This window comes from Bradyrhizobium sp. AUGA SZCCT0158, assembly GCF_018130065.1.
Lineage (GTDB): Bacteria > Pseudomonadota > Alphaproteobacteria > Rhizobiales > Xanthobacteraceae > Bradyrhizobium.
The window spans coordinates 1-49,958 of the sequence record NZ_JAFCME010000039.1; the positions used below are offsets into that span (position 1 = coordinate 1).

Sequence of the window (49,958 nt, forward strand, 5' to 3'; positions counted from 1 at the left end):
GTGTGCAGCCTACTTAGTGCAAACCGCACACGGGACCGCGGGTGCAGCGCGCACCCGGTCTTCCCTGCGCCCTCTCAATGAGAGGGCGGGAAGTTTTTGGCAAACCTCGGGCGCAATGCGTCGCGAGAACGCGGCCACACATTCAATTGTCGTCACCCGCGCATGCGGGTGACCCAGTATCCCAGAGACGCTGATGATAGAACCGAGAAGCCGCAGCGTACTGGATACCCCGCCTGCGCGGGGTATCACAGCGGTGTGGAGGCGCGCCGCCGCGGTGCAGAATCCGCCTGTCCCGCCGTAGCCCAACGGGCGAAGGCGGATTGTCTTACCCGCCCCTTTGCTTTAATCCCCCACCCCATTGATCGCCTCGAAACGGAGACCTCGTGTCAGACCACCCCCTACGCATCGGCACGCGCAAGAGCGTGATGGCGCTGGCGCAGACGGATGAGGTCGCGCGGCTGCTGCGCGCGGCCAATCCGGGGCTGAACGTCGAGATCATCAAATTCGAAACCCGCGGCGATCAGGACCAGACCAGCAAGCTGCTGCGCCACGGTGGCAAGGGCGGCGCGTTCGTCGCCGAAATCCGTCAGGCCATGCGCGCCGGCGAATTGCAGGCCGCGATGCATTCGCTCAAGGACGTTCCCGGCAACGAGGAGACGCCCGGCCTCGTCATCGCGGCGACGCTGCCGCGCGATGCCGCCAATGATTCGCTGGTGCTGCGTCCGGGCCTGTCGCTGGAAACTTTCAGGGCCTCGCGCGGCAAGGGCTTCAAGATCGGCACCAACGCGGTGCGCCGCGCCGCCTATCTGCGCCGGCTGTTTCCCGAAGTCACCGTGATCCATTACCGCGGTGCCGCCGACACAAGGATTGCAAAACTCGATCGCGGCGACATGCAGCGGCTTCCCGACGGCGGCGAGGTCGGGCCGGCGGATGCGCTCGTGATGGCGCGGTCAGGCCTCGAACGCATCGGCATGACGTCGCGCATTGCCCATGATTTTTCGGTTCACGAAATGCTGCCGTCGGTCGGCCAGGGCATCGTCGCCGTCGAATGCGTCGAGAAAGACTGGGTCACGCGCGGGTATCTGGCCGGCATCGAGGACCTGTCCTCGCGGCTTTGCGCCGAGGCCGAGCGCGAGGTGTTGTGGGTGCTGAACGGCCATTGCAACTCGCCGATCGCAGGTCACGCGACCATTTCAGGCAACGACATGACGCTCACGGCCGCGGTGCTGGACGAAACCGGTTCGCGCTTCATCGAGGCGTCGCGGACGGCGGCGGCGGACCGCCCCCGCGAACTCGGCCGCGCCGTTGGCCTGGAATTGCTCGACAAGGGTGCCGCCGAAATCATCGCGCGCAACCGGCCGGACGAGCATTAGAAACGACCGGCTATTGGCGCGCGACGTCGCTCCATTCCGGGCAGGTGCGCTGATCGACCGGCACCAGCCACGCCTTGTAGTTGGTCTTGTCGATCACTTCGGCCGGCAGCATCACCTTCTCCGGCAGCGGTTCGCGCTTGAGATGACGCACCGCCGCCCGCGTTGCGGTGCAGCCGATCTTGAACATGTTGAAGTCGACGCTTGCGAGCATCCCGCCGGATTCGATCTGCTTCACGGCCGGCAGAATGCCGTTGATGCCGATCACAACAGCGGTCCGGCTGGCGCTCTTGAGCGCATCGAGCACGCCGAGCGCCATGCTGTCATTGGCCGACAGCACCGCGTCGATCTGCTTGTGCTCGGCCAGCAGCTTCTCCATTCCGCGCCTGGCGTCGGGCGTCTGATAGTTGCCCACTGCCGAGCCCAGCACCTCGATGCCGGGGAATTCGCCGAAGGCGCGCTGATAACCGCGCAGCCGCTCGCGGTTGGTCGGGGCGGCCGGCGTGCCCTCGATGACGACGATCTTGCCCTTGCCGCCGAGATGCTCGAACAGATAGCGCGCCTCGCGATAGCCGATCTCGAAATCGTCGGCACCGACATAGGTCACAAAACTGCCCGGCAGCGGATTGGAGACCAGCACCACCGGAATCTTGGCCTCGTTGAGCTGCTTCACCGAAGGGACCATCGCGACGTCGTCGACCGGAATGAAGATGATCGCGTCCGGCTTGTCCTTGATGACCTGCTCCACCATCGCCTTCTGCTCGTCGACATTGTCAGGTTGCTTCGGCACGAAGTGCACGACCCTTGCGCCGGTGCTCCGCGCGATCTGGTCGGCGGCAATGCGGAAGGCCTCATAGGCCGGGTTGGTCGAATTCTTGGTGAACACGGCGATCGTCATCTGGTTGTCGGCCGCGCCTGCATGGTGCGCGAACAGGGCCGCTGCGCCGGCTATCGCCGTCGTCATCAAACGTCGCATCATTGCCTCCGTCGGTTACAGCCACAGAATCTTCTTCCGGTACTCAAGATCAGTCAGCAGCGGCGCGGCCGGTCCCTGATGGAACACCGCGCCGCGCTCCAGCGCGAAGACGCGGTCGGCCAGCGCCAGCACCAGATCGAGATTGTGCTCGACGATCACAATCGAGGTGTGGCGCCGCAACTGGTCGAACACCCTGAACAGTTCGAGGATCACGGTCGGCGCCAGCCCTTCGAAGGGCTCGTCGAGCAGCAGCAGCTTGACGTTGCCCGACATCGCGCGCGCCACCGCCACCATCTGCTGCTCGCCGCCGGAGAGATAGTCCGCCGCAACGTCCATGCGTTCGGCCAGCCGCGGGAAATACTGCAGGATCTGCGCTTCGTCCCACACCACGCCGTTGCTGCCGTCGGTCTTGCGTGCCAGGCGTCCGAGCGAGAGATTTTCGCGCACGGTCATGCCCGCGAACAGCCCGCGGCCCTGCGGCACATAACCGATGCCCATGCGGGCAATATCGGGAGCCGGCAAACGGGCGATATCGGTGCCGGCATATTCGATCGTGCCCGACGACAGCGGCACCAATCCGGCGAGCGTCTTGAGCAGCGTCGACTTGCCGGCGCCGTTGCGGCCGAGCAGGGCGACGATCTCGCCTTCGCGCACGTCGAGCGAGGCGTCGTGCAGGATGTGGCTCTTGCCGTAGAAGGTGTTGACGCCTTCGAAACGCAGAACCTGCGCCGCGCTCTCCCTGGCTTCGTCGGTGCGGCTGTGCTCCACTTCGGGAACGCCGGTGCCGGTATAGATTTCCTGCACCCGGCGGTCGGCACGCACCGCGCTGGGCGGACCGGTCATCAGCACTTCGCCCTGGTTCATCACGGTGACGGAGTGCGAGAAGCCGAGCACGCGGTCGATATCGTGCTCGACGATCAGCACGGGGATATTGGCGGCGACGTTCTTGACGAGATTCGAAATGCGTTCCCGCTCGGCGGCGGCAAGGCCGGCCAGCGGCTCGTCGAGCAGCAGCACCTGCGGCTTCGAGCCGAGCGCGATGCCGAGATCGACCAGCCGCTGCCCGCCATAGGACAGTTCGCCGCCTTCGATGGTCTCGATGCCCTCGAGGCCGAGGAACTTGATCAGCTCAGCGGTCTCGGCGTGGATGCTCTCATAGCTGTCGATGTCGCGCCAGAAATTGAAGCGCATGTCGCTTTGCGCCTGCAGCGACAGCCGCAGATTCTCGTAGATCGACAGGCCCTTGAACAGATTGGTGATCTGAAACGAGCGCGCCAGGCCCTGATGGCAGATCAGGTCGGACGGCACGCCCTGGATCTCGCGGCCATTGAGCTTGATGGTACCCTTGTCGGTCGGAAACAGCCCCGAGACCAGATTGAACAGCGTGGTCTTGCCGGCGCCGTTCGGGCCGATCAGCGCATGGATTTCACCGGCGCCGACCGTCAGACTCGCATTGTGGACGGCGCGGATGCCGCCGAAGCTCCTGGAAACGCCATTCACTTCCAGCACGGTGCCGGTGAGCCCCTTCGGCATCAGGAAGGCCGGCAGCGGCAGGCCGTCATAGATCTTGCGCCGGCTCATCGCGGCGGATTCCTCCGGCGCGGGCCACCAGCGTTTGCTGAGGCGCGCCCAGATGCCGACCAGCCCGTCCGGCGAGAACAGCACGAAGGCGACGAAGATCAGCCCGAACCACAGCAGCCAGTCGGATGTCCAGATCGAAAACAATTCGCGGAACAGAATAAAGAACAATGCGCCGAGCGCCGGTCCCAGCATGCTGCGCATGCCGCCGATCACGACGATCGCGAGCAGTTCGCCGGAGAACGGCACCGACACCGCCTCTGCCGAGACAAGGTAGTTCTGGAATCCGATCAGCCCGCCGGCAAAGCCTGTCACCACCGCGGAGATCACGAAGACGCCGAGCTTGTAGCGCTCGACCGGATAGCCCTGGAAGGTGGCGCGCAACTGGTTCTCGCGGATCGCCACCAGCACATGGCCGAACGGCGAGCGCGCCAGCCGCAGCAGCAGGTAGAGCACGCCGAGGCTGAGCACGGCGACCACGATGTAATAATTGAGCGCGTTGTCGAGATCGAAGGCGCCGATGCTGCCGCGCTTCAGGCCGCCGAGGCCATCTTCGCCGCCGGTGACCTTGGTCCAGCGGAAGGCGGTGGTGTAGGCGAGCGCCGCCAGCGCCAGCGTCAGCAGCGAGAAGTAGACGCCGCGCCGCCGCAGGATGACGATACCGACGGCCGCGGAGGCGACCGCCACCACGATCAGCGACAGCAGCAACGGCAGCCAGATCGAGCCGGGGAACCAGTTGAGCTGGATCAGCCCCGCCGCATAGGCGCCGATGCCGAACCAGGTGCCGTGGCCGAACGAGACCAGGCCGGTGTAGCCGACGCAGAGATTGAGCCCCATGGTCGCGATCGCCAGCGCCACCACCATGGTCCCGGTGTTGTGCGACAGGCCGAGCGCCTGCATGCCGAACGGCAGCGCGATCAGTGCAAGGCCCGCCAGCAGCAGCGGCCGGTATTTCGAGGCAGGCGACAGCTTCATTCGAATTTCTCGATACGCTCGCCCAACAGCCCGCGCGGCCGCACCAGCAGCACCACGAACATCAGGACATACATTGACGCCTCGCCGGCGGCGGGCTCGAAATGGATGGTGATGCCGCGCACCACGCCGACCAAAAGGGCCGCGATCACCACACCCCAGAAACTGCCGAGGCCGCCGATCACGACGACGACGAAGGCGACCGTGATGATGTCGGCGCCCATCGCCGGCTGCACGATCGTGATCGGCGCGAAGAACGCGCCGGCAAGCGCCGCCATGCCGACGCCGAGCATCACGATCGCGGTCATGTATGGCTGCAGCCGGATGCCGAGCGCGGCGACCATGTCCGGTCGCTGGATGCCGGCCCGCACCACGCGGCCAAAGGAAGTCTTGTGCAGCAGCAGCCATACGGCGACCAGCACCCCGATCACGACGGCGAGAATGAGGAGGCGGTATCGCGAAAACAGGAAGTCGCCGAGGAACACCGAGCCGCGCAGCGCGGGCGGGATCGCCGCCGAAATAGGCGGCGCCCCCCAGATGATGCGGATCGCCTGTTCGGCCACCATCGCAAGCCCGAACGTCACCAGCAGGCTCAGGATCGGATCAGCGGTGTAAAAACGGCGGAGGATGTAACGCTCGAACAGGATGCCCAGCATGGCCACCGCAATCGGCGACAGCACGACGGCGGAGCCGAAGCCGAGATATTTGGTGATCTCGACGGAGACGTAGGCGCCCAGCGCGAAGAACGCGCCATGCGCCAGATTGACGACGCCGCCGACGCTGAAGATCAGCGACAGCCCGAGCGCGATCAGGAGATAATAGCCCCCGAGCACGAGGCCATTCACCACCTGTTCCAGCAAGAACGCGAATTGCATGTGGTTGCCCTAGACAAAAACGGCGCCGGCTTTTCAGTGCCGGCGCCGCTGACGCCAACGAAGCTAACGCGTGAAGCGTCAGGCCTTCATCTCGCAGGGATTCTGCGTCTTGGTCGGATAGATCTTCTCCAGCGGCTCTGCCGCCACCGGCACGGCGTCACCCAGCGCGAGCATGTCCCACTTGTCCTTCATCTCGGCTTTCGGCTTGACGGTGAATGGATAGGCTTCCTGCACCAGCTGATGGTCCCAGGAGCGGAAATAGCCCTTGCGCGCCTTCATGATGTCGAACTCGGTCTGCTTTTCGAAATGCGCGATCAGCGCGTCGCTCTCGGTCGATTTGATCTCGTTGATCGCCTGCGCCAGCAGCTTGAGCGTGACGTATTCGATCCAGGCGTGGTTCTCCGGCGGCTTGCCGTATTTTTGGGTGAAGGCGGCGACAAAGGCCTTGGAGGCCGGGTTGTCGAGCGTGTGATACCAGACGGTCGGCCAGGTGCCGCTGAGATTGCCTTCGCCGGCGGCCCAGGCGTCGCCGGTGTTGAGGTTGAAGCCGACCAGCGGATAGGGGAAGCCGAACTCGGCATATTGCTTCACGAGGTTGGTAACCTGGTTGCCCGCGAGGTTGCAGCACACTACGTCCGGCTTGGCTTGCCGCACCTTCAGCAGATAGGGGCTGAAATCGGTGACGTCGGTCGCGATCAGTTCGTCGCCGGCCAGCGTGGCGCCGTTGGCGTCGAAGAAGGTTTTTGCGGCCTTCAGCAGATCGTGGCCGAAAATGTAGTCCGCGGTCAGCGTGAAGAATTTCTTGCCCTTCACCATGCCCTTTTGATTGAGCGCGGTGCCGACGGCATTGACCATCACGGTGTTCGGAATGTCGCAGTGGAACGAGTAGCGGTTGCAGTTCTTGCCGCGCAGCGCGTCGGAGCGCGCGCCGGTCGAGAAGAAAACCTTCTTGTTGCGCTCGGCGACCTGCATGATGGTCAGCGAGGAGGCCGAGGAGATTTCGCCGAGCAGCACCACGGCGCCATCCTGCTCGATCATGCGCTGGGCCTTGGTGGAAGCGGTCGCGGGATTGACCGAGTCTTCCGAAATCAGGTCGATCTGCTTGCCCAGGATGCCGCCGGATTGATTGATCTCTTCCGCGGCGAGCTTGACGCCGAGCTGGGCGTAGCTGCCGATCGCGCCGAGAAAACCGGTCAGCGGCACGAGATGCCCGATCTTGATCCGGGTTGCCTGGGCGCGAACGATTGCTGGAAATCCCAGAGCGGAAGCGCCGGCAAGCGCGGCGCCTGTCTTCAACAAAGTACGTCGGCTGTAGCTGGTCATGGCTGGTCTCCTCCCTGGGGGCGCGTCACGACGTCCTGCCTCCGATCCTCGCTATGCGAGGATGTGAGAGACGTTCTTTTATTATTGGATGATAATTCCGGACACAGCCGCGCCTGTCAACGCCAAATGCGTCGCAGATTCGCTTCAGGCGATTTTGGGAGAGGCGTTAGGAGGACTTCGCGGTGTCGCGGGCGCCGAACTCGGCGGACAACCGGGCGGCGGCGGTTTGCACCAGTTTGGCGCGGCTTTTCAGTACCTGGTCGGACATCCGCCAGATCGGGCCGGAAATGCCGAGCGCCCCGATCACGTCGCCGGTAAAATTGTAGACCGGCACCGCAATGCAGCGCACTTCCGCGTTGTACTCGCCGTCGTCGATCGCGATTGCGCTGCGCCGGATTTCCGCAATTTCGCGCAGCAGCACGGCAGGATCGGTGATCGACTTGCCGGTCGAAGGCTTCAATTCGACACGTTCGAGGAACCGCTTCAACTGGTCGGGGCGCAGCGAGGCCAGAATGATCTTGCCGAGCGCGGTGCAGTGCGCCGGCCGCACCACGCCGACCCGGTCGGTGAGCTGGAACGCGCCGGAGCCGCTGGTGCGGGCAATAACCACGACGGAATCGCCCATGCGGACCGCAAAATGCCCGCTCTCGCCGGTTTCCCGCGAGAGATCTTCCAGCACGGGTGTCGCGAGATTGACCATCTCGATTTCATCGAGCGCGCTGGCGGCGAGCGCGAACAACGGCCGGCCGACGCGATAGCGCTTGGAATCCCGCTCCTGCCGCATGTAGCCCAGCGTCACCAGGGTCTTGGCAAGATGGAACGTGGTGGAATTATGCAGGCCGACAAGCTTGCTCAGTTCAGCGAGGCTGATGCCCTCGCGGTGGCGCGCGACTTCCTCCAGGATCGAAAACGCACGCCCGAGCGATTGCACGCCGCCGCGCTGACGCTCCTCGGCGTCGTCGTCGATGTTGGGCGCGTTCGATTGCACCAGCCGGGCGACCGCCGTCTTGCGTGGCGTGGCGGGCTTCTCGCTCGTCTTCGGCTTGGTTCGCGATTTCACGGATGGGTCTCCAGGAGGGCATGGCCGAATTCTATCAGGCTGCCCTCGTCAATGAATAGCACGATGCTCCGCTGCGGGCCTCTCCATCTATATACCACAATAGCAATTGACGTACAGTATTATGAGAAATAGGGTCCGCCCCTGTCGGCCGCGCAGACTAAGACGCGGCGTCCAGGTTTGTTGAGCAGGGAGAGAGTGATCCGATGGCGCGCAATATGCTCAACGGGGCCCAGGTCATCGTCGACTATTTGATCCAGGAGAAGGTGCCGCAGGTGTTCGGCCTGTGCGGCCACGGAAATATCCAGTTCATCGATGCGTTGTATGAGCGTTCCGACGACATCAAGACCATCTCGGTCCACCATGAGAGCGTCGCCGGGTTCATGGCCGACGTTTATTACCGGGTGTCAGGACGGCCGACCGCGACCTTCACCTCCTGCGGGCCGGGCTCGGCCAATCTGCCGATCTCGCTCGGCAATGCGTTCCTGGATTCGGTGCCGTTCATGGCGGTGACCGGCAATGTGCCGACCAGCCAGTTCAACCGCGGCGCGTTTCAGGAATTGTATCGGCACTATCAGGCCGACTTTCCCTCCACGGTGCGCTCCTACTGCAAGAAGGTGTTCCAGCCGACGCGGGGTGAGATGGTGCCGCTCGCGGTTCGGCAAGCCTGGAAGACGATGATGTCGGGACGTCCGGGGCCTGTCGTGCTGGATGTTCCCTTCGACGTGTTCATGGAGTCGGCCGCCGAAGAGGCGCCGAACGCGCAGGCCTGGAACGCCAACATCTCCAGCCGCTGCGGCGCCGATCCCGAGGGCGTGGTGAAGGCGGTCGATATGCTGCTCGGTGCCGAGCGGCCGGTGATGATCGTCGGGCAGGGCGTCCGCTATGGCGGCGCGGCCGAGGAATTGCTCAAGCTCGCCGAGCGTCTTCAGATTCCGGTGGCGGCATCGGCCAGCGGCCTTGGCGCGATCGATTGCAACCATCCGCTGGCGCTGGGCCTCGTCGCACGTGCCGGTCATTACCAGGCCAACCACGCGACGCGCCAGGCCGACGTGCTGCTGGCGATGGGGATGCGGTTCGACGATCGCACCTCGAGTTCCTGGATTCCCGGTTACTCCTTCACCATTCCGCCGACGCGGCTGATCCATGTCGACATCGACCCCGAGGAGATCGGCCGCAACTATCCGGTCGCGCTCGGGCTGATGGCCGACGTGCGGACGTTCCTGCGGCAGGTTCATGCCGAACTCGACCGCCGCGCCGATCTGACCAGGAAGGCCGACAGCCGCAAAAAATGGCTGGCGCAGATCGATACCTATCGCCAGGAATGGGATAAGTTCGTCGCACCCGGATTTTCCGACGACACCATGCCGATCAACCCGCAGCGTGCGGCGCTCGAGATCGACAAGGCGCTGCCGGAGAATGCGATCCTGGTCAGCGACATCGGCGTGCACCACAACTGGCTGCTGAGTTTTTGCAAGCCGAAGCGGCCGGACTCGCTGATCGGCTCGATGGGTTTTGGCCCGATGGGCTTTGGTGTCGCCGGCGTGATGGGGGCGAAATTCGCAGCCCCCGACCGGCCCTGCGTATCCGTGTGCGGCGATGGCGCCTTCTTCATGCACGCCAACGTGCTGGGAACGGCGGTCGAATATAATCTGCCCGTGGTCTGGGTGGTCTGGAACAATTACGCCTATGCCTCGATCCGCGGGTTGCAGCGCGGTTATCTCGGTGGCCGCGAACTGGCGACCGACTTCCACGATCCCGTGACCGGCCAGCGCTATAATCCGGATTTTGCCGCGATGGCGCGCTCCTGCGGCGTCGAGGGCGTGCGGGTAGATCGCGCCGGCGATATCGGCGAGGCCATCCGCAAGGGCATCGCCGCCAACAAGCCCTATCTGATCGACGTCGATATCGCCGCCGATATCAATCCCACGGGCGCCGGCGTCTGGGAATTGCCCGGCCTTGGCCAAAGCAAGGCGGGTATCGGCACCCGCTATCAGCCCGTCTGATTTGAGCTGAGGAGAGCACATGTTGCTTGCAGGCAAGAAAGTCGTCGTCGTCGGTGGTTCCTCCGGCATCGGTCTTTCGACCGCGGAAATGGCCAAGCGCGAGGGCGCCGACGTGATTGTTTCGTCCCGGAATGTCGAGCGCCTCGACAAGGTGGCGGAAAAGCTGAACGCGATCGCGATCCCGGCCGACGTCACCAGCGACGAAAGCATCGCTAAGCTGTTTCGCGCCTGCGGTCCGGTCGATCATGTCGTGGTCACGGCAGCTCAGCTTCGCACCGGTCCGTTCAAAACGGTCGCGATGGACGACGTGCGGTCCACGATGGAAAGCAAGTTCTGGGGCGCATGGCGGGTGGCGCGATCGGCAGAGATTCGCCCCGGCGGATCACTGACATTGGTCTCAGGTTTCCTCAGCGTTCGCCCACGGCCGAATTCGGCCATCGTCAGTGCGGCCAATGGCGCGCTCGAATCGTTGGCAAAAGCGCTGGCGCTCGAACTGGCACCGGTGCGCGTCAACGCCGTCTCGCCCGGCGTGATCGATACACCGATCCGCGCCGCGATGCCGGAGGAGGCGCGCCGTGATATGCTCGCCAAGACCGCCGCGGCGTTGCCGGTCGGCCGGGTCGGGATCGGCGACGATATCGCGCGGCAAATCCTGTCGTTCATGGCGAACGGCTTTGCGACGGGATCGATCGTCTATATCGACGGCGGCGCGCTGGTGATCTGATCGTCGCGGTAACTGAGGAGCACCATATGGCTTCAGAGGATCACGGCGCTTTCATCCGCAATATCGCCGAAGTGCCCTGGCGCGAATTCCCCAATCATTTTGGCGGCGCACTGTCGAAACCGCTTGTCATGCCGGAGACGGCGGGCTCGCGTCATATCGACTACCGGATTTCGATGTATCAGCCGATGGCCCATGTCGCGCGGCACAAGCACAGGATTCAGGAACAGATCTATCACGTGCTCGAGGGCGAGGGGTTGATGGAAATTGCCGGCAAGAACCACATCGTGCGCAAGCACGATTTTATTTTCCTGCCGCCCGGAGTGGAACACGCCATCTCGAATTCCGGCCTGGTCGATCTGGTGTTCCTCGTCATCACATCACCGGTGACGGATGACGAGAAGCCGGTGTGACACGACGGCGACATTACGCCGCAAGATCGAGCAGCAGACACGATGAGCCTCTAATCAGCACCTTGCGTCCGTTTGACGTGAGGATCGGCGCATCGCCGTTGATCGTAACGAGTCCAAGCGCAATCAGGCCTTGAATTGTGAATCGATTCATCCGCTGTGGCCGGGATGTGGCGTTGCGCAAGTTCTTCAACACTTCCCACTGGTCGGGCGTCAGATCGTAGTCGACTTCGTCGTTCATGGCGTCCAAAGACTCCTCGCATTCTCAAGGCGCGTGATAGCCGCCGCTCATGAAATTCATGCGACCACAACGAGTCAGGATTTGGACGTGCAATGATGCGCCGTCACATCATCGTGTCATTGGAAACCTTCAACTGTTCCGAATCGTGACGTGCTGCACTGCGTCAATGCGCCATAATCCTTAACCGCGCCGCACGCTGGCGCCGCCGTCGACCGGTAACGTCACGCCGGTGATGAAACTTGCTTCGTCGGAGGCAAGGAACAGCGCGGCATTGGCGACGTCCCAGCCGGTGCCCATCTTCTGGCGCAGCGGAACCTTGCTGTCGCGCTCGGCTTCGACCTCGGCGCGGGTCTTCTTGAATTCGCGCGCGCGGGTATCCACCGCCATCGGCGTGTTCATCAGCCCGGGCAAGATCACGTTGGCGCGAATGCCGTATTGCGCGTTCTGGTAGGCGAGCTGTTCGGTAAAGGCGATCATCGCCGACTTGGTCGCCTTGTAGGCCACATACGGATAAGTGGTGATCGCGGCCATCGAGGAGATGTTGATGATGCTTCCGCTCTGTTGCTGGCGCATGATCGGGATCACATGCTTGGCGGCGAGAATGCAGCTCTTCAGATTGATCGCGACGCAACGGTCGAACGCCTCCTCGGTGATATCGAGCAGTTCGGCGTCGCCGCCGGACAGGCTGACGCCGACATTGTTGTGCAGGATATCGACACGTCCCCACCGTCCATGCGCATCCGCCACCATCGCCTTGATGTCTGCATTCCTGGTGACGTCGGCCTTGAAGGCGATCGCCGTGCCCTGTTTGGGCGCGATCAGGTCGACGGTCTCCTGCGCCGATTCGAGATGGTGATCGACGCACAGCACCCTGGCGCCCTCGCGTGCGAAGGTGAGCGCGGTGGCGCGGCCGTTGCCGATACCCTCGCCGGGGCTCTGGCCGGCGCCGACGACGATGGCGACACGATCTTTCAGGCGCATTTCATTCCACTCCCGGGATCGGGTACTGTTGCAGTACCTCTTTGTAATAGGGCTCGTTGTCCATCTTCATCGTGGCCAGCACGCGGACCACGGCGCAGTAGAACGCGATGGTGACCACGAGATCGGTCATGTGCTCGTCGGAGAGGTCTTGCTTGATCTCGGCGAAGGTCGCATCCGACATCGCAAGCTCGCGCACCATCTCGCGGGCGCCGCGCAGGATCGCTTTGGCTGATGGTTCGAGGTTCGAGGGTTTTCCGTCGGTCTCGGCCATCATCGCCTTGATGTCGTCATCGGTGACGCCGAACTCCTTGCCGATCTTGACGTGATGGGTGAATTCGTATTCCGACTTCTCCATCCAGCCGACCTGCAGGATCGCAAGTTCGCGCAAGCGCGGGTCGAGCTTGCTCTTGTGTCGGATGTAACCGCCGAGGCCGGAGAAGGCGCGCGCCATGTCAGGCGAGTTGACCAGCAGCTTGTGCAAATTGGTGTTGCGCTTGAGCATGTCGCGATATTCAGGGGCGACCTGGTCGGCCTCGAGATAGGGCAGGCGGGCCATTTTATTGTTTTCCTTATTGGCAAGTTCGTCCGGCCGCGTCGGACGCGGCCGCGTTAGGTCGGCTCAGCCGTAAAGAGCTTTATGCTCGCTCTCGTATTTGGCGTAGGAATCCTTGATGCTCGCGAGATTGAGCAGCATGGTGGCGACGGGCTTGTCGTCGGTGGCGAACACTGTGGTGCGCACCCACATGCTCTCGGTCCGGCGGCTGCCGCTCAGCGCCACGACCTCGCGTTCGGTGACGTAATTCTCGCCGGCGAATAACGGCCCGCGCAGCAACCGTATTTCCTGATCCGCGAACAGCCCGACCGCGGGGCCTCGCACCGGCAACCGATCCTCACGCGCGCGGTATTGAAACAACACGCTCAGCATCTCCATGGGGATAATGGCCCGGCCCCAGGGATTGAATTCCCGAGAATAATACGCCGAAGGTTCGGTGATGACCTTCAGCTTCTCGGCCAGCGAAAACGGATAGAGATCGCCCATGTTCTGGTCGAAATCCATTTTCACAGGTATCCGGCCGGTCTTCATGCCGACCTTGAGGTCGGCGAGAATCACGGGATCGGCGAGGGGCTTGAGTTCGCCGAGTCGCCGGTGAAGTGCGGTTTCCGTCCCATCGCCGCCGACCGAGGCGGTGCCGCGCAAAATCTCGGTGCCGTCGCGTTTGGTCATGCCGATGGCGCAAACGGTCTGGCCTGGCTTCGGCTTCTCGATATTGGCCTGGACTTCCTCGCCCTCGAAGGCTGGGTTGCGATAATGCGCCGAGAGACAGCCGGTCTCGAACCAGGCCTGGCCCCAGATCCGTTCGCACAACGGCGCGAACTGGCTGAAATGGGTCGGGCCTTCGATGGTGCCACCCTGAAAGCCAAGCTTTTGCGCTGTCGCATCGTCGTGGATCGAGGCGTGCGAATCGTAGACCTGCGCCTGCAGCATCTGCTTTGGGCTCCGCCACGGCCCGACCAGCACATCGCCGCTCTCCAGTACCTCGGTCGTGAATGCAGCTTCTGTCATCTCTTGAGCTTTCCTTGAAGTCTTCCTTGGGCTCTCCCGTTTGCCGCCAGCGTTTCAAAGAAGAGGGGGTTCGGCAAGGGTGAGGGCGAAATCCACATCGCAGCCGAGATATGTCCTGCCGCCATGCATTCAGGCTGGGCACGCATAGCAAAACCGGTGCATTCTGACCCCCAATTAGACCGGTTCAAAATAGCCGGCAGAGCGATAGACGCGATGGGGAGCGAAAAATGGCGTTGATGGACGTTGGGCTGGACGACAAGTACCGGCTGGATGCGAAGCGCATCTTTCTTTCCGGTACGCAGGCGCTGGTCCGGCTGCCGATGTTGCAGCGCGAACGCGACCGCGCGCAGGGGCTCAACACCGCGGGTTTCATCTCGGGTTATCGCGGTTCACCGCTCGGCATGTACGATCACGCGCTGTGGCGTGCGAAATCCTTCCTGAGCGAACACAACATCGAGTTCGCGCCCGGCCTCAACGAGGATCTGGCGGCAACGGCGGTGTGGGGCAGCCAGCAGGTCGGAATGTTCCCGGGCGCCAAGGTCGATGGCGTATTCGGCATCTGGTACGGCAAGGGTCCCGGCGTCGATCGCTCGATGGACGCGCTCAAGCATGCCAACTCGGCCGGCACTTCGCCCAATGGTGGCGTGATCGCGCTCGCCGGTGACGATCATGGTTGCCAATCCTCGACGCTGGCGCATCAGAGCGAACAGGTGTTCGCGGCGGCATTGATGCCGGTGGTCAACCCTGCGACGCTGCAGGACTATCTCGACCTCGGCATTTTGGGATTTGCGCTGTCGCGTTATTCCAGTTGCTGGGTTGGTTTCAAGGCAATCTCGGAAACGGTTGAGAGTTCGGCCTCGATCGTCAGCGATCCCGACCGCATCAAGATCATCACCCCCAGTGATTTCGAGATGCCTCCGGGTGGTTTGTCGATCCGCTGGCCGGATGCGCCGCTGGAGCAGGAGCGCAGGCTTCACGGCCCGAAGATGCAGGCGGTCGCCGCCTTCACGCGCGTCAATCGCTTCGACCGGATCGTGCTGGATTCGAAACCGGCGCGGCTTGGCATCATGGCGACCGGCAAGGCCTATCTCGACCTGCGCCAGGCGCTGGCCGATCTCGGTATCACCGACGCCGAAGCGCAGGCGCTGGGACTGCGCATCTACAAGGTCGCGCTGACCTGGCCGCTGGAGGAGCACGGCGCACGTGCGTTCGCCGAGGGCCTGCAGGACGTGCTTGTGGTCGAGGAGAAGCGCGGCTTCATCGAGGATCAACTGCTGCGCATCCTCTACAATGTCGATGCTATGAGGCGCCCCTCGGTGGTCGGCAAGCGCGACGAGACCGGCGCGATGCTGCTGCCAAGCGAAGGCGAACTCACGCCCACCATGGTCGCCGCCGCCGTCGTGGCGCGGCTCCGCCGGCTCGGCCATCGCAGCCCGGCGCTGGAACAGCGCCTGGCAAAACTCGAGGCGTTCGACCGGCCCGCGGAGGGCATTGGTGCTGCAAAGCTGCAGCGGACGCCGTATTTCTGCTCGGGCTGCCCGCACAACACCTCCACCAAAGTGCCTGAGGGCAGCCGCGCGATGGCCGGCATCGGCTGTCACGGCATGGCGCTATCGGTGCCGAACCGCCGGACAGCTACGATCTCGCATATGGGCGCGGAAGGCGTCACCTGGATCGGGCAGGCGCCGTTCACCAGCGAACAGCACGTGTTCCAGAATCTCGGCGACGGCACCTACACGCATTCGGGCTTGCTGGCGCTGCGCGCGGCTTCCGCCGCCGGCGTCAACATTACCTACAAGATCCTCTACAACGACGCTGTCGCGATGACCGGCGGCCAGCCGGCCGAGGGCGGCCTGACCGTGTCGCAGATCGCGCACCAGGTTTCCGCCGAAGGCGCCAAGCGGCTTGCGATCGTCTCCGATGATCCCGAGAAATACCCCAGCAATTATTTCCCCGCGGGCGCCACTGTTCATCACCGCCGCGAACTCGACGCCGTGCAGAAGGAACTGCGTGACGTCAAGGGCCTCTCGGTTCTGATCTACGACCAGACCTGCGCCGCCGAAAAGCGCCGCCGCCGCAAGCGCGGGCTCTATCCGGATCCGCCGAAGCGTGTCTTCATCAATGAGCGCGTCTGCGAAGGCTGCGGTGACTGCTCGGCGGCTTCCAACTGCGTCTCGGTGCAGCCGCTGGAAACGGAACTCGGCCGCAAGCGCCGGATCGACCAGTCGAACTGCAACAAGGATTTCTCCTGCATCGAGGGCTTTTGTCCGAGTTTTGTTACCGTGCATGGCGGCAAGTTGCGGAAGGCCGATCGTGCTGCGGCTGATCCGTCGGCGTTGTTCGCCGATCTGCCGCTGCCGACACTGTCTGCGCTGGACGGCGCGTTCAACATCCTCGTCACCGGCATCGGCGGCACCGGCGTCATCACCATCGGCGCGTTGCTCGGCATGGCCGCGCATGTCGACGGTCGGGCCTGCTCGACGCTCGATTTCACGGGATTGTCGCAGAAGAACGGCGCGGTCATGAGCCACGTCCGCATTGCGCCCTCGGCGGACGATCTCGCCAATGTCCGGATCGGACCCGGCAGCGCCAATCTCATTCTCGGCTGCGACATCGTCGTCGCCACCAGCATCCCGGCGCTGAGCCGCGCCGAGCGCGGCCTGACGCGCGCGATCGTCAACGCCGACCTGTTGCCGACCGCAAGTTTTGTCATTGGTCCCGATATCGATTTCCAGGCCGGTGCGATGCGGGACGCGCTCAACGAGGCCGTCAGCGCAACCAATCTCGATATCCTCGACGCGACCGGTCTTGCCTCATCCCTGATGGGCGACAGCATCGCGACCAATTCCTTCATGCTCGGCTTTGCATTTCAGCGCGGCGCGATTCCGCTGTCGCTGGAGGCGATCATGAAGGCGATCGACCTCAATGGCGCGGCGATCGAGATGAACAAGCTGGCGTTCTCCTGGGGCCGGCTGGCCGCGCACGACCTGCAACGCGTGGTCAGCGCCGCGCGCTTCAAGGCGCAGGGCGCCGCACCGGTCAAGCGGACGCTGGACGAGACCATCGCTCACCGTGCCGGCTTCCTGACCGATTACCAGAACGAGGCCTATGCGAAGCGCTACCTCGCCGAGGTCGCGCGCGTGCGTGCCGCCGAAGCCAAGGCGTCGCCCGCGGCGCAGGACCTCACCGAAGCCTTTGCAAAGGGCCTGTTCAAGCTGATGGCCTACAAGGATGAGTATGAGGTGGCTCGACTTTATTCCGACGGCGAGTTTGCAAAAGCGTTGAAGGAGCAGTTCGACGGCGATCCGGGCGTCAAGGTCAATCTCGCGCCGCCCCTGTTGGCGAGCCGCGACAAGGTGACCGGGCATTTGCGCAAGCGCGAATTCGGTGGCTGGATCCTCAAGGCGTTCGATGTCCTGACGCGCTTCAAATTCCTGCGCGGCACCGCGTTCGATCCGTTCGGCTATACCTCCGAGCGCCGGATGGAGCGGGCACTGCCGGGCGAATATTCCGACATGATCCTCCGCCACCTCGACACGGCCAAACCGCAGGATTGGCCGCGGCTGGTGGCGCTGGCGAAGACGGCTGACCTGGTGCGCGGCTACGGCCACATCAAGGAGGCCAATGTCGCGCGCTACCGCCAGGAATGCATGCGGCTGCAGGGCACGATCGGGCAGCCGGTTGCGCAAGCCGCGGAATAGGTTCCGGGGAACGGGCCGCGGATTTTTCGCGGCCGCCGTAGTTAGCAGGTAACCTTGCCGAAAATTTCGGCTGGAAAAGGCCTGCCGGCTTCCTACATGTTCCCGGTTATCGTTATTTTTAGTCATTTCAGGAGGCCCATAATGGTCCTGAAGAGCGCTTTAGCTGCAGCGGTTTGCACGGGGTTTTTGGCATCGGCCGGCTCCGCGACGGCGGCCGAGTATCGTCCGGGTGAGTTGCTTAGCCTTGATCTTCCGAGCGCCGTATTTTCGCCCAAGCGAATCGGACCGGAGGCGCGGTTCGGGCCGGTTCGGATCGAGGCAAGGTCGGAGGACACGGAGGCGGATCTGGATTCGACCATCTGGCCCAAGCTGCCGCCACGCAAGGCGCATGCCGCCAAATCTCAGGCCGAGAAGTCCGGCACTGAGGCGCCGCGCGCCGCAGCGCGTGCCAAGCTGGCGAAGCCGCGCCACAATCCGCTCGATGCGCAGGCGCGCGATACCCGGATTCAAACCTGGCCGTGCAGGTCCGGCGGCATCTGCAACTGGCAGCGATAGAAGCGGTCGATCAGGGCTTTCCGATCAGAAAGAAGACAGCCACGATCAGCACCGAGAGCGTCGTGATCACGCCGAGCACGGCGGCGGCGATCGCCGGCAATTGATGCGAATCCAGCCATCGTTGCAACGCGTTGCCCATCGCTCTTCCTGACCCGATCTTGATTTGCCCAGCGCCTTGCGGGCAGTCTATTTATAGCGGTCTATCCCACGCAATCCAATGCCGTCCATGCGGCTTTCGTCTTCCCCCGCGACACCTTACGCCTTTGGGAGCATTCAATGGAAAATCTGCAAACGCAGGGCATTGCCCTGCCGAGGCTTGGGCTTGGCACCTTTCGCCTGCAGGGCGATGCCTGCCGCGCTGCGGTTGAAAGCGCGATTGCGCAGGGTTACCGCCATATCGACACGGCTGAAATGTACGGCAATGAGGAGGCGATCGGTGCTGCAATCGCGGCTTCGCGCGTCGCGCGAACGGACCTGCATGTCACCACCAAGGTCTGGAACGAAAACCTGGCGCCGGACGCGATCCGCCGGGCGTTCGATGCTTCCCTGAAGAAACTGCGGCTCGATCAGGTCGATCTCTATCTGGTGCACTGGCCGTCGCGGAACATGAACCTGCCGGCGATGTTCGAGACCTTGATGAAGCTGAAGCAGGAGGGCCGCACCCGCGCCATTGGCGTGGCCAATTTCAACATCGCGCTCTTGAAAACCGTGGTCGAGGAGATCAAGGCTCCGATCGCCTGCAACCAGGTCGAATACCACGTGATGCTGGATCAGACAAAGCTGCGCAAATATCTCAGCGCCAAATCGATTCCGCTGGTTGCCTATTGCCCGCTGGCGCAGGGCCGCGTGGCGTCGGACGAGACGCTGACCGCGATCGGTCGCAAGCATAATGCCAGCGCCGCACAGGTGGCCCTGAAATGGTTGCTCGATCAGGACGGCGTCGCCGCGATCCCGAAGGCCTCGCGCGCCGAAAGCCAAAAGGCCAATCTTGACGCGCTGCAACTGCGGCTTGATGACGACGATCGAAAGGCAATCGCGGCCTTGCCGAAGGACAAACGTTGTGTAAATCCCGCCTTCGGGCCGGCGTGGGATTGAAGGCGATTCCTCCTTTTCCGTCCGCCGGAATTCAAGGTTTTTCGCTACACACGGGCTGAGGTCCAGTCCATACTGGGTGGCATCAAAGGGAGGTCTAGAAAATGCGTGAAGCTGTTATCGTTTCCTATGCACGTACGGGGCTGGCGAAGTCCGGCCGCGGCGGGTTCAATATCACCCCACCGATGTCCATGGCGGCCCACGCCATCAAGCACGCGGTCGAGCGCGCCGGCGTCGACAAGGATTACGTCGAGGACTGCTATCTCGGCAATTGCGCGCACGGCGCGCCCAATATCGGCCGCCAGGCGGCGCTGCTGGCTGGCATGCCAAAGTCGACGGCCGGCGTTTCGGTCAACCGCTTCTGCTCCTCGGGGCTGCAGACCATCGCGATGGCCGCCAACTCGATCCGTTCGGACGGCGCCGACTGCATCGTGGCCGGTGGCGTTGAAAGCATCTCGATTCCCGGCGGCGGCTCGCCCAAGGAATCGATCGATCCGGATCTGCTCAAGGCCGCGCCCGACATCTTCATGGCGATGATCGATACCGCCGACATCGTCGCCGAGCGCTACAAGCTCAGCCGCGAATACCAGGACGAGTACTCGCTGGAATCGCAGCGCCGCATGGCCGCGGCGCAGCAGGCCAACAAGTTCAAGGACGAAATCGTCCCGATGAAGACCAGGATGAAGGTGGTCGACAAGGCGACCAAGGCGGAAAGCATCGTCGACTACACGGTCGATCGCGACGAGTGCAACCGTCCCGAGACCACCATGGAAGGCCTCGCCAAGCTCGAGCCGGTCAAGGGCCCGGGCAAATACGTCACTGCCGGCAATGCCAGCCAGCTTTCGGACGGTGCGGCGGCTGTCGTGCTGATGGAAGCCAAGGATGCCGAAAAGCGCGGCCTGCAGCCGCTCGGCCGTTTCGTTGCCTGGGCGGCGGCGGGCTGCGAGCCGGATGAGATGGGCATCGGCCCGATCTTCGCCGTGCCGAAGCTGTTGAAGCGCCATGGCCTCAAGATCGACGACATCGACATCTGGGAATTGAACGAAGCCTTCGCCAGCCAGTGTCTGTATTCCCGCGACAAGCTCGGCATCGACCCCGAGAAGTACAATGTCAACGGCGGCTCGATCGCGATCGGCCATCCCTTCGGCATGACCGGCGCGCGGCTCACCGGCCACATATTGCAGGAGGGCCGTCGCCGCAAGGCGAAGTGGGGCGTCGTCACCATGTGCATCGGTGGCGGCCAGGGCGGCGCAGGCCTGTTCGAAATCTACAGCTGATCGGCCGTTACAAGCCGCTTCGCTGAACAAGCTTGACGATCATACGAACAAAAAAATGGCTCCGCGAGGAGCCATTTTCCGTTGAGGCGCAAGTTTCGTTGAGGCGCAAGCCTCAGTAACGATAACGCTTCTTGATCACGACCGTGTTGCGATGATGACGGTGTCCGCGATGGTAGCCGCGGTCGTGATGACGGCGGTATTCGGCCCGCGCACCATGACCATGGTGATGATGGCCGTGGTAACCGCTGCCTCGCTTGATCACAACAGTCTGAGCGCTTGCAATCGACGGCGCCGCAATGATGATCGCGGCAACGGCCGCAAGCACATATCCAAACTTCCTCATAGTTCTCATCCTCTTTCAATTGAGCGGAGATGTAACATTGCGGTGACACGAACGTTCCCGAGGGAACTCGAAGAGAATTCTGAATGTCTATTAAGAAAGGATCTGCGGATGCAATGCGTGCGTTGGTTCCAGGCACGAGAACGTTTCTTTAGTCCAATGAATCACGCTCGACACATTGCGTCTACACGTGGCCGTTCCGGACAATCGCGATCCCCACGGACCGTCCAGCCGCATGGTCATTGATACCCGTGTGGGTTGATCGCATGCGCCGGCTTGCGGAAAGCCCGGTCCCGGCGCATCATCGCGCCATAAAAATCATATGGGGGAGCGATGCCATGAGCGGGTTTTCACGCCGTGATTTTCTGAGCCTGACCGGGTCAGCCGCCGTTGCCGCGATGTCCGCACCGGCCAATGCCGCGATGGGACCGAACGACAAGTTCGACCTTGTGATCAAGGGTGGCGATGTGCTCGATCCCAGCCAGTCGCTGCGAGGAAAACGTGATATCGGCATTCGCTGGGGGATGATCGAGGCGGTTGAGGCCGATATTCCGGCGGCACGAGCCTCCAAGACCATCGACGCCACCGGCAAACTGGTGACGCCGGGATTGATCGACCTGCACTCCCACGTCTATCCCTATGGCTCGGGGATCGGCATTCCGGCCGACGAATTGGTGCAGGCCCAGGCAACGACGACAGTGGTGTCGGCAGGGGATGCCGGCGTCAACAATCTCGCCGCGCTCCGCCGTTACATCGTGGCGCAATCGCGCGCGCGGATTTACGCCTTCGTCCATATCGCCAATCACGGTCTGTCGGGCTTCCCGGTGGCCGAACTCTACAACATCGACCACGCGCAGCTCGACGCCTGCGCGATGGCGCTGGCCGAGAATCCGGACTTCCTGCTCGGCGTCAAAGTCCGGATGTCGGAGAATGTCATCGCCAGGCACGGTCTCGAACCACTGAAGCGAGCCATCAAGGCCTGCGAGATGTGCGGCTGGCCGGCCAAGATGATGGTGCATATCGGTGGCGTCGAGACCAGGGAGTTGATGTCGCAGATTCTCGATCTGCTGCGGCCGGGCGACGTGCTGACTCATGCCTATTCCGGCGCACCGAACATCGGCGGCGTCTTCACCAACATCGTGCAGGATGGCAAGCTGCTGCCGGCAGCGCTTGCCGCCAAGCAGCGCGGCGTGATGTTCGACGTCGGGCATGGCGGCGGCAGCTTCGATTTCACGGTGGCTGAGCCCGCGATCGCGGGCGGCTGCCCGCCCGACACGATCTCGTCCGATATCCACGTCTTCTCCGGCAACTCGCCCGGCATGCCGTATCTGCCGAACGTGATGAGCAAGTTCATCCCGCTCGGATTTACCGTGGAGCAGGTGGTGGCGATGGCAACCTCGGCGCCGGCCAAGATCATCAACCGCGCCCCGAAAATCGGCACGCTGCAGGTCGGCGCGCCCGGCGACGTCGCGATCATGGAGCTGGTGGAGGCGCAGGTCTCGTTCGTCGATACCCGCAACAACAAGCGCGAGGGCAAGCTGCTGCTGAAACCGGTGCAGACCGTGATCAACGGCGTGCCGTTCGGGAGGCCGTATCAGGCGCCGTTCGCGGTGCGGTGAGGGGCGCTGCCCGAAACCGGCAGAATGGATTGCTTCGTCGCCCACGCTCTCTTGCGCAAACGCTTTGCGTTTGTCGCAGGCAATGACGTGGAGAGATCGAACCCCGTCATTGCGAGTGAAGCGAAGCAATCTCCACGGGTTAAAGTCTCGGTGCTGACTTGATCCTTCGCCCACACGCTGCGCGCTTCAAGTCCGCGCCCGCTTCTCCACATTGGCGCTTCGCTCGGGCACGCCGAACTCCTTGCGGCAGACTTCCGCCAGCACGGCGACGCCTTGGCGGATCTGCTCATGGGAGGGGCTGGCAAAGCACAGCCGCAAGCGGCTGCCGGCATAGGACTTGTCGGTCGACCATTCCGGCCCCGGGTTAATGGCGACGCCGGCGGCCAATGCGGCCTGATACAGTTTCAGCGTATCGACATTGTCGGGGAGTTTGACCCACAGGAAGATGCCGCCCTTGGGATCCTCGAACTCGGCTGATGTGCCGAACTGCTCGTTGAGCGCCTCCATCAGCGTGTCGAGCTTGGTGCGCAGGCCGCGTGTCAGCTTCGGCACATGAGTTTGGAAATGCGGCGCGCAATATTCCGCCAGCACCATCTGCTCCAGCGCGCCACTTCCGGCGTCGGTTTTCAGCGCCAGCATCCGCGACATCAACTCCCAGGGCGCGACGATGAAGCCGACCCGCAGCGCCGGTGCGATCGATTTGGAAAACGAGCCGATATGGATGACGCCACCCTGCTTGCTCATCGCATAGATCGCGGGCGGGCGCTGGCCGTTCCAGATCAGGTCGGCATAGCAATCGTCCTCGAAGATCGGCACACCGTATTCCTGCGACAGTTTGATCATCTCGGCGCGCCGCGCCTCCGGCAGGATCGAGCCGGTCGGGTTCTGCACGGTCGGGATGGTGTAGATGTATTTCGGCAAGATGCCGCGGCGCTTGTGGTCGGCCAGAACAGCCGCCAGCGCATCCATCCGCATTCCCTCGTCGTCGAGGGGGATGCCGACCGCCTTGACGCCGAGCCGCGTCAGCCGGCTCAGCGAGCCCTGATAGGTCTCCTGTTCGATCAGCACGGTATCGCCGCGCGCCAGGAGCGTCGCGTTGACGAGGTCGAGCGCCTGCAGCGAACCGGAGACGATCATGACGTCGTCGGCGGTGCAGCCGATGCCGGCATCGCGCTTGAGTTTCCTGGTGAGGAATTCGCGCAGGGGGCGGTAGCCCTGCGGGCCGCTGGCGAGGCCGTAGGTCGCGAGCGTCTTACCCTCGCGCTGGAGCACGGCAGTCATCGCGTCGATCAGGCCATCGACCGGCACCTGGTCGGGATCATTGTTGCCGCCGACGAAACTGTATTTGGCCAGACCCGTCCACCGCGCCGCCGGCGCCGGCAATCCGGCCGGCAGCAATGGTGCGAAATCGAAAATTGATGCGGTAGACATTGGACATTCACTCCCGTTTTGTTTTTCGTTGAGACGGCCGCTGGCGCGGCCCTCCGGTATTTGGTTAGTTCTTGCCGGTGATCTTAGTCGGTCGCCGCCGGGGGATGAAAGCGGAATGTCTGCTATCGATGCTGCCCGATATGCGGGGGTGCGTGCGGGGTTCGCCGTCAGGAACCTTCTAAAATTGCCGGATGCTGCCGGCCGCCTGCGCCTGAGCGTCCGGTGCGGAAAGGATCGACAGGCAGGCAAGAATCGCTAGAAAGAGACCTGTCAGGCGGATATGACACATTGCTCGTTTGACCATTGCGCCCCGGCCTCTAGGTTGCAATGAGGAAAAGTCAGGAAATATGCACGAGCTTATCGGCGATATCACTTTATGCATCCTGTTTGCCTGGGTGCTTGGCTTGCTGGCCCATTTTACCCGGCAGCCGCTGATCCTCGCCTACCTTATCGCCGGGTTTGTCATCGGTCCATTCGGCATGAAATGGGTCCATTCCAAGGACTCGATTCACGTCATTTCCGAACTCGGCCTGATCTTCATGCTGTTCATGATCGGGCTGGAAATCGACCTGAAAAAGATCGTGCGCGCCGGCAAGGTCATCTTGTTTGCCGCGGGCGGGCAATTGGTCGGCGGCTGCCTGCTCGGGATCCTGTTCTTCTGGGGTATCGGGCTGTCGATGGGGGCGGGCCGTTTCGACGCGCTGTATCTCTGCGTCGCCTGTGCGCTCTCCTCGACCGTCATCATCGTCAAGGTGCTGTACGAGAAGCGTGAGCTCGATACGCTGCCCGGCCGCATCACGCTCGGCGTCCTGGTGCTGCAGGACATCTTCGCGATCCTGTTCCTGGCGGTGCAGCCGAGCCTCGACAATCTCCAGGTGAGCGTGATCCTGATCTCGATCGGCCGGGTCGGCGTGCTGGTCGCGACCGCGTTGGTGTTGAGCCGGTATTTGCTGCCAAGACTTTTTCACCAGATCGCGCGGCGGCCGGAGTTGATCCTGCTCGGCGCCCTGGCCTGGTGCTTCCTGATCGGCGAGATCGCCGAACGCTTGCATCTGTCACGCGAGATGGGCTCGCTGGTCGCCGGCGTCTCGCTCTCGACATTCCCCTATGCGCTGGACGTCACCGCCAAGGTGACGACGCTGCGGGACTTCTTCATCACGCTGTTCTTCGTCGCCTTGGGCATGACCATTCCCATTCCCGGCGCGTCGGTGATTTGGCTGGCGCTGCTGATTGCCGCCTTCACCGTCGTGAGCCGCATCGTGACGACGTTTGTGCCGCTCTACCTGATGAAACAGGGTCTGCGCGCCAGCCTGTTGCCGGCGATCAATCTGGCGCAGATCTCGGAGTTTTCGCTGGTCGTGATCCAGACCGGTGTGGTCGCGAACCATATCGGCACCGAAACTTCGAGTGCGGCGTCGTTCGCCTTCGTCATTTTGGCCGTGATCAGCACCTTCGTGATGGGCAAGAGCGATGAGATCACGCGAGCTCTGATCAATCCGATGAAGAAGATCGGCCTGCGCGATCTCGATCACGGCCAGGGCGAGGCCGTACATGAGGGCGGCCACGAAGCCCGCCGCATTGTCATTCTCGGCTTCTTCCGCGCGGCGAGCGCGCTGCTGGCCGAAATCGAGCGGCAGAATCCGCTCGTGCTCGAACAGATCACCGTGATCGATTTCAATCCCAACGTGTTCCGGACGCTGGCCGATCGCGGCCTGCACGTGATCTATGGCGATATCAGCAATGTCGATACGCTGCTGCATGCCGGTATCGGCAAGTCGGAGCTGATCATCCTGAGCGTGCCGGACTCGCTGCTGAAGGGCGCCAACAACGAAAAGCTGGTGCGGCACGTCCGCACTCTCAACCCATCAGCCAAAATCGTGGCGACCGCGGATATGCTTCGCGACGTCAATGATCTCTACGCAGCCGGCGCCGATTACGTGACCGTAACGAGGGTCAGCGACGCCCACGAACTCTATACCGTGATCGAGGCAGCGCAGGCGGGATTGCTGGGCGAGAAGCGCGCCGAAATGGACACGCTGCTCGCCGAGCGCAAGGAAGTGCTGCCGTAAGGCCTTCTGCTCGCAGATGGGAGCGGGATGTGGACGTGTGACGTCCCGCACGCATCCGCTTGAACCGGATTTAATGCAGCCGACACTGAGTACCGTATGGCGCGCCATTTCCTGGCGGCAAAGAAATTTCATTCGGTATGCGGTTATCATTATCGTCATCAAACAGCGCTCGTACATCGGGCCTGGCGTCCCCGTCGTCCACGCTGTTCGGGTGCCTGATGGCGGGAACGGCCGCGATCCTGTTCCAGCTGACGCTCGGCACGCTGGTCGTTGCGTACACGCCGGTCGTGCCGTGGATCATCGGCGTGTTCCTGCTCGGTCTGCCGCTGGCCATCGGCGTCACGCGATTTCGGCCCGGCCTGTTCATGCCTGCGGTCGCGATCATGACGTTGACGGGCGTGTCGCCGGTCTTTGTCGTGGATGCCCCCTTGTGGGGCCGCACCGTCAATCTGCGTCTGGTCGACGATATTCCTGAAGGTGTCGGCGTTGCCGGCTACACCGCGCCGCGCTGGCGCGTTGCAGGCGAGTTCGCAAGCGAGGCGCGCTTGAGCGGCGGTCGTGGCAGCAAGAGTTATGGCACCCGCCGTCTTGCGCCGCTGGTCGGCGAGGGCTGGAGACCGGAGCTTCCCGTCGAGGTCTGGGTCGCGGGCGAAATCAGGGATTCCGGACGCATTCTCGCCTCGCATCCGCAATTCTGGAACGAATCCGGCGGCGAATATGTCCGGTTCGTCGGCGTTGCCGTATCCGGCGCGCAGATCATCGCGCGCGATGCGGCCAAGAAATTCGGCCTCAAGACCCTGGATGAGCCGCTCATCGTGACCCGCGCCCCTTCGGTTGCGGGCGCCCTCGCAGAGCAATACCGGGCCATTGCGCGGATCGCCGCCGTGCCCTTGCTGGGGTGGGCCTTCTGCATCATCCTTGCTGCAGGCTTCTCCAAATGGCGCGAGCAGCGCGGGCGGTGAGTTCTCGCGCTACAGGCTGCTTTCCTGCGCTGGTGCGCCAGCGCTGAGGTCGTGCCGACCCGATCGTGTAGCCGTCCGGCTGGGCGTGGATGACGGCCCCCGTGCCGATGGTGGCGGAAGCGGTGGGACTGGCCTGCGGCCCCTGCCATCAGGGCGAACCCCGCCCATGCCGTCAGCTGGAAATTCAACCGAAAATGCATATGTCTCTTCCCCGAGTGCCTGCCGATTTCGTACAGCGAAACGCTTCGGCGACGTTCTGCCCCGCGTATTGATGCTGGCGCGGGCCCATGAGTCCGGCTAATGCACTCCCTGTCCAAAGCGAGAATTTGAGAAAATGGCCGATACGATCCAGGAAGTTCTGCAAGCCTTTGCCAAGGGCGAACTCGTCGTCGTCACCGATGATGACGACCGGGAGGGTGAGGGCGATCTGATCGTCGCCGCCTCGCTCTGCACCGCCGAGAAAATGGCGTTCATCATCCGCCATACCTCGGGCATCGTCTGCGCGCCGATCACGCAGGAAGACGCGCGCCGGTTCCGGCTCGATCCGATGGTCGCGCATAATGATTCCAACCACACCACCGCCTTCACCGTCTCGATCGACTACAAGCCCGATGGCGGCACAGGTATTTCGGCTGACGAGCGCGCCTCCTGCTGCCGGGCGCTGGCCAACCCGAATGCCGGCGCCAGTGATTTTGCCCGGCCCGGTCATATCTTTCCGCTGATCGCCCGCGACGGCGGCGTGCTGCTGCGTTCCGGTCATACCGAGGCCGCGGTCGATCTTTGCAAGCTCTCCGGCCTGCCGCCGGTCGGCGTCATCTCCGAGTTGATGAACGACGACGGCACCGTGATGAAGGGCATGCAGGTCGCAAAATTCGCCGCCACCCACAAGCTCAAGCACGTCACGATCGCTGACATGATCGCCTACCGCCAGGCGCGCGAGAAGCTGATCGAGCGGGTCGCAACGTTTACGACGGATAGCCCGATCGGGCCGCTGCAGGGCTACGCCTACCGTTCGCCGTTCGATGAGATTGCGCATGCCGCCTTCGTCTATAACGGCATCGGCGACGGCAAGAACGTGCTGACGCGGCTGCACAAGCCCAACATCGTCAAGGACCTGTTCACCGGCCAGGCGCGCATGCAGATCGTGCTGAACCATTTCAAGCAGGCCGGCCGCGGCGTGCTGGTGTATTTGCGCGACGGCGCCGCCGGCGTTCCGGTCGAGCCGGTCGGCGAACAGAAATCCGCCGAGGCCGATCGCAACCGACAATGGCGTGAAGTCGGCGTCGGCGCGCAAATATTGCGCGACCTCGGTATCACTTCGATCCGGCATCTGACGTCGTCGGTACACGACTACAAGGGACTGTCCGGTTTCGGGATCGAGATCGTCTCCAACGAACGGCTCGAAGGGTAGCTCGTCATTCCGGGGCGATGCCAAGCATCGAGCCCGGAATCTCGAGATTCCGGGTTCGCATCTTCGATGCGCCCCGGAATGACGGCGAGGCCCAATTCAATTGCGCTTCGGACGATAGCGCACTAATTTGGCCACCAATTCCAGTCAGGACAGTGATGCGAAAGGGATTTTTATGAGCGTGCGCCCTCAGTCCAAGGACAAACCGACATCGGCGGGTTTCCAGTGGGACGATCCGTTCCTGCTCGATGAGCAGCTTACCGAAGACGAACGCATGATCCGCGACACCGCGCGTGCCTATGCGCAGGACAAGCTGCTGCCGCGCGTCACCAAGGCCTATCTCGAGGAAAAGACCGATCGCGAGATCTTCAACGAGATGGGCGAACTCGGCCTGATCGGCATCACGCTGCCGGAAGAATATGGCTGCGCCAGTGCAAGCTATGTCGCCTATGGCCTGGTGGCGCGCGAGATCGAGCGCGTCGATTCCGGCTATCGTTCGATGAACTCCGTGCAGTCCTCGCTGGTGATGCATCCGATCTACGCCTATGGCGACGACAGCCAGCGCAAGAAATATCTGCCCAAGCTTGCGACCGGCGAATGGGTCGGCTGCTTCGGGCTGACCGAGCCGGATGCCGGCTCCGATCCCGGCGGCATGAAGACCCGCGCCGAGAAGGTCTCCGACGGCTACAAGCTGACCGGCAGCAAGATGTGGATTTCCAACGCGCCGATCGCCGACGTGTTCGTGGTCTGGGCCAAGTCCGCCGCGCATGACAATCAGATCCGCGGCTTCATCCTGGAAAAAGGCATGAAGGGCCTGTCGGCGCCGAAGATCGGCGGCAAGCTTTCGCTGCGCGCCTCGATCACCGGCGAGATCGTGATGGACGGCGTGGTGGTGCCCGAGAGCGCGCTGTTGCCCAACGTGTCCGGCCTGAAGGGACCGTTCGGCTGCCTCAACCGCGCCCGCTACGGCATCTCCTGGGGCGTGATGGGCGCCGCCGAGGATTGCATGGCGCGCGCGCGCCAATACACGCTCGAGCGCAAGCAGTTTGGCCGGCCGCTGGCCGCAACCCAGCTGGTGCAGAAGAAGCTCGCCGACATGCAGACCGAGATCTCGCTGGGCCTGCAGGCCTCATTGCGGGTCGGCCGCCTGATGGACGAGGGCAAGGTGGCGCCGGAGATGATCTCGATCGTCAAGCGCAACAACTGCGGCAAGGCGCTCGATATCGCCCGCGTCGCCCGCGACATGCACGGCGGCAACGGCATCCAGATCGAATATCACGTGATGCGCCACTCCTCGAACCTGGAAACCGTCAACACCTATGAAGGCGCCCACGACGTCCACGCCCTGATTTTGGGCCGCGCGATCACGGGCATCCAGGCGTTTTCGTAAAGACAAACTCTATCCAATCGTCATGGCCGGGCAGAAGCGCGAAGCGCGTCTTCGCGCTAGATGTCCCGGCCATCCACGTCTTGGACGCCGCGAGAAGAAAGACGTGGATGCCCGGGAACAAGCCCGGGCATGACGGAGCAAGAACCCCACGCTGCGAGCATTCCTGCATGGCCGAAACCGAAGACGAAACCATCCCGTTCAACCGTGACTTTCCGCTCCAGCCGGGCGTCGTCGACGAAGCCCGGCCCGGCGTGCGGCGGGTGCTCTGCGACAATCCGAGCCCCTTCACCTTCACCGGCACGGTCAGCTACATCGTGGGCAAGGGCAAGGTTGCGATCATCGATCCCGGCCCGAACAATGAGGCGCATGCGAAAGCGCTGCTGGATGCCGTCCGCGGCGAAACCGTGACGCATATCCTGGTCACCCATACCCACAACGACCATTCGCCGAACACCGCGCGGATCAAGGCCGCGACCGGCGCGCCTGTCTACGCCGAGGGGCCGCACCGCGCCTCGCGGCCGCGCTTCGAGAGCGAGAAGCACAATCCGGAATCGGGAGCCGATCGCGACTTCCGGCCGGACATCGAGGTCAAGAACGGCGACACCATCGAAGGCTCCGGCTGGGCGCTGGAAGCGGTGGCAACCCCGGGCCACACCGCCAATCATCTGGCGTTCGCCTGGCCCGAGCGGAAGATCAGTTTCGTCGGCGACCACGTGATGGGCTGGTCGACCTCGATCGTGGCCCCGCCTGATGGCTCGATGATCGACTACATGGATTCGCTGGCGCGGCTGGAGAAGCGCCCGGAGGATCTGTATTTCTCAGGCCATGGGCCGGAAATTCCGGAAGGCCCGCGCTTTGTGCGTTTCCTGACCCGGCACCGCCGCGCCCGCGAAGCCTCGATCCTGCATCGTCTTGCCAAGGGCGAGACCGACATCCCGAACATGGTGCGCGCGATCTATATCGGCCTCGATCCGCGGCTGACCGGTGCCGCCGGCTATTCCGTGCTGGCGCATCTGGAAGACCTCGTGTCACGCGGCATCGTGGCGACCGACGGCGATCCCGTGATCGGCGGGACCTATCGGATGGCTTCCTAGAACGAACCATCTTTCGTCACGTTCGAGGTACAGCAGTGATCCGCGCCATGGTCCGACGTGCACTTGTTTTGACGGCGGCATTTGTCGCAGGGCTGACGCCGGTCACGTGCCTTGGCGAGGGCAACAATCGGTTACCGACCAAGGCAACAAAGGAACTTCCTCCTGAACTGCTCTCGCTGCTCCAACAGAAGAAGATGCCCAAATATTCACCTATCGTGGTGCGCCTTTTCAAGGAAGAGGCGGAGCTCGAAGTCTGGAAACAGGACACCACCGGCCGTTTCCAGATCCTCAAGACCTATCCGATCTGCCGGTGGTCGGGCGATCTTGGACCGAAGCTGCACGAGGGCGACCGTCAGGCTCCAGAGGGATTCTATACAGTTACACCTGAGTTGATGAATCCCAACTCCAGCTTCTATCTTTCGATCAACCTTGGCTACCCCAACAAATTCGACAAGGCGAACAACCGCGACGGCAGCTTCCTCATGATCCACGGCGACTGCTGGTCGAGCGGTTGCTATGCCATGACCGACGAACAGATCAGCGAGATTTATTCGCTGGCACGCGACTCATTCCTCAGCGGGCGGCCGTCGTTCCAGGTCCAGGCCTATCCGTTCCGCTTGACGCCGGCGAATCTGGCACGGCATCGAAATAATCCGAACCTGGCCTTCTGGAAAATGCTCAAGATCGGCAACGATCATTTCGAGACGACGCAACTCGAACCCAAGGTGGACGTGTGCAATCGCCGCTATGTATTCGATGCGCAACCTCCCCCAAATTCGCCGCATCCTCTTGTGTTCAATGCATCCGAAAAATGCCCCTCCTTTGTCGTCAATCCGGAAATCGCGCGGCGGGCGCGGGAAAAAAATCGCATCGACGAGCTCGAATACTCCCGATTGGTTGAAGACAATTTGCCGGTCGCCCCGATCTACAGCGGTTTGGACGGCGGAATGAACAAGGCTTTTCTGGCGCGGTTTCCGGGCAGAGTGACGCTTGCGAAAGTGATGCCGTATGCATCTTACCTGCCGCAATTGCCACCGATCCCCTGGATCGACAACGATGGCTCGTTGACGAGCAAATGGTTTGGCGTCTCGTTCTCCAAACCGATTGTGTGCGATCCGGCTCGTGCCAGCTTCCCATCGGGCCGGTGCTGAACTCTTGTCCAACGTCCGCCATGGGCCAGACGCTGACTTAAAAGCGGCGACCCGAATGTTGCAGACGAAGGACGGAGGACTGAGTTACTGGACCTCGGCGATCTTCGATCCAGATGACGGCATCTGCGCGTTGTTTGTCGGGGGCCGGTTCGACGGCAATGCCGGGTCCGGCAATCGGAAAGCGGCGCCGGGCGGCGCTCCCTGGGATGGTCGACGGGCAGCGGTTACAGGAAGCACGATCACTTTCGCTCCGACTTTCACCCGCTCATAAAGGTCCACGATGTCCTCGTTGGTCAGCCGGATACAGCCGGACGAAACCTGCTTCCCGATCGTATCGGGCTTGTTGGTGCCGTGAATTCTATATTCGGTCTCGCCCAGATACATCGCCCGGGCGCCGAGCGGGTTGCCGGGGCCGCCTGCCATGAACCGCGGCAGATAAGGCTGACGCACCAGCATATCTGCAGGCGGACGCCAATCCGGCCATTCTGTCTTGCGGGCCACCGTCTGTTCACCGGACCAGGTGAAACCTTCGCGGCCAACACCGATGCCGTAGCGCATTGCTTGCCTGTCGTTCAGAACGAAATAAAGGAATGTGTTTTTGGTATCGATGATCACGGTGCCCGGCGTCTGGTGGCTGGCGTAGTCAATCACCTGCCGAACAAATGCTCCGGGAGCGTCAGCGGCTTTTGGCGGTTCGACCGGAGGCGCGGGAGGCAAAATCGGAGCCGGAGCTGGAGCTGGAGCCAGAGCCAGAGCCGGAACTGTCGCTGATGCATGAACTGGAGTTGCCACGTAAACCGGAGTTGACGACGCCAGAGCCTGGTGCGCGGACGGCTTTCGGGTCGGTTGCACGCTCGTCGGGCGCCACAGCAAACTGTACGCCAATGCGGCGAGCGCCACGGCGCCAACTGCAACTCTCGCGACCATTGGTAGTGCGAGCGTCGCCTTTGCCTTTCCACGTTTGGCCCGCTTGCTCATATCTTTCCCCAGGTCACCATGCCCAGAAGAAGTACCCAGCAAAATTTAAGAAACTTCGAAGCGATTGCGCTCGCACTGGAACCGTTAGCGGTGGTTAACGCCGAACTCTCATTCGGCAACATAAAAACTGGGCGGAGCAGACACGCTCCGCTGGGTCAATCGCGTCTATGGGCCCAGGAAGCGCCAAGTTCGCAAAGGAGGATTGAGCCGCAGCCAGCGCGCTACTGCTTCTTCACCGTCTTGGCCGGTGCCTTCGCGGGCGCCGCCGGTTTCTTGGCGGCCGGCTTGGTGTCGGCCACGGTGTTGATGTCCGCGATCAGCTTGGTGATGCGTGAGGCGTTGCTGCCGAGATCGCTGTCGAAATAGCGCGATGCGGAGCGGATATCGACGCGGGAATCCTCGCCGTCGGCCTTGATTCGGATCGAGACGTCTTCGCGAAATCCCATGATCATCGTTTGCGCGATCGCCTCGATGCGTCCTTCGCGGCGCGCCTGCGGCGGGCGCTCGTCGACGACGCGCCATTTGCGCTTGTTGACGAGCGCGAGCGTGATCTCATAGGCGCGCTGCGGCGGGACTTCGAGTTCGACGGTCTCGACATCAGGGTAGGCGATCGCCTGCTGCTCGGCTGAATAGAGCCCGGCATAGACGGCGGGATTGGTGCCATCGCCGGCACGCAGCGGCGCCAGCGCCTGGAAGCGTGGCGGATCGATCGAATCGGTGGTGATGTCGTAGATCCGCGGCAGGTTGCGGTATTGCAGGGCGAGATAGGCGGGGTAGGCGAGGATGGCGGCGTCGAGCAACAGCGCCAGTAGGATGCGGCCCATGCCGCGCGAACCGTTTTGCCAGATCGCAGCAAACGCGGCGAGGCCGACCAGGATGGAGAGGCCGGCCAGGGCCAGGGCGCCGAAGAACGTCGCCAGCGCCGGCTTCATTTCGAGGAAGCCGAAGCGGACGATCATGATCGACACCACCACCGCAACCAGGGAGAATATCGCGAGGTTGCGCGCCCATGTGGCGAGGCTGGACACGGGCTCCGTCTGGTAGGGAGCGGAAAACCTGCGGGCCATCCCTAGACTTCCATCATGAATTCAGTTGCCGTTCCGGTCGCAATACTGGAGACCCGGCGCCTTGAACTAGCGCATTTTCCGCGCCTGTGGAAAGCAGCTTGCGCCGGAAAATCAGTCCAAATGGTGGTGCAAGGAGTGTCATGGCGCCTCATGCCGGATGGCTGAACTGTGCCACCACAAAGTCGATAAAGGCCTTGATGCGCGGAGCGCGGTGGCGGCCCGGGACAGTCAGCGCATGGATCGCAAACGTCTCGGGGATGTGGCTATCCCCGAGCAGCGGAACGAGGGTGCCTTGCTGGATTGCTCGCGCGACCATGAAATCCGCCAACCTGGCGATGCCGAGCCCGGCTACCGCCATATCAAGCAGCAGGTCGGCATTGTCGCTGGTAAAGGTGCCTGACACGGCGAGGCGATTGATGCCTTCATGGGTGTGGAAGGGCCATTGCGACCACGCCGGCCCGGGTAGCGTCAGGCAATTATGCTGCAGCAGATCGGCCGGCACGCGCGGCGATCCGTGTTGCTTCAAATAGAGCGGACTGGCGCAAATGACCCGTGTCGCGTCACCGAGCTTGCGTGCCACGAGGGTTGAGTCGCCGAGTGCGCCGGAGCGGATGGCGACGTCGACCTGCTCGGCAACCAGGTCGACCTGGTGGTCCGAAACATGAAGCTCGACGCTGATGTCTGGATATTTGGCGAGGAAATCTGGAAGGGCGGGCCCGAGTATCTGTTTGGCGAGGGCTGTTCCGACGCTGATCCGCAAATGGCCGCGTGGCAGCCGGCTTGCCGCCGTTACCTCGGCTTCAGCGGCTTCGATCGAAGCGAGGATGTCCCGGCTCCGGGCCAGGAACAGATCGCCCTCGGCGGTCAAAGCGAGCCTGCGCGTGGTCCTGGTCAACAGGCGCACCCCCAGCCGGTCTTCGATGCGGGTGACCAGCTTGGACAGAGCAGAGGGGGTCACGCCGAGGTCGTCTGCCGCGGCGGCAAAGCTGCCGCGTTCGACCACCCGCACGAACCCGTTCATTTCGGCCGAGGCCGCGTTGATATTCATGAATTTATTTCACGAGTGAATATGAATACTCGCCAATTATATCACGTTAGAAACGTAATAAAAGGTGGTCGCAGACAATGAAGGAGCGCCCACTATGTCTTGGGAAAAGAAGCTGCACGGTCACGTAACGGGTGTTGAAGGCGCGCTGCGCCATCCGGACGGCAGCCCCGATATCGCCGCCTACGGCAGGATCGCTCACCGCGAGCGGGACGCAGCCGTCCTTGCCGCCGTGCAGGACACAGCCCGCAGCCTGCGCGCGATGTGGTCGGCGATCTGGCGTGTCTTGGGTGGGTCCTCGGGCCGGTCGGGGCGCATCCGGTCGAACGCGCCCCTCCGGGGTTAAGCCGCCGCGTTCGGAAAACTGTAGCTCTTGAACTGGTCGCGTAGCGCGGTTTTCAGGATCTTGCCGGTCGCGGTGTGCGGAATGCCCTCGACGAAGGCGACGTCGTCGGGCATCCACCATTTCGCGATCTTGCCATCCATGTATTTCAGGATGTCCTCGCGCGTCGCTTGCTGGCCGGCCTTGAGCTGCACGATCAAGAGCGGACGCTCGTCCCATTTGGGATGATGGATGCCGATCACGGCGGCTTCCGCGACCGCCGGATGGCCGACCGCGAGGTTTTCCAGATCGATCGACGAAATCCATTCGCCGCCCGACTTGATGACGTCCTTGGAGCGGTCGGTGATCCGCATATAGCCGTGCTGGTCGATGGTCGCGACGTCGCCGGTGTCGAAATAGCCGTGTTCGTCGAGAATCTCGCTATCGACCTTGAAGTAGGCCTTCGCGACGGCAGGTCCTGCGACCTTGAGCCGGCCAAAGGTCTTGCCGTCCCACGGCAATTCCTTGCCGGCATCGTCGGTGATCTTCATCTGCACACCGAACGGCGGATAACCCTGCGTCTGCAGGATATCGAGCCGCTCCTCGCCGGAGAGTTCGGCAAACGGCGGCTTCAGCGCCGCCACGGTGCCGATCGGGCTCATCTCGGTCATGCCCCAGGCGTGGCGCACGCGAACGCCCATGTCGACGAACGACTTGATCATCGAGCGCGGCATCGCCGAGCCGCCGCACACCACGCTCTTCAGGTGGGGCAGCTTCAGGTTTCCGGCAGCCATGTGATTGAGCAGCATCAGCCACACCGTCGGCACGCCGGCGGTGTGCGTGACCTTCTCGGTGTCGAGAAGCTCATAGACCGAAGCGCCGTCGAGCTTGGCGCCCGGCATCACGAGCTTGGTGCCCATCGAGGGCGCGGAGAACGCGATGCCCCAGCTGTTGGCGTGGAACAACGGCACCACCGGCAGCATTGTCTCGGCGGCGCTGGTGCCGAGCGCGTCGACATTGTTGGCCATCAACCCGTGCAGTACGTTGGAGCGGTGCGAATACAACACGCCTTTTGGATCGCCCGTGGTACCCGAGGTGTAGCACATCGCGGCTGCGGTATTCTCGTCGAAGGTCTTCCACTCGAACTTGCCGTCGGCTTCCGCGATCCAGTCCTCATAGGCGACCGCGTTCTTCAGCGTGGTCTGCGGCATGTGGGCCTTGTCGGTGAACACGATGTAGCGTTCGACGCTGGGCAGGCTGCCCGCGATCTTTTCCAGGATCGGAATGAAGGTGAGATCGGTCATCACCACGCGGTCTTGCGCATGGTTGATGATCCAGGCGATCTGGTCGGGGAACAGCCGCGGGTTGACGGTATGGCAGATCGCGCCGATGCCCATGATGCCGTACCAGGCTTCAAGGTGGCGCCAGGTGTTCCATGCGATGGTGGCGACGCGGTCGCCGAGCTTGATGCCGTCGCGATCGAGCCGCTGCGAGACTTTCAGCGCGCGATCGCGAATTTCGGCGTAATTGGTGCGATGAATGGGCCCTTCGACCGACCGCGTGACGACCTCTTGCGTACCGTGATACTGCGCCGCGTGTTCGATAATCCGGTGGCAAAGCAAAGGCCAGTCTTGCATCAATCCGAGCATACGCACGTCCCTCCCAAAGGTTATTTCCTCGCGCATGATCCGCCAAAGTGCTGGTGTTTTGGCGCGCGATCATGGAATTGACATGAACTGTAGCGCGGAGAAAGCAAGCCGAAAATGGGCTTATGGCGCCTTTGGCCGCACGGCGGCGGCAATGGTTACCGTTGCGGTGGGCCTGCTTCTGCCCGGCGTGTACTGCGAACCGGCCCTGGCGGCCAAAGCCTCCCGATCGACGCCCTGGGGCGACCTGTTCGGGATCCACCCGCCGAAGCCGCGGGCAAAGGTCCACCGGGCGGCGGTGCCGCTCCCGCGGCCGCGCCCGGCCGATGCCCCCTCCGCTGAGGAGCTTGCCAAAGAAGCTGCCCAAGAAACTGCCAAAGCCGCCAAGGAGACCACGAAGGAAGGCAAGCCCACCGAACAGGCCACGCCCCAGCCACCTCCGCCCTCGGCCTGCCGGCTGGCGCTGACGGAGGCCATCGCCATTGCTCCCAGCATTCCCGATATCCGTGGCGCCGGCGGCTGCGGGGGCGAGGACCTGGTGCGACTCGAGGCGATCGTGCTGCCGGACAAGCGGCAGGTCTCGGTGAAGCCGGCGGCGATCCTGCGCTGCGCGATGGCCTCCGCATTGGCGGACTGGATCCGGACTGACATCGCGCCGCTGGCGGTGCGTCTCGGCAGCACGATCAGTGATCTCGACAATTTCGACTCGTTCGAATGCCGCGGCCGTAACCGCATCGTCGGCGCAAGACTCTCCGAACACGGCCGCGCCAATGCGCTCGACGTCCGCGCCCTCAAGCTGTCCAATGGCCGCTCGATCTCGCTCACCGATCGCTCCGTGCCGCGCGAGGTGCGCGAAGCCGTGCTGCATACGGCGTGCGCGCGATTCTCGACGGTGCTGGGTCCGGGGTCGGACTGGTACCACGAGGACCACATCCATCTCGACCTCATGGAACGGCGGAATAACTACCGGATCTGCCAATGGGACGTGTGGGACCCGCTGCCGCAGACCGCGCCGCTGCTGCCGGCCGAGCGGCCGGAAGAAGCGCCGCCGCGCGAGGTTGCCGCCAAACCCGACGCGGCCAAACCCGACGCGGCCAAATCCGCTGCGGGGAAATCCAGCGCCGCTCCGGCGGATGAGAAATCCGATGCGGCAACGTCCAAACCCGAACCCAAGCCCACAACAAAAAAGCGCCGGCAAAACCGGCGCTCGTGATCGTCCTTTTGCGGCGTCGCCAGTCGCGCCCAATACGTGACGATTCATTGGCGTAACTCCAGCGTTTACGTGCCCTTTGGGCTCTTCGCTGAACGATAAGTGTGTCTTTCTGGCCGCATTACCGCACCCCCGTGGGTTCCGGTCGATATTTTGGCCACGTTCCTCACGTCCTGGTTTTCAATCCTGCCGATTGCACGTGTTCAGCGCGATATTGTGCGGCCAAATAAAAAACGCCGGCAAAGCCGGCGTTCTGATCTCGTTGCGGATGGTGCGATCGATCCGCTATTGCATCACGTTGCCGCTGCCGCCCTGGAGCGCCATCTTCGAATTGTACGGCGAGTCGCCCTGCTTGGGGTCCAGCACCACCACGATCGTGCCTTGCTTGACCTTGCTGTAGAGGTCGATGACGTCCTCATTGGTCATGCGAATGCAGCCCGAGGAAATCGATGCGCCGATATATTCCGGCTGGTTGGTGCCGTGAATCCGGAACAGGGTGTCGCGGCCGCCCTGGTAAAGATAGAGCGCGCGGGCGCCGAGCGGATTGTCGACGCCGCCGGGCACCGACGCCGGCAGGCCTTCGATGCGCTTATGGATGTCGGCGGTCGGCGTCCATTTCGGCCATTCCGCCATGTTGCCGACCTTGGCAATGCCGGAGAAGGCCAGCGCTTCTTCGCCGACGGTAATGCCGTAACGGATCGCCTTGCCGCCGTCCTGCACCAGGTAAAGATAGTGGTTGTCGGAATCGACCACGATCGTGCCGGGTAGTTCGCGGCGGTGATAGTCGACGATGGCGCGGCGGAACGGTTCGGCCACGGCGACCTTGGCGTAACGCGCCTTTGCCAGCTGGACCTTGTCATTCGGCTTGAGCGTGGCCTCCGGCGCGGCCTGATAGCTCGTGGTCTGCATGCAGCCCGACAACATCAGGCCTGCAGCCAGAATTCCCAACTTTGCCTTCAGCGACGTCATTGCGCACTTCCAATCGAACAATATCGCGGTTACGCGCCAATTTGCGTCGCAAACGCCACGATTCCAATAATCCCATTATTGGCAAAAACCGGTAATTATTCCAGTGCTTAGACGCTTGTTCGGCGCTGCGGGAGCCTGGCTGTGGCTTTTTTGCCGCAAGTTTTTCGATTTCCGGTTGATTTATAGGCAACGCTGGCGTCCTTGCCGAATCGTGGCCACGCTACCGCCACCCCACCGCCATAAATGTGGATGGGGGTTAATACGCCAGTCATCAAGCGCTTGCCAGAATCGCGTTTAGTCCGCTCGGTGCCTGTGGCGTTTTCGTGCGGAGCGGGTACGGGTTTCGCGTGAAGAAGACACGTCAGAACCAACGACCGCTGCCCTGTTCCGGAGTTTCCTATGTTGTCAGTGTACGTCCCCTCTGAATCCACCCTGAAGAAAGTCGAGGTGGCTGAACCGGCGAAGTTGCCGGAAAGCGCAGTCTGGATCGACATGGTGAAACCGACGGGCGAGGAAGACCGCGCGGTGGAGCGGCTGACCGGGATCGCGGTGCCGACCCGGGAGGACATGCAGGAGATCGAGATTTCCAGCCGGCTCTATATCGAGAACGGCGCGCGCTACATGACCGCGACGCTGATGTGCCATTCCGACACCGACATGCCGCGGACGACGGCCGTCACCTTCATCATGGCTGGTCACCGGTTGGTAACCGTGCGCTACGACATGCCGAAGCCGTTTGCCCTGGTGGAGAACAAGCTGGCGCGCTCTTGCATGCCGGGCATAACCGGCGAAATGGTGCTGATGGAACTTGTCGACGCGGTGATCGACCGTTGCGCCGACATTCTGGAGAAGGTCGGCGCCGACGTCGATCAGGTTTCCCATGACATCTTCGAACCCGAAAGCGAGCGTCACGGCCAGGCCAAGCGATATTCGCAGATACTGATCGCGATCGGGCGCAAGGGGGATTTGACCTCGAAGGTCCGCGAGAGCCTGGTCTCGGTCGGCCGCGTCGTCACTTTCCTCTCGGCGGTCATGGAAGGCGTCAAATGGTCCAAGGACATGCGCGAGCAGCTCAAGACCATGCAGCGTGACGTCGCCTCGCTGACCGATCACGCGTCCTACCTCTCCAACAAGATCACCTTCGTGCTCGACGCCATGCTCGGCGTCGTCAATCTCGAACAGAACAACATCATCAAGCTGTTCTCGGTGATGGCCGTGGTCCTGATGCCGCCGACGCTGATCGCCTCGATCTACGGCATGAATTTCAAGGCGATGCCGGAGCTCGAATGGGCGCACGGCTATCCGATGGCGCTGGTGATGATGCTCATGGCAGCCGTGCTGCCTTACTTTCTTTTCAGATGGAAGAAGTGGCTGTAGTCGCAACCTGATTGTTCGCGGCGGTGACTGTCGTCCCCGAGGTGACTGTTGTCACTGAGGTGACTGTTGTCACCGAGGTGGCCGTAGTAACCGAGATGTTAAGGCGCGCGCATGATCTCGGGGGCATTCATGCGCCGGCAAAAAAAACAGGAAGCTGCCCCATTTGTACGAGTAAAATTTGAGCGTCGCGATGAACCTTTGCGCGACGGCTTTCTGCGATAACGCTGTCACAAGCCGCGAGGACAGCAATGGTTGAAAAATTCATAACGTCACCCCGCAACGTCATCGATTTTGCGCGCTACCAACAGGACCGCATCGTTGGCAAGGCGCAGGCGATCGCGGCGCGGCTCTGCCGGCATTGTGGTGCGGCGCTTGCCGATGGCGAGAACGAAGACGAATGCTCGAGCGCCTTCAATGTCGAGACGCGTGATCTGCGAACCGCGCCAAGGAAAACGCGGAGCAAGTTTTACGCGGATTGAAGCGCGCCAGCGTTTCGCGCGAAGCATGCCCTCGGACTTGATCCGGGGGAGCATGCCGGTTCGCGCAAAGAAAACGCGTCAGAAAGAGAATCCAGAGCTTCGGTTCTGATTCAAATCAGATCGCGCTCTAGACGTGCTGGCCGCCGTTGATGTGAATCTCGGCGCCGTTCACGTAACTGCTGGTTTCGGTGCACAGCACGTAGATGATCTTGGCCACCTCGTCCGGTGTGCCGAGGCGGTGCATCGGGATCTGCTGGTCGACGATCTTCTCGGTGCCCGGCGACAGGATCGAGGTGTCGATCTCGCCCGGTGCGATCGAATTGACGCGGACGCCGACGCGGCCGAAATCGGAGGCCATTTCACGTGTGAGTGAAGCAAGTGCCGCCTTCGACGTCGCATAGGCCACGCCCGCGAACGGATGCACGCGCGAGCCCGCAATCGAGGTGACGTTCACTACCGAACCCTTGGTGGCCTTCAATTCCTCGATCAGCCCGCGCGCCATCATGATGGGTGCGAAGAAGTTCACCCGGAAAACATGGCTCCAGGTCTCGATGTCGGTATCCATGGTGCCCATCCGCGTGCCCGCTGCGGTCTTCGGCGAAATCGCGGCATTGTTGACCAGCGCATGCAGCGCGCCGCCTTCCAGCCGTTGGCGGATTTCCGAAATCGCCCGCGTGGTATCGGCATGGTCGGCAAGATCGACCTGGATGTGATCCTCAGGCCCGGCGTCCCACGGGCAGTCTTCGGGGAAAGGATGCCGCGAGCAGGTGATGACGCGCCAGCCGGCGGAGGAAAAGCGGATCACGGTGGCATGGCCGATGCCGCGGCTGGCTCCGGTCAGGAGCAGCGTGCGTCGCGGCGCATTGGTGGAAGTCGACATGCAATACTTTCAGGCTTCAGGGATAGAGCCGCACTTTGGTCCAAGGCTGAACTTGCCCCTGGACCGGCGCGTCGCGGCGGAATTCGATGCGGTCGTGGAGACGGAACGGACGGTCGTGCCAGAATTCGAAACGGACCGGCTCGATGCGCCAGCCGCTCCAGCCCGGCGGACGCGGCACCTCGCCGATGACGTGCTTGGCGGCGACCAGCGCGATCGCCTGCTCGAAGGCAAAGCGGCTTTCCAGCGGCTGCGATTGCTTAGAGGCCCAGGCGCCGATCTGCGCCTGCTTCGGGCGGGTGGCGAAATAGGCGTCGGCTTCTTCCGGCGTCACAGGCGACACGTTGCCGCGGATGCGCACCTGACGGCGCAGCGATTTCCAGTGAAATAGTAAAGCCGCTTTAGGATTTGCGGCGAGTTCGCGGCCCTTCTGGCTGGCGATGTGGCTGTAGAACACGAAACCATCCGCATCATAGCCTTTCATCAGCACCATCCGCACATCGGGAAGGCCGTCGGCATCGACGGTTGCGAGCGCCATCGCGTTGGGATCGTTCGGCTCTGCCTTCACGGCTTCGGCGAACCACGCACCGAACAACGCAAACGGTTCCTCGGCGGCGGTAAAATCACCCGATGTTAACGGTGTCGGGTGTTTGATGGAGGTTGTGTCGGTCATGCCAGGAGTTCCAGTTGCGTCCGTTCGCGTCAGAGAGCGCGCTACAGTCCCAGTGTAGGTTCGCCCTATATAGGACATGGGGACGCATTGGCCTATCGGCGATCCGGCCGGCGGGCGCGGTGATGACGATGATTTTGATCGGCCTCGGCGCGGGCGGTTGCAGCATGTCCCGCTCCGACGTGCTCGCCAAGCTGGAAGAAAAAGACGTCACGGGGTCGGTGACACCACCGGCCGCCCCTCCGGTGCCGACCGAGAGCGATCTGGCCTTTGCCCGCACGGCCGCTTCCGATGTGTTGACCAAAGGCGGCAAGGATTCCAGCCAGCCCTGGGAAAACCCCGAAACCGGCGCGCGGGGTTCGGTAACGCCGCTGTCCCAGGCCTATGCCTCGGACGATGGCCGCACCTGCCGGGATTTCCTGGCCAGCTACGTCAAGGATCGTGCGGAAAGCTGGCTGCAGGGTGCCGCCTGCCGGGGTGAACAGGGTCGATGGGAAATTCGTACCCTCAGACCCTGGAAACGGAGCTAAACTACCCCAAGAATCTTGAGGGCCCGTTTTGGGGCCAGTTTTCAGCAGCATGGGCAGTTGCAAAAATGCAACTGGCTCCCCAGATGAAGGCAAAGCGGGCGAATAGCCCTTTGGTTAGAACCGATTTCCCGTGAAGGAGACGTGACGGATGCGCGACCCCTATGAGGTCTTGGGGGTGCCGCGGGGCGCCAGCGCTGCGGCGATCAAGAGTGCTTACCGCAAGCTCGCCAAGAAGCATCACCCCGACAACAACACCAACGATCCGAAATCCGCGGCGCGGTTTTCCGAGATCAACTCGGCCAACGAGATCATCGGCGACGAGGACAAGCGCAAGCAGTTCGATCGCGGTGAGATCGACGCCGAGGGCAAGCCGCGCTTTCAGGGTTTTCCCGGCGGCGGCCCGCGCGGCCGTGCCGGCCCCGCCGGCGGCTTTGAAAGCCATACTTTCCGCAGCGGCGGCGGCCCCGGCGGCGGCGGCTTCGAGGACATCCTCAACAGCATGTTCGGCGGCGCGGCCCGCGGGCAACGTCCCGGCAGTGGCCGCGCATTTGAATTCGATACCGGCGGGATCGGCCTCGATCTCGATCTCAGCGTCGCCATGACGGTGTCGCTGGAGGAGTCGGTCAAGGGTGCCGAGAAGCGCGTCCGCTTGCCGACCGGCAAGGAGCTCAACGTCAAAATTCCGGCAGGCGTCGCCGCCGGTCAGCAAATCCGGCTGAAGGGCCAGGGCGAGACCGCGCAGGGCCATCCCCCGGGCGACCTCCTGATCACTGTCAGCATTGCGCCGCATCCCTTCTTCAAGATCGACGGCAGCGACTTGCGGCTCGATCTGCCGATCACGCTCTATGAGGCGGTGCTCGGGGCCAAGATTCGGGTGCCGACGCTGGGCGGCGCGGTCGAATTTCCGATCCCGAAGAACACCTCCAGCGGTCGCACCTTCCGTCTCAAGGGCAAGGGGCTGCCGAAGGCAGGCGGGACCGGCGACCTGTTCGTCACGACAAGGATTATCCTTCCCGACGGGAACGATGCCGAACTTGAAGCATTGATGCAAAAGTGGCGCGACGGCCACCCTTACAACCCGCGCAGCGATTTCGGCTGACCAAAAACACGGCTAATAAAACAGCGGAGTGCGGCAGGCCATTTCCCGAACCAATTCAGGCGCTTCCCTTTAAAAGGGCGGCCTCGAAAGGGGGACCAGCGCGGTACCAAACCCCGATCGAGGCCGCTTGCGCCGATCGGCGGATCGAACGCCGCTCATTTTCGCGTGATCACCCAGTGCGATAATGAGACGTGCCGATGTCTTGATTCCAGATTTTCGATGTCAGAATTGGGACAAACGGCTTGACCTACGGCGTTTTCGAACGACGCCGTGCCGCGCACCCGACGCGGAGTGAACCGCGGCTCGCGCAAGGAAAACGCCAAGGAAAACGCATCGAACAACAGGCTTGTGCAACCTTGATGGTGAGCGCGCTCAACCCCCGGGTTTTTCCATCTGGTCATACACCGATTGGGCGATCTGCGTCAGTCGGCCACGGTCGCCGATGCTGCTCACCACCACATAGGCCACGCCGCGATCGGCCCAGAACAAGGCGCTCTCCTTGCCCTCCGACGAAAATCGCATCTGCGTCGCCTCGGCTTCCGACTTTGCCGTGTAGATCGTGAAGCGTTCGCCCGATGTGCTCTCATACATCATGAAGGATGCAGGTCCGCCGGAGCCGGGCAACAGCCGTCCGCCGACCAGCTTCAATCCTGCCCCGGTCAGTTCCGGCGCACGCACCAGCCAGCCGCAGCGCTTGGTCAGCCAGGCCTGCAGATGCGCGCGTTCGCTGCCCGGCACTTCGACGGGATGGCGCACCTCGACCACATAGAGCCGGTGCGCTTCGAGCGCATGAAGCGTGAAATTCTGGATCGCCGACGGGGCCGCCGCGGACGCACCGCGCGCCATCCAGCCAACACCGCCGCCGACAATGAATGCCGCCAGCGTTGCGGCAATCGCGGCGTAGAACCATTTGCGCGGCTGGCGCACCAGCCGCTCGATCTCGAGCCGCCTCGGAACCGCCTCATCGACGATGCCGTCGTAGCGGACATGCAGCGCTTCCGCCATCGTGCGCCACGACCGCACGCGCGCCGCATCGTCGGGGTGCGTCGCGAGCCACGCTTCGACATCGCCGCGGCGCTCCGCCGGCAGCTCGTTGTCGACGTAAGCATGCAGCTCGTCTTCGGTGACGGGAATATGGGGGTTGGTCATCGTCGTCGTCTCTGTCTATTCCGGATCGGAATCTGCCTATGCATATCGCCTGCCATCACGCGTCTTCTTTGCATCGCCTGCATCACTTCACCCGTCTCAGCGCGGTGCGCTCGCCCTCGAGCGAGGCTTTGACGTGCGCGCGCGCCCGGGCAAGCCGGGACATCACGGTCCCGATCGGTACGCCCTGGATGTCGGCGACCTCGCGGTAGCTCAAGCCTTCCAGCATCACGAGCAGCAGCACCGAGCGCTGCTCTTCCACCAGCGTCGACAGCGCGCGGGCGATGTCGCGGCCTTCCGCTTCGGTCCCGCTGGCGTCCGGGTTGTTGTCGAGCAGCGGCATGAATTGCGGCCGCCGCGCCAGCGATCGCCGCCGGTTCTTGTTGAGGTTGGTCAGGATCGTATAGAGCCAGCTCCTGACGTCGCCGCCGAGAAACAACCGTTCCGAACGCAACGCGCGCACCAGCGTGTCCTGCACCAGATCATCGGCGATATCGGCGTCGCGCGCGAGCGCTCGCGCGTAGCGGCGCAGCGCCGGAATCATGGCTTCGACACTTTGGCGAAACGCGGTCATTGTCACCAGATATTCAGGTCGGTACGGCGCGAACGCCTTAACCAACATAACACCTAAACGACGCGTCTATTCCGCCTGTTGAGGCTCAGGCAAGACAGCGTTAATCCCAGGGTTAATCCAAGGATTACCCTCAAGCGGATTTGGACTGTACCACGCTGGAGCGCTGGTGTACCTCCAACCGTAATGCCAAGCGCGACTGGAAGCCGCATGCCGCGCTCTTCCATTCGTCGCCTGAGGAATAGCCGCCAGTCCGATGCCTGCGCCTGTCATCTATTACATTCGCCATGGCGAGACATCGTGGAATGCCGAAGGGCGGCTGCAAGGCGTGCAGGACATTCCGCTGAACGATCTCGGCCGCAGGCAGGCGGCCCATGCCGGCAATGTCCTCGCCGATCTCCTTTTGCGCAACGGCCATGACAAGAATTCGCTTTCGTTTGTCGCAAGCCCGCTGATCCGCGCCCGCGCGACGATGGAGCTGGTGCGCGGCTCACTGGAACTGCCGCGTGACGGCTACGCGCTCGACGACCGCCTGCGCGAGATCGGCTACGGCGAGTGGGAAGGCGCGACGCTGCCAGAGTTACAGCTGCGCGACCCCGATCTCTATGCCAAACGCCAGGCCGAGAAATGGACGGTGTCGCCGCCGGGCGGCGAGAGCTATGTCGACGTGCAAGCGAGGATGCAGGATTGGTACGGGTCGGTGGCGGCGGACACGGTCGCGGTGGCGCATGGCGGCACGGCGCGGGCCCTGATGGTGGCGCTCGGCATCGAGACGCCGCTCAGCGCCGCGGACCTGACCATCGAGCAGGGGGCAGTTTACGTGTTCCGGGACGGAGGTCTGCTGAAGTATAGTTAATCCAGCCATCGTCATGCCCGGGCTTGTCCCGGGCATCCACGTCCTTCATAACGTTGACAATCAACGTGAGCGTTGCCTGTCAACGAAACCAGCGCGAAGCACCATGTCCTTCAACACCTTCGGTCACATGTTCCGGGTCACGACCTTCGGCGAGAGCCATGGGATCGCGATCGGCTGCGTGGTCGACGGCTGCCCGCCGCTGATCCCGCTGACCAACGAGGACATCCAGCAGGATCTCGATCGCCGCCGTCCCGGCCAGTCGCGCTTCACCACCCAGCGCCAGGAACCGGACGCCGTCAAAATCCTGTCCGGCGTGATGGCGCATCCCGAGACCGGGGTGCAGGTGACGACGGGAACGCCGATCGCGCTTCTGATCGAAAACACCGACCAGCGCTCGAAGGACTATTCCGAGATCAAGGACAAGTTTCGGCCCGGCCATGCCGACTTCACCTACGAGGCCAAATACGGCCTGCGCGATTATCGCGGCGGCGGACGCTCGTCGGCGCGCGAGACCGCGACGCGGGTTGCGGCCGGCGCCATCGCGCGAAAGATCCTGCCCGAGGTGAAAGTGCGCGGCGCGCTGGTGCAGATGGGTCCGCACAAGATCGATCGCGAGAAGTGGGACTGGGACGAGATCGCGCGCAATCCGTTCTTCTGCCCGGACAAGGACAAGGCCGCCTTCTTCGAGCAATATCTCGATGGCATCCGCAAGAGCGGCTCCTCGATCGGCGCCGTGATCGAAGTCGTCGCCGAAGGCGTACCGCCTGGCCTCGGCGCGCCGATCTACGCCAAGCTCGACGGCGAACTGGCGGCGGCGATGATGAGCATCAACGCGGTGAAGGGCGTCGAGATCGGAGCAGGTTTCGGCGCCGCCGAATTGTCGGGCGAGCAAAACGCCGACGAGATGCGCACCGGCAATAACGGCACGCGCTTCCTGTCAAACCATGCCGGCGGCGTGCTGGGCGGCATCTCCACCGGCCAGCCGGTCGTGGTGCGCTTTGCGGTAAAGCCGACGTCGTCGATCCTGTCGCCGCGCCAGACCGTGGATCGCTCCGGCGCCGACACCGACATCATGACCAAGGGCCGTCACGATCCCTGCGTTGGCATCCGCGCAGTGCCGGTCGGCGAAGCCATGATGGCCTGCGTGCTGGCGGATCATCTGCTGCGCCATCGCGGGCAGGTGGGCTGAATAGGTTTGTAGGGCGGATTGGAGCGAAGCGTAATCCGCCGTTTTGTTTTCGACGGAACGGCGGATTACGCTTCGCTCCAATCCGCCCTACGGTCGACGGGCTTAGTCCTTGCGGCCGTTATTGTCTGCGCACTGATCAGCAGATATGTCGGGGACATTGAACAAAGCAGCTGGCTTGGTCCGCGTGATCATTGCGTCGTAATTGCCCGCAAGGCGTAATAGGCGTTGCTTAATGAATGGATCGGCTTGAGTGGCGAGTTCACGTATTTGTCGTGCTCGCTCCTTATAAAAATCATCGTCCATCTGGGATCCCCACCAAACACCTCGATGGCTTATAGAGACGATCTCGTCTTGTTCATGTGATTGAGGACACAGTTCAGGCATTTTTTGCGACTGGTAGCGGCGCCGGTGAAGCGGCCGAGAAGCATCCGAGACCGGTCGCGAGCAGCGGCTCGCACAACCGCGGGCCACCGATCATTTCGACCGCCATGGGGTCATCCGCGGTATCCAGCGCGGGACGGCGGCGCGGAACGCCTCGTACTCTCTCCCAAACGTCTGCTCGAGCGTGGGTTCTTCGTAGGCCACGACGAAGGCGTGGAAGGCGAGCCAGAGCAGCGCGCCGTAGACGATGAGGCGCCAATCGCCCATCAGCACCGCTTGACCCAGGATGATGGCAACGACCGCGACGTATATTGGATTACGCACATAACAGTAGAGACCGGTCACCACGAGATTCCGGGTTGGCGCGATGGGCGCGGGGGTGCCGAGACCCTGCAGCGCGAAACGCGCAAATGCGTCAACGAGCCCAGGCACGCCTGCGAGAATCATTATCGCGCCGATGCCGCGCGTCAGCTCCAGACCAAGGAACGGTGGCCGGAGTTGCCAACCCGTGATCGACCATGGAACGAGCCCCGCCAGCGTACATGGGGCGACCACGAAGAAAACCGCCGAGCCCAGCACGGCAATGGTTCGTTGCACGGCGGTTCCCGACACTCGCTGCGAGCTCATTCCAAGCTCCCTTGGTTTCCCGTCGTCATCCGGGTGCCGACACGCTCGCCAAGTTATCCCAAAAGCGGAAACCGCGCACGACCAAAGCCAATGCCACGACGGCAACGAGGCACGGCTCGCAGGGCAGATTGAGCCGACTTGTCCGCCGTAGCTCGCAGAGCGAAGGCGGAAGGCGTAATCCGCCATCCAGGTTATCGTCAGGCGATCATCTTCGCTAGAATCTCCGCTGGTCGATCGCGTGACGATCATTCGACATAGAGCGTTTGATAACACGGACCCCGTTTGCGATGTAGCCAAGGTGGCGGATTACGCCCGACAGGTCCGCTTTGCGGACCCGTTGGGCTCCAATCCGCCCTACCGACGTTGCTGCGTCCCCTCGCATGCAAGCGTAATCTTGAGGACTGCGTGCGACAAATCAACCCGACGGGCAAATCACTTCTGATTTATCGAAATCATGTCAAGTCCTAAATTTCCGAAAATCAAAACTATTTCGCTTTCCTTCCACCCAAATCACCGGCACATTCTCGCCATCCCGTCCCACTCAGAGGGCGTTGGCCATCGTCACGACGAGGGGCGGGTCGCGGTGGACGCAACAGTTGCGCTTGACGCGTGCAGCTGAAGCGTACGGCGAAAGCGTGTGGTCCTGGCGCCCGTAACGGCGTCAAGTCCTGCGGGAGCTAACGCTTCCGAGGGGCGACGGTGGCAATAGAGGCCGTCTCACCGGGGAGAGCGCGTCATAAGCCGTAAAGCCATTGC

The 49,958-nt window shown here is 62.8% G+C and carries 46 protein-coding genes; 23 read left to right on the plus strand and 23 right to left on the minus strand.

Annotation, left to right across the window (positions count from 1 at the left end; genetic code table 11):
* The first annotated feature begins 383 nt into the window (after positions 1 to 383).
* Entirely contained in the window at positions 384 to 1,373 is a 990-nt protein-coding gene (gene hemC, locus JQ574_RS32095) for a hydroxymethylbilane synthase (protein ID WP_212214223.1), read from the plus strand.
* 10 nt (positions 1,374 to 1,383) lie between these two features.
* Here hemC and JQ574_RS32100 read toward each other — a convergent pair whose 3' ends face one another.
* The 5 genes from JQ574_RS32100 to JQ574_RS32120 form a co-directional block, all read right to left on the minus strand.
* Positions 1,384 to 2,334, minus strand: a complete 951-nt coding sequence (locus JQ574_RS32100) for a sugar ABC transporter substrate-binding protein (protein ID WP_212214221.1) — start codon at positions 2,332 to 2,334, stop codon at positions 1,384 to 1,386.
* 27 nt (positions 2,335 to 2,361) lie between these two features.
* Positions 2,362 to 4,899, minus strand: a complete 2,538-nt coding sequence (locus tag JQ574_RS32105; RefSeq protein WP_212214219.1) for a branched-chain amino acid ABC transporter ATP-binding protein/permease — start codon at positions 4,897 to 4,899, stop codon at positions 2,362 to 2,364.
* Positions 4,896 to 5,771, minus strand: coding sequence for a branched-chain amino acid ABC transporter permease (locus JQ574_RS32110; protein ID WP_192735166.1), 876 nt, complete (start codon positions 5,769 to 5,771; stop codon positions 4,896 to 4,898). The genes JQ574_RS32105 and JQ574_RS32110 overlap by 4 nt, the downstream gene beginning before the upstream one ends.
* Positions 5,772 to 5,849: 78 nt before the next feature.
* Positions 5,850 to 7,094 carry an ABC transporter substrate-binding protein gene (locus JQ574_RS32115; protein ID WP_212214217.1) on the minus strand — a complete coding sequence of 415 codons (1,245 nt, stop codon included), beginning with the start codon at positions 7,092 to 7,094 and terminating at the stop codon, positions 5,850 to 5,852.
* Positions 7,095 to 7,260: 166 nt separating this feature from the next.
* On the minus strand, positions 7,261 to 8,154 hold the full coding sequence (locus JQ574_RS32120; protein WP_212214214.1) for an IclR family transcriptional regulator: 894 nt from the start codon (positions 8,152 to 8,154) through the stop codon (positions 7,261 to 7,263).
* Between the two features lie 203 nt (positions 8,155 to 8,357).
* On the opposite strand from JQ574_RS32120, the gene JQ574_RS32125 reads away from it, so the two are divergent.
* The 3 genes from JQ574_RS32125 to JQ574_RS32135 are packed head-to-tail and all read left to right on the plus strand — an operon-like array spanning position 8,358 to position 11,291.
* A complete protein-coding gene (locus JQ574_RS32125; RefSeq protein WP_212214211.1) occupies positions 8,358 to 10,157 on the plus strand; it encodes a thiamine pyrophosphate-binding protein in 1,800 nt (599 codons plus the stop codon).
* 19 nt (positions 10,158 to 10,176) lie between these two features.
* Complete coding sequence (locus JQ574_RS32130; RefSeq protein WP_212214209.1) at positions 10,177 to 10,881, plus strand: SDR family oxidoreductase; 705 nt, start codon at positions 10,177 to 10,179, stop codon at positions 10,879 to 10,881.
* Positions 10,882 to 10,907: 26 nt separating this feature from the next.
* Positions 10,908 to 11,291, plus strand: coding sequence for a cupin domain-containing protein (locus tag JQ574_RS32135; RefSeq protein ID WP_212214207.1), 384 nt, complete (start codon positions 10,908 to 10,910; stop codon positions 11,289 to 11,291).
* A gap of 13 nt (positions 11,292 to 11,304) precedes the next feature.
* Here JQ574_RS32135 and JQ574_RS32140 read toward each other — a convergent pair whose 3' ends face one another.
* From JQ574_RS32140 to JQ574_RS32155, 4 genes are all read right to left on the minus strand, one after another.
* A complete protein-coding gene (locus JQ574_RS32140) occupies positions 11,305 to 11,529 on the minus strand; it encodes a hypothetical protein (RefSeq protein ID WP_212214203.1) in 225 nt (74 codons plus the stop codon).
* Positions 11,530 to 11,709: 180 nt separating this feature from the next.
* Positions 11,710 to 12,510, minus strand: a complete 801-nt coding sequence (locus JQ574_RS32145) for an SDR family NAD(P)-dependent oxidoreductase (RefSeq protein WP_212214200.1) — start codon at positions 12,508 to 12,510, stop codon at positions 11,710 to 11,712.
* A gap of 1 nt (position 12,511) precedes the next feature.
* The gene (locus JQ574_RS32150; protein WP_212214197.1) at positions 12,512 to 13,066 is read right to left on the minus strand and encodes a carboxymuconolactone decarboxylase family protein; all 555 of its coding nucleotides are present in this window, start codon (positions 13,064 to 13,066) and stop codon (positions 12,512 to 12,514) included.
* Positions 13,067 to 13,129: 63 nt separating this feature from the next.
* Positions 13,130 to 14,074, minus strand: a complete 945-nt coding sequence (locus tag JQ574_RS32155; protein ID WP_212214194.1) for a hypothetical protein — start codon at positions 14,072 to 14,074, stop codon at positions 13,130 to 13,132.
* Between the two features lie 227 nt (positions 14,075 to 14,301).
* Here JQ574_RS32155 and JQ574_RS32160 point away from each other — a divergent pair, with 227 nt between their 5' ends.
* Both JQ574_RS32160 and JQ574_RS32165 read left to right on the plus strand, forming a co-directional pair.
* Positions 14,302 to 17,775 carry an indolepyruvate ferredoxin oxidoreductase family protein gene (locus JQ574_RS32160; RefSeq protein WP_212384173.1) on the plus strand — a complete coding sequence of 1,158 codons (3,474 nt, stop codon included), beginning with the start codon at positions 14,302 to 14,304 and terminating at the stop codon, positions 17,773 to 17,775.
* Positions 17,776 to 17,916: 141 nt separating this feature from the next.
* Positions 17,917 to 18,330: a hypothetical protein gene (locus JQ574_RS32165; RefSeq protein WP_212214188.1), complete on the plus strand. Its 414-nt coding sequence runs from the start codon at positions 17,917 to 17,919 to the stop codon at positions 18,328 to 18,330.
* Between the two features lie 10 nt (positions 18,331 to 18,340).
* Here the strand turns inward: JQ574_RS32165 and JQ574_RS35610 are convergent, their stop codons facing one another.
* Complete coding sequence (locus JQ574_RS35610; protein WP_283813476.1) at positions 18,341 to 18,469, minus strand: hypothetical protein; 129 nt, start codon at positions 18,467 to 18,469, stop codon at positions 18,341 to 18,343.
* 137 nt (positions 18,470 to 18,606) lie between these two features.
* On the opposite strand from JQ574_RS35610, the gene JQ574_RS32170 reads away from it, so the two are divergent.
* Positions 18,607 to 19,425 (plus strand): aldo/keto reductase, encoded by an 819-nt coding sequence (locus JQ574_RS32170; protein WP_212214185.1) that lies wholly within the window; start codon positions 18,607 to 18,609, stop codon positions 19,423 to 19,425.
* Positions 19,426 to 19,526: 101 nt separating this feature from the next.
* The gene (locus tag JQ574_RS32175; RefSeq protein WP_212214181.1) at positions 19,527 to 20,699 is read left to right on the plus strand and encodes an acetyl-CoA C-acyltransferase; all 1,173 of its coding nucleotides are present in this window, start codon (positions 19,527 to 19,529) and stop codon (positions 20,697 to 20,699) included.
* 112 nt (positions 20,700 to 20,811) lie between these two features.
* Here JQ574_RS32175 and JQ574_RS32180 read toward each other — a convergent pair whose 3' ends face one another.
* A complete protein-coding gene (locus JQ574_RS32180) occupies positions 20,812 to 21,042 on the minus strand; it encodes a hypothetical protein (RefSeq protein WP_212214178.1) in 231 nt (76 codons plus the stop codon).
* A gap of 335 nt (positions 21,043 to 21,377) precedes the next feature.
* Here JQ574_RS32180 and JQ574_RS32185 point away from each other — a divergent pair, with 335 nt between their 5' ends.
* Positions 21,378 to 22,658, plus strand: coding sequence for an amidohydrolase family protein (locus JQ574_RS32185; RefSeq protein ID WP_212214175.1), 1,281 nt, complete (start codon positions 21,378 to 21,380; stop codon positions 22,656 to 22,658).
* Positions 22,659 to 22,844: 186 nt separating this feature from the next.
* Here the strand turns inward: JQ574_RS32185 and JQ574_RS32190 are convergent, their stop codons facing one another.
* Entirely contained in the window at positions 22,845 to 24,089 is a 1,245-nt protein-coding gene (locus JQ574_RS32190) for a PLP-dependent aminotransferase family protein (RefSeq protein WP_212214172.1), read from the minus strand.
* 347 nt (positions 24,090 to 24,436) lie between these two features.
* On the opposite strand from JQ574_RS32190, the gene JQ574_RS32195 reads away from it, so the two are divergent.
* From JQ574_RS32195 to JQ574_RS32220, 6 genes are all read left to right on the plus strand, one after another.
* Positions 24,437 to 26,158, plus strand: coding sequence for a cation:proton antiporter (locus tag JQ574_RS32195; RefSeq protein ID WP_212214169.1), 1,722 nt, complete (start codon positions 24,437 to 24,439; stop codon positions 26,156 to 26,158).
* 218 nt (positions 26,159 to 26,376) lie between these two features.
* Entirely contained in the window at positions 26,377 to 27,120 is a 744-nt protein-coding gene (locus JQ574_RS32200; RefSeq protein WP_212384174.1) for a hypothetical protein, read from the plus strand.
* A 334-nt stretch (positions 27,121 to 27,454) separates the two neighbouring features.
* The gene (ribB, locus tag JQ574_RS32205) at positions 27,455 to 28,531 is read left to right on the plus strand and encodes a 3,4-dihydroxy-2-butanone-4-phosphate synthase (protein ID WP_212214147.1); all 1,077 of its coding nucleotides are present in this window, start codon (positions 27,455 to 27,457) and stop codon (positions 28,529 to 28,531) included.
* 172 nt (positions 28,532 to 28,703) lie between these two features.
* Positions 28,704 to 29,918: an acyl-CoA dehydrogenase gene (locus JQ574_RS32210; RefSeq protein ID WP_212214143.1), complete on the plus strand. Its 1,215-nt coding sequence runs from the start codon at positions 28,704 to 28,706 to the stop codon at positions 29,916 to 29,918.
* A 167-nt stretch (positions 29,919 to 30,085) separates the two neighbouring features.
* Positions 30,086 to 31,012 carry an MBL fold metallo-hydrolase gene (locus tag JQ574_RS32215; protein WP_212214140.1) on the plus strand — a complete coding sequence of 309 codons (927 nt, stop codon included), beginning with the start codon at positions 30,086 to 30,088 and terminating at the stop codon, positions 31,010 to 31,012.
* Positions 31,013 to 31,047: 35 nt separating this feature from the next.
* Complete coding sequence (locus JQ574_RS32220) at positions 31,048 to 32,163, plus strand: murein L,D-transpeptidase family protein (RefSeq protein WP_312014769.1); 1,116 nt, start codon at positions 31,048 to 31,050, stop codon at positions 32,161 to 32,163.
* An 84-nt stretch (positions 32,164 to 32,247) separates the two neighbouring features.
* On the opposite strand, the gene JQ574_RS32225 is transcribed toward JQ574_RS32220, so the two are convergent.
* From JQ574_RS32225 to JQ574_RS32235, 3 genes are all read right to left on the minus strand, one after another.
* A complete protein-coding gene (locus JQ574_RS32225) occupies positions 32,248 to 33,141 on the minus strand; it encodes a L,D-transpeptidase (RefSeq protein ID WP_212214137.1) in 894 nt (297 codons plus the stop codon).
* Between the two features lie 221 nt (positions 33,142 to 33,362).
* Positions 33,363 to 34,208 carry a DUF1499 domain-containing protein gene (locus JQ574_RS32230; protein WP_212214121.1) on the minus strand — a complete coding sequence of 282 codons (846 nt, stop codon included), beginning with the start codon at positions 34,206 to 34,208 and terminating at the stop codon, positions 33,363 to 33,365.
* Positions 34,209 to 34,356: 148 nt separating this feature from the next.
* Positions 34,357 to 35,256 (minus strand): LysR family transcriptional regulator, encoded by a 900-nt coding sequence (locus JQ574_RS32235; protein ID WP_249119741.1) that lies wholly within the window; start codon positions 35,254 to 35,256, stop codon positions 34,357 to 34,359.
* A 94-nt stretch (positions 35,257 to 35,350) separates the two neighbouring features.
* Between JQ574_RS32235 and JQ574_RS32240 the strand changes: the two genes are divergently transcribed.
* Positions 35,351 to 35,599, plus strand: coding sequence for a hypothetical protein (locus JQ574_RS32240; RefSeq protein WP_212214110.1), 249 nt, complete (start codon positions 35,351 to 35,353; stop codon positions 35,597 to 35,599).
* Here JQ574_RS32240 and JQ574_RS32245 read toward each other — a convergent pair.
* The gene (locus tag JQ574_RS32245; protein ID WP_212276300.1) at positions 35,596 to 37,224 is read right to left on the minus strand and encodes a fatty-acid--CoA ligase; all 1,629 of its coding nucleotides are present in this window, start codon (positions 37,222 to 37,224) and stop codon (positions 35,596 to 35,598) included. The two genes, JQ574_RS32240 and JQ574_RS32245, sit on opposite strands and share 4 nt — an antisense overlap.
* Positions 37,225 to 37,306: 82 nt before the next feature.
* Here JQ574_RS32245 and JQ574_RS32250 point away from each other — a divergent pair, with 82 nt between their 5' ends.
* Positions 37,307 to 38,434, plus strand: a complete 1,128-nt coding sequence (locus JQ574_RS32250) for an extensin family protein (RefSeq protein WP_212214106.1) — start codon at positions 37,307 to 37,309, stop codon at positions 38,432 to 38,434.
* Positions 38,435 to 38,716: 282 nt separating this feature from the next.
* Here JQ574_RS32250 and JQ574_RS32255 read toward each other — a convergent pair whose 3' ends face one another.
* Positions 38,717 to 39,400 carry a L,D-transpeptidase gene (locus tag JQ574_RS32255; protein WP_212214104.1) on the minus strand — a complete coding sequence of 228 codons (684 nt, stop codon included), beginning with the start codon at positions 39,398 to 39,400 and terminating at the stop codon, positions 38,717 to 38,719.
* A 399-nt stretch (positions 39,401 to 39,799) separates the two neighbouring features.
* Here JQ574_RS32255 and JQ574_RS32260 point away from each other — a divergent pair, with 399 nt between their 5' ends.
* Entirely contained in the window at positions 39,800 to 40,777 is a 978-nt protein-coding gene (locus JQ574_RS32260) for a magnesium transporter CorA family protein (RefSeq protein ID WP_212214101.1), read from the plus strand.
* A gap of 248 nt (positions 40,778 to 41,025) precedes the next feature.
* Positions 41,026 to 41,256: a hypothetical protein gene (locus JQ574_RS32265; RefSeq protein WP_249119743.1), complete on the plus strand. Its 231-nt coding sequence runs from the start codon at positions 41,026 to 41,028 to the stop codon at positions 41,254 to 41,256.
* Positions 41,257 to 41,383: 127 nt separating this feature from the next.
* Here JQ574_RS32265 and JQ574_RS32270 read toward each other — a convergent pair whose 3' ends face one another.
* Positions 41,384 to 42,136: an SDR family NAD(P)-dependent oxidoreductase gene (locus tag JQ574_RS32270; protein ID WP_212214099.1), complete on the minus strand. Its 753-nt coding sequence runs from the start codon at positions 42,134 to 42,136 to the stop codon at positions 41,384 to 41,386.
* A 16-nt stretch (positions 42,137 to 42,152) separates the two neighbouring features.
* On the minus strand, positions 42,153 to 42,806 hold the full coding sequence (pdxH, locus tag JQ574_RS32275) for a pyridoxamine 5'-phosphate oxidase (RefSeq protein ID WP_212214096.1): 654 nt from the start codon (positions 42,804 to 42,806) through the stop codon (positions 42,153 to 42,155).
* Between the two features lie 128 nt (positions 42,807 to 42,934).
* On the opposite strand from pdxH, the gene JQ574_RS32280 reads away from it, so the two are divergent.
* Together JQ574_RS32280 and JQ574_RS32285 are read left to right on the plus strand one after the other, a co-directional pair.
* Positions 42,935 to 43,333, plus strand: coding sequence for an RT0821/Lpp0805 family surface protein (locus JQ574_RS32280; protein ID WP_312014768.1), 399 nt, complete (start codon positions 42,935 to 42,937; stop codon positions 43,331 to 43,333).
* 148 nt (positions 43,334 to 43,481) lie between these two features.
* On the plus strand, positions 43,482 to 44,432 hold the full coding sequence (locus tag JQ574_RS32285) for a DnaJ C-terminal domain-containing protein (protein ID WP_212214093.1): 951 nt from the start codon (positions 43,482 to 43,484) through the stop codon (positions 44,430 to 44,432).
* 372 nt (positions 44,433 to 44,804) lie between these two features.
* Here the strand turns inward: JQ574_RS32285 and JQ574_RS32290 are convergent, their stop codons facing one another.
* Entirely contained in the window at positions 44,805 to 45,581 is a 777-nt protein-coding gene (locus JQ574_RS32290) for an anti-sigma factor (RefSeq protein ID WP_212214091.1), read from the minus strand.
* 82 nt (positions 45,582 to 45,663) lie between these two features.
* The gene (locus tag JQ574_RS32295; RefSeq protein ID WP_209846728.1) at positions 45,664 to 46,152 is read right to left on the minus strand and encodes an RNA polymerase sigma factor; all 489 of its coding nucleotides are present in this window, start codon (positions 46,150 to 46,152) and stop codon (positions 45,664 to 45,666) included.
* Between the two features lie 253 nt (positions 46,153 to 46,405).
* Between JQ574_RS32295 and JQ574_RS32300 the strand changes: the two genes are divergently transcribed.
* Both JQ574_RS32300 and aroC read left to right on the plus strand, forming a co-directional pair.
* Positions 46,406 to 47,005: a histidine phosphatase family protein gene (locus JQ574_RS32300; protein ID WP_212214088.1), complete on the plus strand. Its 600-nt coding sequence runs from the start codon at positions 46,406 to 46,408 to the stop codon at positions 47,003 to 47,005.
* 103 nt (positions 47,006 to 47,108) lie between these two features.
* Positions 47,109 to 48,194 carry a chorismate synthase gene (gene aroC, locus JQ574_RS32305; protein ID WP_212214085.1) on the plus strand — a complete coding sequence of 362 codons (1,086 nt, stop codon included), beginning with the start codon at positions 47,109 to 47,111 and terminating at the stop codon, positions 48,192 to 48,194.
* 102 nt (positions 48,195 to 48,296) lie between these two features.
* Here aroC and JQ574_RS32310 read toward each other — a convergent pair whose 3' ends face one another.
* On the minus strand, positions 48,297 to 48,497 hold the full coding sequence (locus tag JQ574_RS32310) for a hypothetical protein (RefSeq protein ID WP_212214082.1): 201 nt from the start codon (positions 48,495 to 48,497) through the stop codon (positions 48,297 to 48,299).
* 171 nt (positions 48,498 to 48,668) lie between these two features.
* Positions 48,669 to 49,202: an isoprenylcysteine carboxylmethyltransferase family protein gene (locus tag JQ574_RS32315; RefSeq protein WP_212214079.1), complete on the minus strand. Its 534-nt coding sequence runs from the start codon at positions 49,200 to 49,202 to the stop codon at positions 48,669 to 48,671.
* Between the last annotated feature and the right edge of the window lie 756 nt (positions 49,203 to 49,958).

Coding starts and splice junctions, on each gene's coding strand:
- JQ574_RS35610 (WP_283813476.1), bottom strand. CDS start 18,469: ATGGGCAACGCGTTGCAACGATGGCTGGATTCGCATCAATTGCCGGCG.
- JQ574_RS32150 (WP_212214197.1), bottom strand. CDS start 13,066: ATGGCCCGCCTGCCCTATCTCGAGGCCGACCAGGTCGCCCCTGAATAT.
- JQ574_RS32105 (WP_212214219.1), bottom strand. CDS start 4,899: ATGAAGCTGTCGCCTGCCTCGAAATACCGGCCGCTGCTGCTGGCGGGC.
- JQ574_RS32245 (WP_212276300.1), bottom strand. CDS start 37,224: ATGCTCGGATTGATGCAAGACTGGCCTTTGCTTTGCCACCGGATTATC.
- JQ574_RS32300 (WP_212214088.1), top strand. CDS start 46,406: ATGCCTGCGCCTGTCATCTATTACATTCGCCATGGCGAGACATCGTGG.
- JQ574_RS32140 (WP_212214203.1), bottom strand. CDS start 11,529: ATGAACGACGAAGTCGACTACGATCTGACGCCCGACCAGTGGGAAGTG.
- JQ574_RS32290 (WP_212214091.1), bottom strand. CDS start 45,581: ATGACCAACCCCCATATTCCCGTCACCGAAGACGAGCTGCATGCTTAC.
- JQ574_RS32200 (WP_212384174.1), top strand. CDS start 26,377: ATGGCGGGAACGGCCGCGATCCTGTTCCAGCTGACGCTCGGCACGCTG.
- JQ574_RS32270 (WP_212214099.1), bottom strand. CDS start 42,136: ATGTCGACTTCCACCAATGCGCCGCGACGCACGCTGCTCCTGACCGGA.
- JQ574_RS32100 (WP_212214221.1), bottom strand. CDS start 2,334: ATGACGACGGCGATAGCCGGCGCAGCGGCCCTGTTCGCGCACCATGCA.
- JQ574_RS32230 (WP_212214121.1), bottom strand. CDS start 34,208: ATGGCCCGCAGGTTTTCCGCTCCCTACCAGACGGAGCCCGTGTCCAGC.
- JQ574_RS32225 (WP_212214137.1), bottom strand. CDS start 33,141: ATGAGCAAGCGGGCCAAACGTGGAAAGGCAAAGGCGACGCTCGCACTA.
- JQ574_RS32165 (WP_212214188.1), top strand. CDS start 17,917: ATGGTCCTGAAGAGCGCTTTAGCTGCAGCGGTTTGCACGGGGTTTTTG.
- JQ574_RS32130 (WP_212214209.1), top strand. CDS start 10,177: ATGTTGCTTGCAGGCAAGAAAGTCGTCGTCGTCGGTGGTTCCTCCGGC.
- JQ574_RS32255 (WP_212214104.1), bottom strand. CDS start 39,400: ATGACGTCGCTGAAGGCAAAGTTGGGAATTCTGGCTGCAGGCCTGATG.
- JQ574_RS32125 (WP_212214211.1), top strand. CDS start 8,358: ATGGCGCGCAATATGCTCAACGGGGCCCAGGTCATCGTCGACTATTTG.
- JQ574_RS32295 (WP_209846728.1), bottom strand. CDS start 46,152: ATGACCGCGTTTCGCCAAAGTGTCGAAGCCATGATTCCGGCGCTGCGC.
- JQ574_RS32160 (WP_212384173.1), top strand. CDS start 14,302: ATGGCGTTGATGGACGTTGGGCTGGACGACAAGTACCGGCTGGATGCG.
- JQ574_RS32235 (WP_249119741.1), bottom strand. CDS start 35,256: ATGAATATCAACGCGGCCTCGGCCGAAATGAACGGGTTCGTGCGGGTG.
- JQ574_RS32280 (WP_312014768.1), top strand. CDS start 42,935: ATGATTTTGATCGGCCTCGGCGCGGGCGGTTGCAGCATGTCCCGCTCC.
- JQ574_RS32110 (WP_192735166.1), bottom strand. CDS start 5,771: ATGCAATTCGCGTTCTTGCTGGAACAGGTGGTGAATGGCCTCGTGCTC.
- JQ574_RS32260 (WP_212214101.1), top strand. CDS start 39,800: ATGTTGTCAGTGTACGTCCCCTCTGAATCCACCCTGAAGAAAGTCGAG.
- JQ574_RS32195 (WP_212214169.1), top strand. CDS start 24,437: ATGCACGAGCTTATCGGCGATATCACTTTATGCATCCTGTTTGCCTGG.
- JQ574_RS32215 (WP_212214140.1), top strand. CDS start 30,086: ATGGCCGAAACCGAAGACGAAACCATCCCGTTCAACCGTGACTTTCCG.
- JQ574_RS32285 (WP_212214093.1), top strand. CDS start 43,482: ATGCGCGACCCCTATGAGGTCTTGGGGGTGCCGCGGGGCGCCAGCGCT.
- JQ574_RS32155 (WP_212214194.1), bottom strand. CDS start 14,074: ATGACAGAAGCTGCATTCACGACCGAGGTACTGGAGAGCGGCGATGTG.
- JQ574_RS32175 (WP_212214181.1), top strand. CDS start 19,527: ATGCGTGAAGCTGTTATCGTTTCCTATGCACGTACGGGGCTGGCGAAG.
- JQ574_RS32250 (WP_212214106.1), top strand. CDS start 37,307: ATGAACTGTAGCGCGGAGAAAGCAAGCCGAAAATGGGCTTATGGCGCC.
- JQ574_RS32180 (WP_212214178.1), bottom strand. CDS start 21,042: ATGAGGAAGTTTGGATATGTGCTTGCGGCCGTTGCCGCGATCATCATT.
- JQ574_RS32315 (WP_212214079.1), bottom strand. CDS start 49,202: ATGAGCTCGCAGCGAGTGTCGGGAACCGCCGTGCAACGAACCATTGCC.
- JQ574_RS32210 (WP_212214143.1), top strand. CDS start 28,704: ATGAGCGTGCGCCCTCAGTCCAAGGACAAACCGACATCGGCGGGTTTC.
- JQ574_RS32145 (WP_212214200.1), bottom strand. CDS start 12,510: ATGCGCCTGAAAGATCGTGTCGCCATCGTCGTCGGCGCCGGCCAGAGC.
- pdxH (WP_212214096.1), bottom strand. CDS start 42,806: ATGACCGACACAACCTCCATCAAACACCCGACACCGTTAACATCGGGT.
- JQ574_RS32170 (WP_212214185.1), top strand. CDS start 18,607: ATGGAAAATCTGCAAACGCAGGGCATTGCCCTGCCGAGGCTTGGGCTT.
- aroC (WP_212214085.1), top strand. CDS start 47,109: ATGTCCTTCAACACCTTCGGTCACATGTTCCGGGTCACGACCTTCGGC.
- ribB (WP_212214147.1), top strand. CDS start 27,455: ATGGCCGATACGATCCAGGAAGTTCTGCAAGCCTTTGCCAAGGGCGAA.
- JQ574_RS32115 (WP_212214217.1), bottom strand. CDS start 7,094: ATGACCAGCTACAGCCGACGTACTTTGTTGAAGACAGGCGCCGCGCTT.
- JQ574_RS32240 (WP_212214110.1), top strand. CDS start 35,351: ATGTCTTGGGAAAAGAAGCTGCACGGTCACGTAACGGGTGTTGAAGGC.
- JQ574_RS32310 (WP_212214082.1), bottom strand. CDS start 48,497: ATGGACGATGATTTTTATAAGGAGCGAGCACGACAAATACGTGAACTC.
- JQ574_RS32185 (WP_212214175.1), top strand. CDS start 21,378: ATGAGCGGGTTTTCACGCCGTGATTTTCTGAGCCTGACCGGGTCAGCC.
- JQ574_RS32135 (WP_212214207.1), top strand. CDS start 10,908: ATGGCTTCAGAGGATCACGGCGCTTTCATCCGCAATATCGCCGAAGTG.
- JQ574_RS32265 (WP_249119743.1), top strand. CDS start 41,026: ATGGTTGAAAAATTCATAACGTCACCCCGCAACGTCATCGATTTTGCG.
- JQ574_RS32190 (WP_212214172.1), bottom strand. CDS start 24,089: ATGTCTACCGCATCAATTTTCGATTTCGCACCATTGCTGCCGGCCGGA.